36 protein-coding genes (1 of these 36 running past the window's edge) are annotated in these 41,153 nt (G+C 39.9%); 27 read left to right on the top strand and 9 right to left on the bottom strand.

Annotated elements, in window-relative coordinates:
- The first annotated feature begins 485 nt into the window (after nt 1-485).
- The 3 genes from AB7942_RS09685 to AB7942_RS09675 are packed head-to-tail and all read left to right on the top strand — an operon-like array spanning nt 486 to nt 3,688.
- A complete protein-coding gene (locus tag AB7942_RS09685) occupies nt 486-1,478 on the top strand; it encodes a nuclease-related domain-containing protein (RefSeq protein WP_369446662.1) in 993 nt (330 codons plus the stop codon).
- Nucleotides 1,463-2,950: an ATP-dependent helicase ComFA gene (locus AB7942_RS09680; RefSeq protein WP_369446661.1), complete on the top strand. Its 1,488-nt coding sequence runs from the start codon at nt 1,463-1,465 to the stop codon at nt 2,948-2,950. Before AB7942_RS09685 ends, AB7942_RS09680 begins: the two co-directional genes overlap by 16 nt.
- Before the next feature lie 21 nt (nt 2,951-2,971).
- Nucleotides 2,972-3,688 carry a ComFC family protein gene (locus AB7942_RS09675; RefSeq protein WP_369446660.1) on the top strand — a complete coding sequence of 239 codons (717 nt, stop codon included), beginning with the start codon at nt 2,972-2,974 and terminating at the stop codon, nt 3,686-3,688.
- Nucleotides 3,689-3,773: 85 nt separating this feature from the next.
- Here AB7942_RS09675 and AB7942_RS09670 read toward each other — a convergent pair whose 3' ends face one another.
- Nucleotides 3,774-4,214: a spore coat protein gene (locus AB7942_RS09670; RefSeq protein ID WP_369446659.1), complete on the bottom strand. Its 441-nt coding sequence runs from the start codon at nt 4,212-4,214 to the stop codon at nt 3,774-3,776.
- Between the two features lie 330 nt (nt 4,215-4,544).
- On the opposite strand from AB7942_RS09670, the gene hpf reads away from it, so the two are divergent.
- Nucleotides 4,545-5,093, top strand: a complete 549-nt coding sequence (hpf, locus tag AB7942_RS09665) for a ribosome hibernation-promoting factor, HPF/YfiA family (RefSeq protein ID WP_088089623.1) — start codon at nt 4,545-4,547, stop codon at nt 5,091-5,093.
- Nucleotides 5,094-5,860: 767 nt separating this feature from the next.
- Here the strand turns inward: hpf and secA are convergent.
- A complete protein-coding gene (secA, locus tag AB7942_RS09660; RefSeq protein ID WP_369446658.1) occupies nt 5,861-8,374 on the bottom strand; it encodes a preprotein translocase subunit SecA in 2,514 nt (837 codons plus the stop codon).
- Nucleotides 8,375-8,913: 539 nt separating this feature from the next.
- Between secA and AB7942_RS09655 the strand changes: the two genes are divergently transcribed.
- From AB7942_RS09655 to AB7942_RS09630, 6 genes are all read left to right on the top strand, one after another.
- Entirely contained in the window at nt 8,914-10,326 is a 1,413-nt protein-coding gene (locus AB7942_RS09655; protein ID WP_369446657.1) for a cytochrome c3 family protein, read from the top strand.
- Nucleotides 10,327-10,352: 26 nt separating this feature from the next.
- Entirely contained in the window at nt 10,353-11,522 is a 1,170-nt protein-coding gene (locus AB7942_RS09650) for a NapC/NirT family cytochrome c (RefSeq protein ID WP_369446656.1), read from the top strand.
- Nucleotides 11,523-11,555: 33 nt separating this feature from the next.
- Nucleotides 11,556-12,272, top strand: a complete 717-nt coding sequence (locus AB7942_RS09645; protein WP_369446655.1) for a tetratricopeptide repeat protein — start codon at nt 11,556-11,558, stop codon at nt 12,270-12,272.
- Between the two features lie 19 nt (nt 12,273-12,291).
- On the top strand, nt 12,292-13,257 hold the full coding sequence (locus tag AB7942_RS09640) for a 6-bladed beta-propeller (protein WP_369446654.1): 966 nt from the start codon (nt 12,292-12,294) through the stop codon (nt 13,255-13,257).
- Nucleotides 13,258-13,376: 119 nt separating this feature from the next.
- The gene (locus AB7942_RS09635) at nt 13,377-15,062 is read left to right on the top strand and encodes a cytochrome c3 family protein (RefSeq protein WP_369446653.1); all 1,686 of its coding nucleotides are present in this window, start codon (nt 13,377-13,379) and stop codon (nt 15,060-15,062) included.
- A gap of 316 nt (nt 15,063-15,378) precedes the next feature.
- Nucleotides 15,379-17,406: a hypothetical protein gene (locus tag AB7942_RS09630; RefSeq protein WP_369446652.1), complete on the top strand. Its 2,028-nt coding sequence runs from the start codon at nt 15,379-15,381 to the stop codon at nt 17,404-17,406.
- Nucleotides 17,407-17,767: 361 nt separating this feature from the next.
- On the opposite strand, the gene AB7942_RS09625 is transcribed toward AB7942_RS09630, so the two are convergent.
- On the bottom strand, nt 17,768-19,723 hold the full coding sequence (locus AB7942_RS09625) for an SEC-C metal-binding domain-containing protein (protein ID WP_369446651.1): 1,956 nt from the start codon (nt 19,721-19,723) through the stop codon (nt 17,768-17,770).
- Between the two features lie 401 nt (nt 19,724-20,124).
- Between AB7942_RS09625 and prfB the strand changes: the two genes are divergently transcribed.
- Nucleotides 20,125-21,226 (top strand): peptide chain release factor 2 gene (prfB, locus tag AB7942_RS09620; RefSeq protein WP_335437665.1). Its coding sequence is split into 2 segments (ribosomal slippage): nt 20,125-20,196 and nt 20,198-21,226, totalling 1,101 coding nucleotides; the frame shifts between segments, so codons are not numbered across the junction.
- Nucleotides 21,227-21,382: 156 nt separating this feature from the next.
- On the opposite strand, the gene AB7942_RS09615 is transcribed toward prfB, so the two are convergent.
- On the bottom strand, nt 21,383-21,802 hold the full coding sequence (locus AB7942_RS09615) for a hypothetical protein (protein ID WP_369446650.1): 420 nt from the start codon (nt 21,800-21,802) through the stop codon (nt 21,383-21,385).
- 242 nt (nt 21,803-22,044) lie between these two features.
- On the opposite strand from AB7942_RS09615, the gene AB7942_RS09610 reads away from it, so the two are divergent.
- The 8 genes from AB7942_RS09610 (at nt 22,045) to AB7942_RS09575 (ending at nt 30,473) form a co-directional block, all read left to right on the top strand.
- Nucleotides 22,045-22,911 carry a YitT family protein gene (locus tag AB7942_RS09610; protein WP_088089611.1) on the top strand — a complete coding sequence of 289 codons (867 nt, stop codon included), beginning with the start codon at nt 22,045-22,047 and terminating at the stop codon, nt 22,909-22,911.
- A 52-nt stretch (nt 22,912-22,963) separates the two neighbouring features.
- On the top strand, nt 22,964-23,296 hold the full coding sequence (gene cccB / locus AB7942_RS09605) for a cytochrome c551 (RefSeq protein WP_369446649.1): 333 nt from the start codon (nt 22,964-22,966) through the stop codon (nt 23,294-23,296).
- 250 nt (nt 23,297-23,546) lie between these two features.
- A complete protein-coding gene (ftsE, locus tag AB7942_RS09600) occupies nt 23,547-24,233 on the top strand; it encodes a cell division ATP-binding protein FtsE (RefSeq protein WP_088089609.1) in 687 nt (228 codons plus the stop codon).
- On the top strand, nt 24,223-25,116 hold the full coding sequence (gene ftsX / locus AB7942_RS09595; protein WP_369446648.1) for a permease-like cell division protein FtsX: 894 nt from the start codon (nt 24,223-24,225) through the stop codon (nt 25,114-25,116). The genes ftsE and ftsX overlap by 11 nt, the downstream gene beginning before the upstream one ends.
- 206 nt (nt 25,117-25,322) lie before the next feature.
- Nucleotides 25,323-26,609 (top strand): murein hydrolase activator EnvC family protein, encoded by a 1,287-nt coding sequence (locus AB7942_RS09590; RefSeq protein WP_369446647.1) that lies wholly within the window; start codon nt 25,323-25,325, stop codon nt 26,607-26,609.
- Nucleotides 26,610-26,760: 151 nt separating this feature from the next.
- Nucleotides 26,761-28,215 (top strand): S41 family peptidase, encoded by a 1,455-nt coding sequence (locus AB7942_RS09585; RefSeq protein WP_369446646.1) that lies wholly within the window; start codon nt 26,761-26,763, stop codon nt 28,213-28,215.
- Between the two features lie 170 nt (nt 28,216-28,385).
- Nucleotides 28,386-29,579 (top strand): PDZ domain-containing protein, encoded by a 1,194-nt coding sequence (locus tag AB7942_RS09580; protein WP_369446645.1) that lies wholly within the window; start codon nt 28,386-28,388, stop codon nt 29,577-29,579.
- Between the two features lie 348 nt (nt 29,580-29,927).
- Entirely contained in the window at nt 29,928-30,473 is a 546-nt protein-coding gene (locus tag AB7942_RS09575; protein ID WP_483310854.1) for an NADPH-dependent FMN reductase, read from the top strand.
- A 91-nt stretch (nt 30,474-30,564) separates the two neighbouring features.
- Here AB7942_RS09575 and AB7942_RS09570 read toward each other — a convergent pair whose 3' ends face one another.
- The 5 genes from AB7942_RS09570 to AB7942_RS09550 form a co-directional block, all read right to left on the bottom strand.
- On the bottom strand, nt 30,565-30,909 hold the full coding sequence (locus AB7942_RS09570) for a spore coat protein (protein ID WP_256942474.1): 345 nt from the start codon (nt 30,907-30,909) through the stop codon (nt 30,565-30,567).
- A gap of 24 nt (nt 30,910-30,933) precedes the next feature.
- A complete protein-coding gene (locus AB7942_RS09565; RefSeq protein WP_335711878.1) occupies nt 30,934-31,209 on the bottom strand; it encodes a ferritin family protein in 276 nt (91 codons plus the stop codon).
- A 183-nt stretch (nt 31,210-31,392) separates the two neighbouring features.
- Complete coding sequence (locus tag AB7942_RS09560; RefSeq protein ID WP_369446643.1) at nt 31,393-32,451, bottom strand: ABC transporter permease; 1,059 nt, start codon at nt 32,449-32,451, stop codon at nt 31,393-31,395.
- The gene (locus AB7942_RS09555) at nt 32,448-33,173 is read right to left on the bottom strand and encodes an ABC transporter ATP-binding protein (RefSeq protein WP_369446642.1); all 726 of its coding nucleotides are present in this window, start codon (nt 33,171-33,173) and stop codon (nt 32,448-32,450) included. Before AB7942_RS09555 ends, AB7942_RS09560 begins: the two co-directional genes overlap by 4 nt.
- Nucleotides 33,174-33,317: 144 nt before the next feature.
- Nucleotides 33,318-33,926, bottom strand: a complete 609-nt coding sequence (locus AB7942_RS09550) for a TetR/AcrR family transcriptional regulator (RefSeq protein ID WP_369446641.1) — start codon at nt 33,924-33,926, stop codon at nt 33,318-33,320.
- A gap of 438 nt (nt 33,927-34,364) precedes the next feature.
- Between AB7942_RS09550 and AB7942_RS09545 the strand changes: the two genes are divergently transcribed.
- The 8 genes from AB7942_RS09545 to AB7942_RS09510 all read left to right on the top strand — a co-directional run.
- Nucleotides 34,365-34,958, top strand: coding sequence for a putative ABC transporter permease (locus AB7942_RS09545; RefSeq protein ID WP_369446640.1), 594 nt, complete (start codon nt 34,365-34,367; stop codon nt 34,956-34,958).
- A gap of 303 nt (nt 34,959-35,261) precedes the next feature.
- Nucleotides 35,262-35,960 carry a response regulator transcription factor gene (locus AB7942_RS09540; RefSeq protein WP_369446639.1) on the top strand — a complete coding sequence of 233 codons (699 nt, stop codon included), beginning with the start codon at nt 35,262-35,264 and terminating at the stop codon, nt 35,958-35,960.
- A gap of 3 nt (nt 35,961-35,963) precedes the next feature.
- A complete protein-coding gene (locus tag AB7942_RS09535) occupies nt 35,964-37,352 on the top strand; it encodes a sensor histidine kinase (RefSeq protein WP_088089595.1) in 1,389 nt (462 codons plus the stop codon).
- Nucleotides 37,349-38,053, top strand: coding sequence for a polysaccharide deacetylase family protein (locus tag AB7942_RS09530; RefSeq protein WP_369446638.1), 705 nt, complete (start codon nt 37,349-37,351; stop codon nt 38,051-38,053). Before AB7942_RS09535 ends, AB7942_RS09530 begins: the two co-directional genes overlap by 4 nt.
- Nucleotides 38,054-38,061: 8 nt before the next feature.
- Nucleotides 38,062-38,661: a DedA family protein gene (locus AB7942_RS09525; protein WP_088089594.1), complete on the top strand. Its 600-nt coding sequence runs from the start codon at nt 38,062-38,064 to the stop codon at nt 38,659-38,661.
- Nucleotides 38,662-38,854: 193 nt separating this feature from the next.
- A complete protein-coding gene (locus AB7942_RS09520; protein WP_369446637.1) occupies nt 38,855-40,021 on the top strand; it encodes an MGDG synthase family glycosyltransferase in 1,167 nt (388 codons plus the stop codon).
- A 36-nt stretch (nt 40,022-40,057) separates the two neighbouring features.
- On the top strand, nt 40,058-40,660 hold the full coding sequence (locus AB7942_RS09515) for an undecaprenyl-diphosphatase (protein ID WP_369446636.1): 603 nt from the start codon (nt 40,058-40,060) through the stop codon (nt 40,658-40,660).
- A 189-nt stretch (nt 40,661-40,849) separates the two neighbouring features.
- Nucleotides 40,850-41,153: the 5' end (the start) of a cytochrome c oxidase assembly protein gene (locus AB7942_RS09510; protein ID WP_369446635.1), read on the top strand. The gene runs 527 nt beyond the window's last position; only the first 304 of its 831 coding nucleotides appear in the window; it begins with the start codon at nt 40,850-40,852; its stop codon lies off the right edge, out of view.

Genomic DNA, 41,153 nt, shown 5'->3' with positions numbered 1-41,153 from the left:
GGCGGAATCCATCTGCAGAGACCTAGGAGTAAAATGACCAGGAAATAGGCTCGATACTTTAAAAAAAGGTAATTAAAAGGAGTTTGGCGGAATCATCAGAGGAAACAGCGGAAAAGTCCCGAATTCGGAGGAATCCGTACGAAGATTGGCGGAATAACTCCAGAAGTCGGCGGAATCCCGGCCCAAGTCGGCGGAATCCATCTGCAGAGACCTAGGAGTAAAATGACCAGGAAATAGGCTCGATACTTTAAAAAAAGGTAATTAAATGGAGTTTGGCGGAATCATCAGAGGAATCGGCGGAATAACTCCAGAAGTTGGCGGAATCCCGGCCCAATTCAGCGGAATCCCCTAGCAACAATTGTAAAGACACCAGACAGTCACATATCCATAAAAAATATAAAAACCTTCGACAAATTAGCAGGAATATCTCCATATTTTGAAGAAATCTTCCAAAAAAGAAAAAGGAGCTGACGAATGAATTGATCATGAAAAAATTAACCCCTCCGCAAAGACTATTCTTAACCCAAATCTTAAAAATAAGACTAATACTCGGTCACAGCAAATATCAAGAAATTGAAAGAGACCTTGCCAAACGGTGGGCTGGTTACTGGGGCGAAATTGCCTTAGCAAACTACGTTAAAGAACTTCCACATGATAAATACCTTATCTTCCATGACCTCCAATTACAATACAATGGCATACACTTTCAAATCGACACACTTCTCCTCTCACAAAACTACATCCTAATCATCGAAGCGAAAAACATCGCAGGCACATTAACTTTTGAAAATGTCTTCAAGCAGCTAATTCGTACCCATGATGATGGAACTGAAGAATCATTCGAGGACCCGCGCGTTCAATGCCAACGACTGCAATCCCTCTTACGCAATTGGCTGGTCAAAAACGGCTGCAATCTTCTCCCGGTAGACACCCTTGTTTTTTTCAAAAGTACCGGTACGATCTTGAAAACTAACTCAGGAGACAAAACAGATTTTAGTAAAGTATGCAAGGGAAGAGACCTTTTTAATAAAATCGAATCAATGGAACAACGATATCATCAAGAAAGGGTAGATACCGATACATTGAGTAAGATAGGAAAATTGCTCTTAAATCAACACTGTCCAAAACCAATTGATATCTTAAAAGAATACAATCTTACCGAAAAAGATATCCGGAGCGGAGTTTGTTGTCCAGATGATAAATGTAACTATATCCCGATGAATTTCAAAAGAGGAAAATGGATTTGTCCTGCCTGCCAAACCTCTTCAAAAGATGCCATCCTAAAAAGCCTCAGTCACTATTTCTACCTATACAAGCCAACGATGACCAATCTAGAAATGAGAAACTTTCTACATCTCCCAACCCGTGATACCACTCAAAAAGCTGTACATAGATTAAACCTGCAAACAACAGGTAAAACAAAAGATCGTCTCTATTATCTGAATCCAGAGGAGGTGTTCCCATGCGTTTTGTCATAAAAAACAACGTCTTAATTCCAAGCAACACAGCCGTAGACTCACTCCCAATCACGCACATCGCCAGCATCCCGCAGCCGCTGCTAAATCCAAAATTCCAATACAATCCTGATCTTCAGCAGCTTCTCACAGGCAAACAACTCCTCCTAGAAGATATCCCAATTCCTTTCGAAGAAGTGCAAACACATTACGAAAATGGCTATGTCACCTACCGTAAAGGAATCGAGTACAACGGAAAAAAGCCCGTATGCTCCCGGTGCGGAAATAAGGACCCACAGCATTTTGCATCTTTCCCATGCTCACGATGTGGCGAAACCTGTCTCTATTGCCGCCATTGCATCATGATGGGAAGAATTAGCGAATGCACGCCGCTCATTGGCTGGAATGGCCCGGTGCCTGACACCCATCTCCCTGCAAAAATCAAACATTGGCAAGGGACACTCTCACAAGGACAGCAAGAAGCATCAGAGCATGTAATTGAGGCGATTCAACAAAATCAGGAGCATTTAGTTTGGGCCGTTTGCGGGGCAGGGAAAACTGAGGTCCTATTCGCTGGAATTGAAGCCGCACTTGCTGCTAAAAAAAGAATCTGTATTGCCACACCGCGAACGGATGTCGTATTAGAGCTCACTCCTAGACTAAAAGCCGCCTTCCCGGAAATAAAAGTTGCATCTCTTTACGGTGGAAGCGAGGACCGTCATCTCTATGGTCCGCTCACGATTGCGACCACCCACCAGCTGCTCCGCTTCTACCATGCCTTTGATGCGATCATTTTAGACGAAGTCGATGCCTTTCCCTATACTGTAGAGGAATCCCTCCAGTACGCCGCCATCCAGGCGCGAAATCGGTCATCGGCCATGATTTACCTGACAGCTACGCCCAATGCAAAATGGCAAAGGGAATGCCGCACAGGAAAACGAGCCTATACTACCATCCCCGCTCGTTTCCATCGCCATCCGCTCCCAGTCCCCGACTTTGTATGGTGTGGCAATTGGCAAAAGCAGTTGCAGAAAAATAAATTGCCACAGAACGTCCTCCGCTGGATTTCGACCCGCATTCAAGCAAATAAACAAGCCTTAGTCTTCTTTCCGCATATCCCTTTGATGGAAAAAGCCCTCCCCATCCTGCGCCAATTTGATTCAACTATAGAAGCTGTCCATGCCGAAGACCCTGATCGTAAAGAAAAAGTGCAAAAAATGCGATCCAAAGGAATTCCTTTACTGTTAACGACAACTATTCTCGAACGAGGTGTAACTTTTCCAAACATTGATGTGGCCGTAGTTGGGGCCGAAGACACTATTTTTTCAGAAAGTGCCCTCGTCCAAATTGCCGGAAGAGCGGGGAGGAGTAAGGAGCATCCTGATGGGGTGGTGACCTATTTTCATTATGGAAAAACCGAAGAGATGTTAAAGGCAAGAAAGCAAATCGTCTCGATGAACCGGGAAGGTATCAAAAGGGGCTTGCTCAATCAATAAAAAGAGAGAGGAGCATTAAAAATGAATTTCCCCATCCAAAACCGCTGTCTAAACTGCCACGAAGTAATCCTGCCAAGCATCGGATGGAGAGCCATTTTCTCCGTTGATAAAGAACAGCTTATTTGCCCAGTCTGTGAAGGGAAGTTAGAAAAAATTGAAGGCGAGCAATGCCGAATCTGCAGCAGGCCATTTGGCAACATAGATATGAAATTTCGTAGAGATGATTTGTGCTATGATTGTTTCCGATGGGAGGAAGATCCCGAATGGCGGGGATACCTGGTGAGAAATCATTCCCTGTTCCTCTACAATGATTTTTTAAAAGAGGTGATCGCAAACTTTAAATTTCGCGGCGATTATGTACTAGCGAGGATATTTTCGGCATTTCTCAAGCAGAAGCTGACTGAAATCGCTCCCGACCTATTTATACCTATTCCTTTAAGTGATGAGCGGCTATATGAGCGGGGCTTTAACCAGGCATCTGCCATCCTAGCAGAAGCAGGCTATCATCCCGAAAATGTGCTCAGCCGAATCCATTCAGAAAAGCAATCCAAAAAATCCAGGTCCGAACGGATTCATCTCCCACAAGTCTTTCAGGTCAATCCTAATGTTGACTTTGCAGGAAAAAAGGTCATCCTGATTGATGATATTTATACAACTGGCTCAACATTACGGCATGCAGCAAAACTTTTAAAAGTAGCCGGTGCTGCGAGCATTCAATCGCTGACACTTGCACGTTAGCTTACATGCGCTTCTCCCAATCGGTGCAACCCGGGATGGAATTAAGGCGGGGACCCCAGTCAGGGCCCACTTAGCCCCTAAAACATCAATACCCCATCTTTAACGCCTTTTGTGCATTTTCAATATCATGACCAAGCATCAGACCCAAATCATAAGCAGGATAGTAGCCATGCTTATGCATATATTTAAAAATACGCTCATGGCCGTGAATCGCAACGAGCAGCTGATCTGTAAATGTCTTTCGTAAAGCAGGTGTCGCCGTTTCCATAATCGCCATGGAAAGATTCCTCACCAAAGCTTTTGAAAGGCCCAGCAAATCACCGGCAAAAAAGCCTGCATCCTCACGCACATCTTCCTCATCCCTCGCTTGATGGCCCGCAGCAGATGGATAAAACTTAAGTAAAGCTCTCAGGTTCCCTTCAAGATCATGAATACACTTTTTATAAAGTTCCTTTAACTCAGTGTCAGTTATTTTCTTCATCGACATTTTCAGTTTCATTAGCCCAACGGATTGAAAAGCAACCATTTCGTGCAATTCCAACGTCTCATGCCAGGCCAGTAATTTCTAACCTCTTGCTCCATTCTCGAAATCATCCATTTCGCTATAACATCCATTTAACCTATTCTTTGAGCAATTCGCTGGAAAGTTGTCCCACTAAGGATTACAATAAAATTGAACAACCATTCATTTTAGTAAATATTACCTATCTATGTCAAAGGCGTACAAAACATTGTCACTATATTCCCTTTGATTTTGTCAATAAATCGACAAAATTTTTGTTCTGATTTAGCAGGATAATCATAGGGTAAAATAGAAATGTTATTACATAGCCTTAACTAAAGGAGGAGTCCACACATGAAATACAACGTTCGTGGTGAAAACATTGAGGTTACTCCAGCAATTAGAGAGTATGTAGAAAAGAAAATCGCTAAATTGGAACGCTATTTTACTGAAGCACCTGATGCAAAGGTAAATGTGAATCTAAGATTCAATCAAGATAAAACTTCTAAAGTAGAAGTGACCATCCCACTACCGCAATTAGTACTTCGTGCTGAAGAAACAAATGTAGATATGTATGCGGGGATTGACTTGATTACTGACAAATTAGAGCGCCAAATTCGCAAACACAAAACAAAGGTTAACCGTAAATTCCGTGAAAAAGGCGACTTTCCTGTTACATTTGCAACTACTGAAAACACAGAAGTTCATGAATTAGACGAAGACGAATTAGAACTAGTTCGTACAAAACGCTTCGACCTAAAACCAATGGACAGTGAAGAAGCCATCCTGCAAATGAACATGCTAGGTCATAGCTTCTATGTATTCACAAATGCAGACACACATCGTACCAATGTTGTTTATAAGCGAAGAGACGGCCGCTACGGTTTAATCGAAGCACAATAAGTAAATAAGTGAAAAGCGAACGCTGCTCCTTAACGGGGCAGCGTTTTTTTGAGCTCGGATAGGGTCTACGTGACCAAAAAGAGTAAGGAACAGAGAAACGGGTCACGTAGAAAGGGGCTATGTGACCGAAAAGAGTAAAGAACAGAGAAACGGGTCACGTAGAAGGTGTCTACGTGACCGAGAAGAGTAAAGAACAGGGGATTGGGTCACGTAGAAAGGGTCTACGTGACCGAAAAGAGTAAAGAACAGAGGATTGGGTCACGTAGAAGGTGTCTACGTCCCGAAAAGAGTAAAGAACAGAGGATTGGGACACGTAGAAAGGGTCTACGTGACCGAGAAGAGTAAAGAACAGAGGATTGGGTCACGTAGAAGGGGTCTACGTTCCCGAAAAGAGTAAAGAACAGAGGATTGGGTCACGTAGAAGGTGTCTACGTTCCCGAAAAGAGTAAAGAACAGAGAAACGGGTCACATAGAAGAGAAATCACACAAAATCAAGCTACCTTCTCTATATAAACATATAAAAAAGCTATCCCCTTGTGGATATCTACAAAAACCAGGCACATATCTACACATTTTGGGTGGATATCCACAAAACTATGCATTATTTCTACGAATTTTCAGAAGATATCAACAAATTCCCCTCACTTATCAACATATCCACATAATCCATCCCCAAAACAACAAAAATGAGCCAGCGATTACGATCGCTGGCCCTCACTAATTTATAACTTCGAAATTGGAGCCATCAAAGCTATTACAAATTAACGTTATTTCCCTGCCCCGCAGCAGTTCTTATATTTCTTGCCGCTTCCACAAATACATGGATCATTACGGCCCACATCAATTTGCTTCACTTTCGGCTTTTGCTTAACCGGTTCGCCGTCTTCTTTTGGATGAACCGCTTGGCCTTTTGCTACTTCTTGGCGCTCAAGGTTGTTGCGGATCTCCGCTTTCATGATATACATCGCTGCTTCGTCTTCGATCGAATGGATCATCGTCTCGAACATTGCAAAGCCTTCATGCTGATATTCACGAAGCGGATCGATTTGTCCGTATGCACGTAAATGGATTCCTTGACGGAGTTGGTCCATCGCATCAATGTGATCTATCCACTTGGAGTCAACCGCACGCAGCGTAACCACCTTTTCGAATTCGCGCATTTGTTCAGGGAAGAGAAGTTCTTCTTTCTCCTCGTAACGCTCCTTCACTTTTGCAAAAATCGTATCCCGGATTTCCTCGGGGTCTTTCCCCTTAAGGTCATCGACCGCGATGTCACCTTCATGTAGTAGAGTAGCATTTACATAATCGACAATGGCCTGCAGATTCCATTCTTCCTCATCCTCATGACGAGATGCATGGGCATCCACATTCCGCTCAATGGAGTTAACAATCATCTTCTGAACAATGTCACGAAGGTTTTCAGATTCTAATACTTCATCACGCTGGGTGTAAATGATCTCACGCTGTTGGCGAAGAACATCATCATATTGCAAGAGCTGTTTACGGGCATCAAAGTTGTTACCCTCGACGCGTTTTTGCGCAGATTCCACAGCTCTAGATACCATTTTACTTTGGATAGGCTGAGAATCATCCATGCCAAGGCGTTCCATCATGGATTTCATATTATCAGAACCGAAACGGCGCATCAGTTCATCTTCCATCGATAAGTAGAACTGAGTAATACCAGGGTCCCCTTGACGTCCAGAACGTCCGCGAAGCTGGTTATCAATCCGTCGGCTTTCATGACGTTCTGTCCCAATGACAGCAAGCCCGCCCAGTTCAATTACCCCTTCGCCCAGCTTAATATCCGTACCACGACCGGCCATGTTGGTCGCAATTGTTACTGCACCCCGATGACCTGCTTCAGCAATGATTTCAGCTTCACGCTCATGGTTTTTCGCGTTCAAGACATTGTGGCGAATTCCCTTTTTCAATAAAAGACCGGAAATAAGCTCAGAAGTTTCGATAGCTACTGTACCAACGAGGACAGGCTGACCTTGTTTATTGCGCTCCGCAATATCCTCTACCACCGCTCTAAACTTACCGCCAATTGAAGAGTAAATTAAATCAGGTCTGTCATCACGGGCAATAGGTCTGTTAGTAGGGATGACGATAACATTCATATTATAAATGTTACGGAATTCTTCCTCTTCCGTCTTCGCGGTACCCGTCATACCGGCCAATTTTTCATACATCCGGAAGTAGTTTTGGAACGTGATCGTTGCCATCGTCATGCTTTCGTTTTGGACTTCGAGACCTTCTTTTGCTTCAATAGCCTGGTGTAAGCCTTCGCTATAACGGCGGCCCTTCATCAAACGACCTGTGAACTGGTCAACGATGACAATTTCGCCATCTTGAACGACATAGTCCACATCAAGGTGCATGCTGGCATTCGCTTTTAAAGCCTGGTTAATATGATGGTTTAAAGTAACGTGCGCCATGTCAAAGAGGTTTTCAATCCCAAAGGCTTTCTCGGCCTTGCTAATCCCTTCTTCCGTCAGCATAACGCCCTTTGTCTTTTCATCATACGTATAATCTGTATCCCTTTTAAGCATACGGACAAAGGCATTGGCCTGGATATAAAGGACAGCGGACTTTGCAGCTGAACCTGAAATAATTAATGGGGTACGGGCTTCGTCAATTAAGATCGAGTCAACTTCGTCAATCACTCCATAAAAAAGTGGGCGTTGTACTTTTTGTTCCTTATATAGGACCATGTTATCACGCAAATAATCGAAACCAAATTCATTATTTGTTCCATACGTAATATCCGCGGCATAGGCTGCCTGCTTTTCATCCTTATCCATACTATTTAAATTTAAGCCTACCGTTAAGCCTAAAAATTGATACAACTGACCCATTTCATCGGCGTCACGGCTTGCTAAGTATTCATTGACCGTAACCACATGAACACCTTTACCAGAAAGAGCATTCAAATAAACGGGCATGGTCGCGGTTAAGGTTTTACCTTCACCAGTCTTCATCTCGGAAATGTTCCCTTCGTGGAGAGAAATACCTCCCATTAACTGAACATGATACGGATATAAACCAAGTACACGGCGGGCGCCTTCACGGACAACGGCAAACGCTTCAACGAGCAAATCATCGAGTGTTTCCCCGTTTTGATAGCGGGCCTTGAACTCCTCTGTTTTTTCCCGCAGCTGGTCATCGGTCAGTCTTTCTGTTTCCGTCGCCAATGCGTCAATTTTCGTTGCAAGCTTGTCTAACCGCTTCAGCTCACGCTTGTTCAGATCAAATACTTTATTTAAAATCCCCATCATCTGATGAACGCTCCTTTATATCGAGACTAATACACTCTTTTTTAAAAAATCCTAGTCAAAAATATTCGATAATTTCCCTTTTAATCTTACCACTTCCTCAATACAGTGACAACAATGTAAGAGGGATGCAAGATTCGTACAATCTACTATAATTAGTCAACTAATGTCAAACTTCTAAGCTGGCCTTTTGTTATGTTCGATTTATCGTCAAATATGACAGACTAATGGCAACTTTAGAGAATACATTTCAACCAGATAGGCTATCTTTAAATCCCTAAGTATTTTTGTATAAATAACATAAATGTTGCATAAAAACACATTTTTATACAGATTAAACAATACGTAAGTAGTGTTAATGTAACCCTTTAATAACAACATTCTAATGGTGTTTTTGGTATAAACTTACCGCTTGATTTCACTGAAGGATTATTCACAAATTGTACATTGGAATATACTCTTACAATGTTAGATACTACCTTTAGAGAGGTTAATATGGAAAATATATAGAGAAAGAATCCAAAATGGGAAGGGTGAGTTAAGTGGCCATTTGGGGGAAAAAAAATAAAGATAAAGATCCCGAAAGTAGAGAAGATAGAGAAAAAGCTGGCCTGATTCGCGGATTATGGCGAAAGTTCCGAGGGATTGACTGGAAGAATCCAGTGAACAGGTGGAAATTACTGTTTGTTTCCCTTGTAGGTTGTATCGTTGTTTTTGGTGGAGGATACGGGGTCCTTACCATGACAAACTCGCCGACATTCTGTGCGAGCTGTCACGAAATGGCACCAGAATATTCAACGTTTACTGCCAGCGCCCACAATCAGATATCTTGTGTACAGTGTCATATCAAGCCAGGTTTCACCAACATGATTACCCACAAAATGAAGTCAATGAAAGAAGTGTACTACCATGTAACTGGTGTACCTGAACAAATTGTTCAAACCGAAGAAGAAGCTGTTTCAAACGAAAACTGTTTACAATGTCACTCGAAAAATCGTCTTGTAACAGCCTCTGGTGACTTAAAAGTAAATCACAAAGGCCATATCGAAGAAGATATTCCTTGTATCACCTGTCACGCAGGGGTCGTTCATGCGAAGATGGCAACCCGCGGTATCAATGTCGAAGAAGTTCGCGGCAAGTGGACAGCAGAGAGTGCCGGAAAATTGATGGAAAAGAAATACCTAAGACCAAACATGGGAACTTGTATTGATTGCCACGATAAAGTGAACAATGGCGTAAAACCTTGGAAGGAAGCTGCTTACAGCGTTCCGCCAAATCCAAAAGAACTAGAGAAAAAACTTGAAGAAAACAAAAAAGAAGGTACTGCCGAAAATACCAAAGAGACTGCAACTGAAGCAACAACAACTGAGGCAACACATGAAGGTGAAACGACAGAAGCAGAAGCATTAGCAGCTCATGATCAAAAAACTCAAGATATCATCTTACAAGCAGTAGGAAAACAACAAAAAGACGTTAAGCTTTCGATGGCATGTGAAACTTGCCATAAAAAAGTAAAGGTTCCAAAGAGTCATAAGATTGAAGGCTGGAACGGTCAACACGGCGGCACAGCTATTCAAGAGTTAGATAAATGTGTGAACTGTCACCAAGATTCTAAATGGATCAGAGCCATTCCAAAAGAAGACATTATTTCTCTACTTAAGATGAAAGAATCAAAAACAAAATATACACCAAACATTACAATCGTTAAAGACCAATCACGAATCAATAAATTCTGTAGCGCTTGTCACAGCAACCGTCCTGATGGACACATAGACAGCGACCAATGGTTAACAGCCCACGCGTCTAAAGCAAAAACAGATAATCAAAAATCTGAATGCTTCGTTTGTCACGACCGTGAAAAGCCAAAACCAGGATCAACAGAAGTTAAAGCACCAACAGATGTTTATTGCCAATACTGTCACAGAACTGGCTTTAAATCTGACAAGAAGAAATAATAGATTTTGAACAGGAGGGTCGCTTTATGGAAGAAGAACGAGAAACGCGGTCGGCCCCTCCCCGTTTTCGCTATATATTAATAAAAATTGCAACATTAACATTGTTGTTTCTAGCCATCTTCTTTGGACTCAGCTTCGTGGGGATAGAAACAACTTCCAGCTCAGAATTTTGCGCATCCTGTCATGAAATGAAACCGGAGGTCTATACATGGAAAGCCTCCACACACAGTGAATTGGATTGTACCAGCTGTCACACCGATCCTGTGTTGAAGGAATTAGCGAAAGATAAAGCTAAAGGGGTAGTTGAACAAGTAAGAAATCATTCATCAGGATCAGCAACCTCGGCTGCACCGATTCGAATGCCGGGTGCAATCAAAGATAGTGCGTGTGAATCCTGTCATGACGTCTTTAAAAGAGAGGTAACACCGTCTGGGGACATTATTATCCCTCATGACAAACATAAAACTGAAGGTGTTGAATGTATCCAGTGTCATAGCGGGGTTGCCCACGGTAAAATTGCCGATCGAAAAATGACATTCACAACGGACTACGATAAGTGGGACAGCAAGGTAGGAACAGCAGCGATGGCTGATATTAAATTCATTCGTCCAGATATGGACACTTGTATTGAGTGTCATAAAGCACGCAAAGTTACAACGAAATGTTCTGCTTGTCATACAACAGGAATGATTCCAAAGACTCATAAAAAGACAGATTTTGCAACAAAGACCCATGGGAAACAAGCAGCCAATAATTTGCAAAAGTGTAATCAGTGCCATAAGGATATGTCGACCGAACCTGTTGAGGGTTACGATCAGGTTTCTGACTTAACAAGCTACCTTAAAAAAGATATTGAGGTAGCACAGAAGAAAAAAAGTCATTATGACTATGCGAAAGATAATACCTTTTGTAAGGATTGCCATAGCAAACGTCCTGCAAGCCACAGCAACCGTTGGATGATGGACCATGGTATTCAGGCATCAAAGGCTAAACAGCAATGTTTAGCCTGCCATAACTACCAATCAGCAGGTGGTGTTAAAACCACAATGGTCGCCTGCTCATCTTGCCATCCTGCAATGCATAAGGGATTCGATAAAGAAAGGCATCCTGTAACACTTTCTGAAAATCAAAAAGTAACGGATTTTTGTTATACCTGTCACGTAAAAAGGACATGTTCAGCCTGCCATATAAAATAGGCAGACGGCATTTGCTAGATTAGGAGGGTTCGTATGGAAGCTCAAGAACAACCGCTCAACCAAGAACAAGAAACACGATCAAAACAAGAACCTGAAAAAAAGAGGAAAAAAAGTAATGATACGAAAAGTGAAAAATTCAAATGGTGGCAAACGCTTCTGAATTTGATTCTGACTCTAGTTATCTCGGTTGGTGCCTGTTATTATGTCAGCCAAAAGTATTTTTGGTCTAAGTATGATAATGATCGTTTAGCTGAGCAATTAGATAGCGCAAAAGCAGTTGCTGATGCGAAGCCTAATGATCCCAAGTCCCATGTCAATCTCGGTTACGCCTACTTCTTAAATGGTGATAACGACGAAGCTATTACACAATATAAAATGGCTACGGATTTAGATAAGAATTATTTCGATGCCTACTTTAACTTAGGTCTTGTCTACAATAAGGAAAATCGCCTTAATGATTCAGTAAAAATGGCACAAAAAGCAACAGAAATCTCACCAAAAGATTACAAAGGTTTTCTTTTAATGGGAATGACCTATAGGAAACTTAAAATGTATAAAGAAGCTATTGAAGCTCTTAACGAAGCCAATAAATTAATGCCTGCAAATACTGATATTATTTACGAAGTTGGTAGAGTCGCAGAAGATCAAGGTGACAAGAAGAATGCTGAACAAATCTACAAGGACGCACTTAGTTACGACCCTCTGTATAAACCAGCATTAGAAGGACTTGAAAGAGTCGCTAAAAAATAGCTATAGGGGTTGAAAAACAATGAAGAAAAAGACCGTCTATAAGTGGATGAGCGGGATAGTTGTTCTTACAATTGCTGCATTTGTTGCTATCTACTTTCTGAATATGCAATCTGTTGTAAAAAAAGCACCTAATTTAGTTAACCCTGACGCTCCACCTACCTTTAGCCAACTGATCTATGGTGACTTTGATAATTCATTGGATAAACCAATGGATATTGCAAAAATTGGTGAGTTTCTATATGTCTCTGATACCAATAACAAGCGTGTTCAAGTATTTGATACAGCAGGAACACCAATATTTAAGTTTGGTGAAGAGGGAGAAGGAAAAGGTCAATTTAAATTTCCTTATGGGATTGCCGGTGATAAGGAAGGAAATGTCTATGTAGCAGATCTATATAATGGAAAAATATCAATACATGATCAAAAAGGGAAATTTATTAAATACTTTGATGACAAAAAGAAATTATTAAAAACACCTGCAGGCATTCGTATCTTTGATGAAAAATTATATGTGACAGATGTTCAACAAAACAAAGTTTTTGTCTTTAAACTTACTGGCGAAAAGTTGCTAGAAATTAGCACTGGTGCTAATAAAGATGACAAATTTAAGGCTCCAAATGCTATTGCTTTAGATAAGAAAACTGGTGAACTCTTTGTTTCAGATTCTGGAAATCAACGAATTTTAGCTTATGATCAAAAAGGAAAATATCTACGAACTATTAACGGTTCAAAAGACGGCAAAGGATCATCCGTTTTTGTTAACCCACGTGGAATAGGCGTTGATTCACGCGGCATTCTATACGTAGTAAACAATCTATCTCACACGATTTATGGTTTTAATGAAAAAGGTGAGCAAGTCTTTACCTTTGGTTCTATGGGAGATCAAAACGAACAATTCTATCTTCCAAATGGCTTATATGTAGATGACAACGACCGAGTATATATTACCGACACCTTGAATCAACGGGTTGCACTTTACTATTAAACAAACTATCGATCTATATAAGGAGGTGATGCCTCAAATTAGGATCAACGTTGTAATTTCATAGTTTTAGATTTAAAAAAAAGAGAGAGAAAAAGAGAGAATTATGGGAGGTTTTTGGAATGAGTAAGATTAAAGTAAGCTTTTCATTCCTGCTAACATTAATGTTAGTAGGAATGTTTAGCATCGTGGTATCTGCTGCAGGTAGTAATCCTGTTGCAACACCACCTGGGGATCCTGCGGATGTTAAAGCAGGTGTAGTTACAACTGATACTGCTAAAGACAACAACTACAATGGTGTTGACAAAAACAACGCCAACAAAACTGGTATTGGTGTAGGTACTAATGATGGTTCAACATTTAACCAAGTTATCAAATCTGATGACATGGTTAAGGCAGACGGATCACACGGAACACAGCGTACACACGGTTCATACATGAACAACACTAACTCTTGTGCTAGCTGTCACCAAACACATACAGGCGCATCTAAGAACTTATTGTTCAAAGACGGTGAATATGCAACTTGTACAGCATGTCATGACGGGACATTAGGCTTCTACAACGTATTTACTGGTTCTGATTCTGCTGGTACATTCGGCGGAACACATGATGGTAACATGTCTGTTCACTTAGCTAACGGTACTGTAGAATTAAAAGCAGCACCTGGTGGAAAAACTGACGGTACAGATAACTGGACTGCAGAATTCACTTGTGCAAGCTGTCACGCACCACACGGATCTTACTCTGATCGTTTATTACACACAGATCCAAATGGTATGGGTAACCTAACTGCTGATAAAGGCGGTAAAAGATTAGAAAACGTTCCTGTAGTAACTGATATTACATCAAAAGTTGCTGGTGGAGACTATACTTACAAAGATGCAACTGGTGCAGATGTAACAATTAACTATGTTCTCTATCGTTCTACAATTGGAGCAACAGTTCCTGCTGCTTATTCTGCAAAAGGATTAACTACTGGTGATACTGTACTTCAATTAATGAAATGGAATGGCACTGCATATGTAAACGATACTGATCCATGGTTACATGGTTATGACTTCGACGAAGCTCACGTAAAACATTACTGGACAGCTTTCAAAGACGGTACTGGTAAAGAAGTATTTGATACAGATCAACTTAAAAAAGGTGAAATTTTAGGTAATGGTTTCGCTGGAGTCCCTGCTGTAAAAACAGCTTTAGTGGCTACAGTTAATTCATTAGTAAGTGGTAACGTAGCTCGTGGTTATGTAGTAAAATTAGACGTTTCTGCTCCCGATGCAAACAATGTAACTACAACTACTGCATCTTCTCTATGGGCTAGCAAATTAGCTGATGGTTCTAATAACCCAGGTTATAAATCAAACCGCGGTGTCGCAATGTCTGGTTTCTGTGCTGCTTGTCATACTGATTACCTAGCTAAATCTGGTACTGAAACTGGCACATTTGATCATGCATACCGTCACACTACAACGTCTGATAGCTACACTTGCGTACGCTGTCACTATGCACACGGTACTGACGTAACCATTATGAGAGACGCTCGAGGTAAAAAAGTAGCTGACATCGTTGGTGATTCTAATTACTTCTCAACTGTAACTGATCCAACTGCTCGTGAAACATTAGCAAAAGATTACATGATCGATAAAAACCCATCTTCTGCTTTAAAACGTTACACTAACATGGCTGTATGTTGGGGATGTCATACATCTTCACACTCTGAAGGTACAAGAAATACTGACACATTCCAATACAATCCAACTGCAGATGAAGATAACGATCGTAACGGAATTGAGTTCGACTATTAAAAAAAGCTACCAAATAGCCCTACTATTTGATAGCCCTGAATGGAATATTTAAGATTGAAGAGGCAGCTCACTTCGGTGGGCTGTTTCTTGTTTTTATTTAAGCATAAGTTCACAAAATTGTAAATTATTAACTACACAAATTTGTCAATTATTGTTCACAGTTCTGTTACCCTATTACATTAACAATAAAAGTATAATAATAATGTAGATTATTGGATATTTGCATTTAAATATTTATAAACTTATAAACATGTTAATCATCAGATAGAACTAAGCATCCAAATACACATGTCGAAACAAAAGGGAATGACCAATTTTGAACTCACAAATAAAAATCAAGCAATTTAACATGATATTAGTCGTACTATTTATGGTTATCTCCATCATTTTACCCTCTAGAGTTATAGCTGAGGATACAGTCCCACCTGAAAGCTTAGACCCAGTTGAAAGCCCAGCCCCAGCTGAAACCCAAACTCCAGCAGTAAGTCCAGTCCCCACAGAAGATCCAATTCAAGCTGAAGCCCCATCAACCGTTGAAAGCCCCATCTCAACTGAAGGTACAGTTTCAGCAGTAGACCCAGTTCCTGAACCGGATACAACTCCTCCTATAATTATAATTAAGAGTACTACATTAACTAGTACCGGGGTTCAAGTTAATGGGACGGTCTCTGATAATCAGGCTATTGATAAACCGATAACTATGAAATTAATCTATCCAGACCGAGAAGTAGAAATCACTCCTATATCTGGGGATTGGACATTTACAATCGATATATTATCAATAAAACAAAACAAGGTTAAAATACAAGCCACTGATGAAATGAATAATACAGTAACTATTCCTGTTCAACGTCCCTATATAAAATCTATTACAATGAATGTTTTTAAATACAGAGAGAAAGTTGACGGTGCAGACGGGGGTTCTAGAGAAGAAGATGTAACTGCTGATATTGATATTTTGAAAGAAGATGACATCACAAGAATTTCTTTAAATCAGGTAATTGTAATTGAACTTAGTGAAGAACTTTCCCATACAATTGTTAATCCATTCGTTGTCTATGATAAAAATAATGAACCAATCGAGAGTAACGTTAGACCTAGAACGGATAATAATAAAATAGAAATATCCTTGAATAATCTAAAACCTGGGGAAACATATTATTTGAAATTTAATTCCAGTTTGTTTTCTAATGTTCAACCTAATGATACGACACTCCTTGCAGATGACGGACGTATTTTTTTTCCTTTAATCAAGAAATTTTCAACTGTAACCAATCAGGTTAAAAATCATCCTATTAACGGGTACACACTCGAAGAAATGAAAGATTTACGAGAGCAGCCCCATGGATTTTATAACAATAATACCAACAGTTGTAGTATCTGCCATAATACTCATGTGGCAGCGAACAAAAGCTTGGAAGGCAAAGATGTAAATCAAAGTTATTGTTTAGTTTGTCATGATGGAACTATAACAAGCCCACTTAAGGCGGGTAACTCTATATCGAATAAACACGATACTGAACTAGGATTAGACCACAAAACTAAAGCTGGCTCTTGTACTTCTTGCCATAATCCACACTTGTCATGGAGTCAGGGAAATCCTAACTTATTAAAGGATCATTTCGTTTATGAACATCAAGCGGATGATAAATGGGAGGAAACTACGGTTGGTAAGATTGATAGTAATATCCAACTATGTGAATCCTGCCATGGAAGGTATACTTATTCATACAAAAAGAAAGCGGAAGAGACTGGTGGTTATAAAGTTCTGCACTATCGGAAACAAAATAACGCAGTAGGGGAAATAACAAAAACAGCTCTAGTTGAAGATGACACTACTAGTGAAATTTCTGAAGTTGAAGATTATAACTTATGTTTTAGCTGTCATAACAGCGAGAACAAATTGAAAAATGCAAAAGATATATTAAGTTCTTATACTAATGAGGAATCAAAACATATTATTACAGCTATTGACGGCAGTAAACTAAATGGTCAAATTCCTTGTGCTGAGTGTCACGAAACACATGGGGCAAAAAATCTACTATTATTAAAAGATAAATTAGGTCATGAAAATCAAAGTGATTTTTCTCTAAGCAATGAAGAAGATTGGACTGACCAAAAGAAACGAGAATTCTGCATAACTTGTCACAACGGTAAAACATCAATTTACGGTATCACAGGGAAAGCAATTTACGATGAAAATGGTGATTCACTATTCACCACGAATGAAAGGGCAAAATCTGGTCACGCCCAGAACAGTATCGAAGCTTGTTCAAACTGTCATAGTAGTAACAATTCATTTATCGAGGCAGTACACGGTCCTATAACAATCAATAGTCCATAAAAAATCGAGAGGATTTACCTCTCGATTTTTTTATTGTTCTCCACAGGGTTACGTTAGTAGTTATTATTTTTGCATTTACTGTAGATATAGGGGATAAAATAGTATTTAAGTTTGACCATATCTCACCTGTTGACAAAAGTTAACAAACTTCTTTGCAACAAATATACGCATCTGTTAGTGACATGATGCTGTAATTTTTCATACCCAACTTCCCCTATGACCTCTCCAATAAAAAATATGATCAACGGAATTCGTTAATTTTCGTTTATCTTGATAATCATCCTTCAAAAAAGCCCTCGGTAAGAATTACCGGGGGCTTTAAAGATATACTGAGGACCGTCGCCAAAAGAAAATGTTAGCTTTATTTGTTTTTCAACCACTCAACCAACCCATCAATCTTCTTCCACAAATGCAAATGCATATCGGCATAAACAATCGCTTCATTTTCATCACCAAACCCGTAATAGTCAGGTGGATAGGCGGGCAGGCGTTTTTTGCCTGCTAAATAGCTAATCACATACTTATTATCTTTTTTTGCTTCCTTCAGCAGTTTCGCGGCCTTCGCAGTAAAGCCTCTTTCTTGGATCTCAAGCAACAACTTATTGTATGAAGTTTGGGCTGACTCCTCTTCATATTGGTAGAGCAAGTCACTAGCTTTCTTATTGTCTCCCGCATCTAGGTAGGCTACAAACAACGAGTAACGAACGCCTTGGTTATCCATTGGATTGAGTTCTAGCAATTCTTCATATTGGAGGATGGCCTCGTTTATTTTTCCGATCAGAGACAAGGCCTCTGCGTAATGTAGTTTCGCACGCATGAAGGGTCTTGTTTCAATTAACCCCCAGAAGTACCCTTTGTTCTCCTTGAAAAACGCTTTACCAAGTTCTCGTTCCCCCGCCTGGATGCCTTTTTCATAGAGCAAGATGGCTTCTTCGAGACCTTTTGTTTTTTCAGCAAGGATGACATAGGCATCCGAACAATTAGGGTTCAGCGTTATGGCTTCTTCTGCCAGCTTATAACGCTGCTGGCCGTCCGATTGATAGGCGTCGTAAATTAAATTTTTAGCCCTCTCTTCATCCCGCTTTGAAACTTTACGAACTGGGCTTTTAGTTTTTTTAGATGAAGTATCGACAAGTGTCAGTGTTTGAACAGATGAATCCCGAATCGCTTCTGCTTTCCTTGATTCTTCAGCCGCGGGTGCGCTTTTTCTTGGGAAATCTATAACAGGTGCCTTTTCAAAAGGCGGCAGTAGCGGCGCTTCATCTACCCCATAGACCATTCCAATCAACTCGGCAATTTCCGGATGTAATGCCGTTTCCAATTCTGTGAATATGGAGGAAACAGATCCAGTAGAAACACTATACAGCTTGGCGAGCTCCTTTTGCGTATACGTTTTTTCCAACGGTGCAATCGTTGACACTAGGTATTGGAGGGCGGCAACATACAGATTCGGATTTTGGATTCGCTTTTGCCTTTTCTGGCAAAAACTCAGCCAGAGAATAACCCCCGTGTCGACTATGGATGCTGGTACATCAAGAGATTCCAACTGTTGCTTAAAGATTTCGGCGACTTCTTTATAGATTGGTGCCGGCCAATCCATTTCATCGATTTCCAAAAAACTGCCGACCATCGGAAGTTCGCTCAAGACCTCCAGGAAAAAGTCAGTTAAGTATTCCTGGGGTGAGTCGTAATCTGCTTCGATACTGCTAACTTCAATGTATGAAAAAGCATCTTCAGGTTTTAGGTCTGGTAAATCAAAGGGAGATGGAAAGAAGACATAATTTTGGTCATAGGGAACCAAGATTCCTACGAAGAAGGAACCTTCTTCAACCGTGATAGGCACATTCGCAATGATTGCTTCAAATTCTTCAGAGGTAAAGCCGTCCTCCACCGTAACTCTATTATTTTCAACGACAAGGACTTTTCCAGCAATCGTTCGAGCTTCCGTCCATGTTTGTAAAATCTTTCTTAATTTAGGCCGTTTAATTTTCCCAATCTCAGCCGCAATAAACTTCTCGATAATGGTTTCCCCATCATCTAATCCCTCAAAAAGAGTAAACCAAATGGCATGAATCAACTCATAAAATTCTCGTTCCTGTTCATTATCGATTTCAATCATTTCTTCAAGGACTTCGAAATCCTCTTGTATTTCTGGCCCGAAGTGATAGTAAGTATAATGGAGTATATGCTTTTGCAGGACGTCGATTTCACTATCAATCATATCGGTAATCGATACGGCTTCATTAGCCCCGCAGCACTTTTTATACTTTTTCCCACTTCCGCATGGACAAGGACCATTCCGGTTTATTTTCTCCAACTCATTCCGCTCCTTTGATTACCCTATTTATTTATTTATTTATTTATCCAGCGCACTAATTGCATGATGTAGTATGTTCATTCATGTTAAAAGGTGAATTATGTATAAAATAGCTAATATAATGTGGATTTCATCCACTTTCCACTTAATTTAATAGTACCATTTTTGACAGGCAGAAATATAAAAATACTAATGAAATATGATTGAAATGATATTTTATGTCTTGGATGATCCAAATAAAGATTTGTCGATCATTCCTTAACAACAGGTTTGTGCCTTTTTAAGACCAAACTTTGAATTTTATACGGTTATCACGCTATAATGGTTAAGGAACTGACAATTGATTTTCGGAATAAAATACAATACAGGTCATATTTTTAATTTTTATAGAGGTGAAGAAAATGGAATTAGCAGAAATTCGTAATGAACTTGAAAGAACAGCTAAGAAATTAGCGGACTTTAGGGGGTCTCTTTGACCTTGATAATAAGGAAGCGAGAATTGCTGAGCTAGATGATGAGATGCTGCATCCTGACTTTTGGAATGATCAGCAAGCAGCTCAGACCGTCATTAGTGAAGCAAATGGTTTGAAGGACCAGGTCCATGAATTTTACAAGCTTAATGAGAGCTTTGAAAATTTGGAATTAACTTATGAGCTTGTCAAAGAAGAAAATGATGAAGAATTGCGGACCGAGTTGGAAGATGAGCTCGGGCAGCTTACAGGGCGCTTGAGTCAATTTGAACTGCAGCTTCTCTTGAGTGAGGAGTATGATAAAAATAATGCGATTTTGGAGCTTCACCCAGGTGCTGGCGGAACAGAATCACAGGACTGGGGCTCGATGCTCTTGCGGATGTATACCCGTTGGGCTGAGAAAAAGGGCTTTAAGGTTGAGACACTCGATTACTTGCCTGGGGATGAAGCTGGGATTAAGAGTGTTACGCTTGCGATCAAAGGTCATAATGCCTATGGCTACCTGAAGGCGGAAAAAGGGGTTCACCGTCTGGTAAGGATTTCGCCATTTGATTCCTCAGGCCGTCGCCATACTTCGTTCGTTTCTTGTGAAGTGATGCCTGAGTTAAATGATGACATTCAAATAGAAGTTCGGACAGAAGATTTAAAAATTGATACGTATCGTGCAACTGGAGCGGGTGGACAGCATATCAACACCACGGATTCCGCCGTCCGGATTACCCACCTGCCAACGAATGTTGTCGTCACTTGCCAATCAGAGCGCTCACAGATTAAAAACCGTGATGCGGCAATGAAAATGCTGAAATCTAAGTTATATCAATTGGAAATTGAGCGACAAGAACAAGAGCTTCTGGAAATTCGTGGCGAACAGAAGGAGATCGGCTGGGGAAGTCAAATCCGTTCTTATGTCTTCCATCCGTATTCGATGGTGAAAGACCACCGGACCAGTGCCGAGAGCGGAAATGTTCAAGCTGTGATGGACGGGGATTTGGATCAGTTTATTGATGCGTATCTAAGGTCGAGGATTTCGTAACACGGGCATTTTTTAAACAAGGATTTGAAATAAATGTATCAAGCCTTTGCTGACCCATTCGGCAAAGGCTTATTTTTTGGGATGTATTTGCCGATCATGGTGAGGTTGTGTGATCGCTACTTTGTGGTTTAAGTGGATTTACCTAAAATTTTGAATCTACACTTCTGCAGAAAGCATTGCAAACATTTTATCATGATGTTCCAATTTGTTATCGATGTGTCTGAAATAACTCCTAAATTCCGTGGCATTATTTTTAACCGTATCCTCGAGTGAGTGAATACTTGCTTCTACTTTATCTAACCGTTGTTTCACACCAATGAATTCGTTATCCATGGAATCAAACCGCTGATCCATAGCATCAAAACGCTGATCCATAGCATCAAACCGCTGATCCATGGTGTCTAACCTAAGTTCAATTTTATCGAAACGTTCATCCATAGCATCAAGTCTAAGTTCAATTTTATCAAACCGGTCATCCATGGCATCAAATCGCTTATCAATTACGGTAAAGCGTTGATCAATTTTATCAAACTGTTGATTCATTTGTTCCATCATTTGTCGTAACAACTGCTCCATCTGGTACCCCTCCTTTTCAACATATTATAACATTTATTGATAATGTTTTAGCAAAACAAATGACAGCGTATTCAATCATAAATTCCTTATCAAAATCCCGTTATTAGCAAATACTAATAAAAATTTTAACCCTTTAACACGTCAACTTAATGCCATTTACACCAAAATTTGCCCATGCTATACTCACTCTCGGTTGATAGAAATTATAACTGAAGAATCAATTTTTTGAGGAGAATAGATTTATGAATATTTTAAGTAATCTTACACTAACCTATCCAAAAATGAGAATGGCGATAGATTATCTATTTGTTCTGATTGGGGCGGCGATTATTGGTCTGGCATTTAACGTTTTCCTACTCCCGAACCAAGTGGCTTCTGGTGGAGTTAGCGGCATCAGTACGATTCTAAAAACGGTGCTGGGCTGGGAACCAGCCTATGTACAGTGGGCATTTAATATACCTTTGTTCATTGCTGGTATCGTGTTTTTAGGGAAGCAATTTGGCGTCAAAACGCTAGTGGGAACGATTTTTTTACCGTTCATTGTTTTTTTTACCAAAAATTTAGAGCCATGGACAAATGATGCTCTACTCGGGGCTTTGTTTGGGGGAATTGGCGTAGGGCTCGGTTTGGGGATTGTTTTTAGGGGGAAGGCATCCACCGGCGGGACCGACCTTGCCGCGCAGATTATTAATAAATATACAGGTTTTACACTGGGCCGTTGTGTCGTCCTAATCGATGGATTAATCGTGCTCACTGCTGCCATCGTGTTTGATATCGAAAAGGGATTGTATGCATTGATAGCCCTTTATGTGACTAGCAAAACGATTGACCTTGTTCAGGTTGGCTTTGGAAGATCAAAAATGGCAATGATCATTACAAGTAAACAAGAAGAAGTTCGTGCAGGAATTTTGAATAAAATTGACCGTGGTGTGACAAAACTATCAGCATATGGTGGTTTTACGGACCATGAACGGCCAGTTCTGATGTGTGTTGTCGACCAAACGGAGTTCACAAAATTGAAACAATTGGTCAAAGCCCTTGATCCATCTGCGTTTGTGGTCGTTATGGATGCCGCAGAAGTGTTGGGAGAGGGTTTCAAACGGGCATAGGATTGGTATAATAGTGCATTGATGGTAATATTTTCAGAAGGGGGTACAGGTAATGAAGAAAAAGCTACTTACGTTGTTAATGGGAACAGCATTAGTTATGGGACTTGCAGCCTGCGGAGGCGGCAATAACGACAAGGGAACGGACAAAGGAACGGACACTGTTACCAGTGATGCCGGAGCAAAGATTTTCGATCAAAAATGTTCTGGCTGTCATGGCGGTGATCTTACGGGTGGTATGGGACCAAACTTAACAAAGGTTGGCTCAAAGTACTCTAAGGACGACATTTTAGGTATTTTAAAAAATGGTAAAGGTCAAATGCCGGCAAACGTAGTTACCGGCGATGACGCGAACCAAGTTGCTGAATGGCTAGCAGCTAAAAAATAAAGGTTACAAAAACGTTCTATTTGAAAAGATAGAGCGTTTTTTTTTGCCCAAAACGCAAACTTTGTCGGGTTTTGTAATTCTTTGAAAAGAAACTGTAATATTTTTACCGCTTTTTTTAGCAATTTATGATGTTATAATAGGATTATGCGAAATTATGCACATATTTTTTGTTATCCTAGTCCATTTTGCAAATAAATAAAGATTATTGTCGAATCACAATTCGAGAAGTCTTTAAATAAAGGTGATAAAAATGATAGAACTACAAGATGTATATAAAAAGTACCCGAATGGGGTTTCTGCCATAAATGGGATAGACGTCCGGATAAACCAGGGCGAATTTGTCTACGTTGTCGGACCAAGTGGTGCTGGAAAATCGACATTCATTAAAATGATGTATCGTGAGGAAGTTCCGACTTCAGGGACCATCACAATGAATGGTGTCAACCTCGCAAAATTAAAGATGAAAAAGGTACCCATTTTCCGCCGGAATCTTGGCGTTGTCTTTCAGGATTTCAAGCTGTTACCACGGTTAACAGTCTATGAAAATGTAGCTTTTGCCTTAGAGGTTATTGAAGCGCAGCCGAAAGTCATTAAAAAAAGAGTGATGGAAGTTCTCGATCTTGTAAATTTAAAGCATAAGATAAAAATGCTGCCAACAGAGCTTTCTGGTGGTGAGCAACAGCGTGTTTCTATTGCCCGCTCGATTGTCAATTCACCGAAAGTGGTCATTGCGGATGAGCCTACTGGAAACCTTGACCCGGAAACATCATGGGAAATCATGAAAATTTTTGAAGAAATTAATGCACGAGGAACCACTATTGTTATGGCAACACATAACCGGGAGATTGTAAATACATTGCAGCATCGTGTTATTGCCATTGAAGGTGGAAAAATAGTACGTGATGATGAAAGAGGTGAATACGGTTATGAAAATTAGAACAATTGGCCGTCACGCTCGAGATAGTTTTAAAAATATAAGCAGAAATGGCTGGATGACTTTTGCATCCGTTAGTGCTGTTACCGTTACCTTGATTTTAGTTGGTGTCTTTTTCGTTATTATGATGAATCTTAATAGAGTAGCACAAACCATTGAAGATGATGTGCAAATTCGCGTTCACATCGATGTTGCTGCAACCCCAAAAGATCAGCAAGCCTTAAAAAGTGAGATTGAAAGAATGCCTGAAGTGAAAAGTGTAACATTCTCCTCTAAAAAGAATGAACTAGATAATTTAGTAAGCAGTCTTGGTGAGGAAGGCAAGTCCTTTAAACTTTTTGAACAGGATAATCCCTTAAACGATGTATTTATCGTAAAAACGAAAAAACCGACAGATACGATGGAAGTTGCGAATCAAATCAAACAATCCAATTTTGTTGCCAAGGTAAAGTATGGCCAGGGCAAGGTTGAAAAGTTATTTAAGTTTATTAAAGCGAGCCGCAACGTCGGGGTTGTTTTAATCATCGGCTTATTCTTTACAGCCATATTCTTAATCTCAAATACAATTAAAATTACGATTATTGCAAGACGGAGAGAAATTAAGATTATGAGATTAGTAGGAGCAACGAATACGTTTATTCGCTGGCCGTTCTTTTTGGAAGGATTATGGCTCGGTTTTCTTGGGTCCATTCTGCCCATTATCTTGATTGCGATTGCCTACTATCGTGCCTATGATTACATTGGCCCTAAGCTAGAGGGGACTTTTATTAAAATCTTGCCGTTTGATCCGTTTGTCTATCAGGTTTCTGGCATTTTGATTTTAATGGGCGCATTAATCGGCGTTTGGGGCAGTTTGATGTCCGTTAGAAAATTCTTGAAAGTTTAACTAGATAAACGAGAGCACCTGTTTAGTGCATTTGATTAGATCAGGAAGGGCAGTCTTCATGTCCTTCCTGATTTATTATGAACAAGCAGATTACTAGAATAAACGCATAAGAACCATCAAAAGTTTCGTACACAACAACATTCGTTCACACAAAGATAAAGAACGATTTAACCTGTACATAGAGCGAATGGGAGGAAAAATCGGAAATGAAGAAATCAGTAATTACTATTGCCGTTGCTACGACGGTCGGGCTGGGAACAATTTTTGGCGGAGTAACAGTTAAAACAGAGGCCGAATCGATTTCCGGATTGAAAGGTGAACAAACTAAAATTCAGGACCAACGTTCCAATATAAAAGCCGATATAAATTCAGCAAACGATAAGATTAAAACTTTACAAAGTCAGCAGGCAGATGTTAAGAGTGAAAAGAAACGTCTTGACTTTGCGATTGATGATACAACTGACAAAATAAATGATAAAACTGAGAAGATCAAAAATACGAAAGCCGAAGTGGCTAAGCTCCAAGCTGAAACAAAAATCATCAAGGAGCGAATTCAAAAGCGTAATGTGCTTTTGAAGGAACGGGCGCGCAGCTACCAAGAGAATGGTGGAATGGTTAGTTATTTGGATGTGTTAATGGGATCCACCAGCTTTAATGATTTCATTGACCGTGCCAACGCAGTAGCAACCATCGTGCAGGCAGACCAGGATATTTTAGAACAGCATGAGGCCGACAAAAAGGAACTTCTCGAGAAACAAACGCGAGTAGAAACGAACCTTGCTAGCCTCCAGAAGATGCTTGTAGACTTAAAGAATATGAACCAGCAATTAAGTGCACAAAAGAAAGAAAAAGAAAAACTATTAGCTAGCCTGAAAGATCAGGAAGAAGAAGCCCATGAGGGTATGCTAGATATGCAGGAGAGAGAGCAAATCCTTGCGGCTCAAGAGGCAGCCATTAAAAGGTCAATCCAAAATGAGCGAGAGCGTCAGGCAAGAGAAGCCGCTCAAGCTAAAAGTAATCAATCTAAGGGTGGAAGCAGTGATTCTTCATCTGCACCAAGTGGAAGCAGTGCATCATCATCTGCACCAAAGGTTTCAAGTGGCAGCTTCACAAGACCAGCACCTGGGGTAATTACTTCGGGCTTTGGGGGTCGCGGTGGATCATTCCACTATGGTTTTGACATCGCAAAACCGGGCGATAATGTACCAATAGTCGCTGCTGCAGATGGGGAAGTATATGTTTCACATTACTCATCAACTTATGGCAACGTAGTTTATATTTTGCATAACATAAATGGTCAAACGTATACCACCGTTTACGCACATATGAGAAGAAGTTTGGTGGGAGCAGGTGCAACCGTGAAAAAAGGACAACAAATCGGTGTTATGGGTAACACTGGTGATTCCAGAGGTCAGCACTTACACTTTGAACTATACAAAGGGCGTTGGCAATATCATGCGGCAATCAATCCATCGGGCATTGTGCCACTATAATAATGGAATGGGAGAAGTTCTTACTTCTTCCATTTTTTTATGTAATCATAACTCGTCCACTCCTAACATATAAGTTAATAATCGGGCAGGAATTTGGAGCCTTGTTATAAAAATAGATAGGACATGCATTTTTAACTCGAGGAGGATTGAAATGAATCGTAGATGGATTGCCCTGTTGATGACGGGTTCGCTTCTGACAGGAGCGGGGGGCACATATGCAGGAATGCAGTTATTAGATCATAACATCGGGAACAAGAAGCTTGAGTTAGCGCATTCACCAAAAGATAATCAAATAATTTCCGAAGAAAATACAGTTGATCTTGAAAAAGTAGAGCAGGCCTATGACCTTATTTTAAGCAGGTATGTTGAAAAAGTGGATCAGGATAAATTAGTAGAGGGCGCGATCCAAGGGATGCTTTCTGTCTTAAAGGATCCGTATTCCGTCTATATGGACAAGGAAACAGCCCAACAATTCACACAAACTTTGGAATCCTCATTCGAAGGGATTGGAGCCGAAGTTGGAATGGTTGATGGGAAAATAGTGATCGTCTCACCATTCAAAAATTCCCCGGCTGAAAAAGCAGGCATCAAGCCGAATGATCAAATATTAAAGGTGAATGGAAAAAGTGTGGAAGGACTTGACTTGAATAAAGCAACGCTAAAAATCCGCGGCAAAAAAGGCACAACGGTTCAATTAATGATTGCGAGAAAAGGGTTAAAAGATCCACTAGCCATTGATGTCACACGTGATGAAATTCCACTTGAGACCGTACATGCTTCCATTAAGAAGCAGGATGGCAAAAAGATTGGCTATATTGAATTAACCTCCTTCTCTGAGGATACGGCTGCTGATTTTGAAAAGGAATTATCAGCCCTTGAAAACGATAATATTAAAGGGTTAATTATTGATGTACGTGGAAACCCTGGTGGCCTTCTGGATAGTGTGGGTGAGATTTTAAAAGAATTTGTACCAAAGGATAAGCCGTACGTCCAAATCCAACAGCGGGACGGTAAGAAAAAACGTTACTTCTCGACGCTATCGAAGAAAAAGGATTATCCAGTGCTTGTCCTTGTCAACAAAGGCAGTGCCTCCGCATCGGAAATTCTCGCAGGTTCACTGCAAGAGGCGGTAGGTTACCAGCTCATCGGGGAAACAACGTTTGGAAAAGGCACGGTTCAACAAGCTGTCCCAATGGGGGATGGCAGCAATATCAAGTTAACGTTATTTAAATGGCTGACCCCAGATGGAAATTGGATCCATAAAAAAGGAATCCAGCCAGATGTGGCCGTTAAGCAACCGGCCATATTCGCCACCCATCCCATTCAAGTAGAAAAACCACTGGAAGAGGATATGAACAATGAGCAGGTTAAGAATGCTCAAGAAGTGTTGGCTGGTTTAGGATTTGCCCCTGGTCGGACGGATGGATACTTCAGCAAGGAAACGACCATGGCCGTAAAAGGCTTCCAACTTCATGTTAACATGAATCCGACAGGAAAAATCGGCCCCAAAACAGCGGCTAAACTTGAAGAAGCTGCGATTGTTGAAATGAAAAAAGAGAAAAACGATCTCCAGCTGCAAACGGCATTGAGATTAATTACCAAATAGGAAAGCAGGGGCTTTAGCCTCTGTTTTTCTTTTTGGGTAGTAACTGTTACAACATTTTTGCCATTTTCTAAAAACTAGCAATATGTTTTATGGTTCTAATTTGGTAAAATAATCTTTAAGGGATTTTTTTATGATAAATTACTAGAATTAATAGAGGCAGGTGGCAGGAAATGGTGGAAACATGGCTTGTGGAACTTCTAAAAGGGACAGGCAAGTTATTTCTTCATCCTGTTTTATACTATCTTGTTTTCCTAACAGGGATTTTAGGCGTTACAAGAGTGAAGCGTGAGCGAAAAAACTTTCATATTCGGGCACATGATGCCTATTTTGAACTCCGCCAGTTATTTCCGCAGGGATTTCTGATCGGACTGGTTCTTTCTATTATTGTTGTTGCGGCAGGCATCGCCGTTCCATTTGCAACAATTCTGCTGATTGCTGTCTTTACGTTTTTATGGTCACTGACTACAAATGTTCGATGGATATCGCCTGCATATACAATTGGGGCTGCCTTTTTCGCGATGATATTGATTGCTGAGAATAATTGGTCGATCCCGCTCTTTACGAAATCGTTTCAAGCACTGGGTGACAAGGTTTATCCTTCTGTTGTCGTTGTGCTAGGACTGATGTTAATTGCAGAAGGAATCCTAATTTTTAAAAATGGCGGAAAGGGGACCTCACCTAAACTTGCCAAAAGCAAACGCGGTCAAAACGTAGGGTTGCATGAAGGAAAGCGCCTCTGGATGCTTCCGTTGTTCTTACTTATACCAGGTAATGCACTGCAACTTCCATTCGATTGGTGGCCAGTCTTTCATCTGGGATCACAAGAGTACTCACTGATTCTGGTGCCATTTGCGATTGGCTTTCATCAGAAAGTCAAAGGGATGCTGCCCAAAGTTGCCATTCAGCTTCACGGACGCCGGGTAATCGTCCTTGGGGTTTTCGTTACATTACTTTCTGTCGCAGGCTATTGGTTGCCGCTCAGTTCGATCGTGGTAGCGGCTCTGGCTGTCCTTGGCCGTGAATTGATTACATTAATGACAATGATGAAGGATGATAATCTCCCTTTTTATTTTTCAAAAAAAAATCAAGGCTTGATGATTATTGGTGTCATTCCCGAGTCCCCTGCAAGTAAAATGGGTCTGCAGGTTGGTGAAATCATCTCAAAAGCAAATGGAGTGCTGGTTCGTGATGAAAAGGTGTTCTACGAAGCCCTGCAAAAAAACCGTGCGCACTGCAAGCTAGAGGTCCTCGATACCAATGGAGAGATTCGCTTACTCCAACGTGCCCTTTACGAAGGTGACCACCACGAACTGGGCATCCTCTTTGTTCAGGACGAGCGCAAGTATGATGAAAAAATAGGATAACGATGGTGCCTGACACCAAATTCAAAAAACCACTTAGCCAAAAATTGCTAAGTGGTTTTTTACGTTCTTTATTGGGTAATCTAATTGCATAAAAAACAAATAAGATTATTTCGTTGACAAGATGTATTTTATATTATAAAATTACTTTGAATTAGAGATATATTAATTGATAATAATTCAATTCAAGATTACTCTGTAATATTGAGTAGGATAATATCCTGCCAATAAGTGTTTTGTTTATTCATGAACACTACGTAACTCTTTAGATAAAAATTTTTATAGGTGGTGTTGAAGTTGGGTTTTTTAGGTAGACTATTTGGTGATTCAACAACAAAGGAGGAAAAAACAATGACAAAATTAAACATTGGTATTATTTTAGGTAGCACACGTCAAGGACGAGTAAGCCCGCAAGTAGGGGAATGGGTGAAAGGGATTGCCGACAAACGTGGCGATGCAAACTATGAAATCGTTGATATCGCGGACTTCAATTTACCATTCTTAGGTACAACTGACGGTTCAGAACCTGGTATCGCTGAATGGAATGGAAAACTTGCTAACTTAGATGGTTTTGTATTCATTGTTCAAGAATATAACCACAGCATCACTGGTGCATTAAAAAATGCCCTTGATTTTGCACGTGAAGCATGGAATGACAAAGCTGCTGGAATCGTAAGTTATGGTTCAACAGGCGGAGCTCGTGCAGCTGAACATTTACGTGGAATTCTAGGCGAATTGAAAGTGGCGGATGTTCGTACACACCCAACCTTGTCATTATTTACAGACTTTGAAAACGGCAGTGTATTCAAGCCAGCTGAATTACACCTTACAAATGTAAATAATATGCTTGACGAAGTGAATAGTTGGAGCGGAGCATTAAAAACAATTCGATCATAACAAAGAGGGAGGATGATGAATCATCCCCCTTTTTTGTATTTTGAAAACAGTTGAATAGGGAAGAACCTGGCATCAAGGATGCCAGGTTGCATTAATAAGGAAATTGGGTTGAATAATTGCTAAATTGTTGATAAGCCTGGTCAAGCTTTTGCTGGTCTTCGGCTTCAAGTTTGTACCAGCCATTTTGGAACATCAGGGTATACAGCTCGCGGCAGCTTTGGTGCGTCTCGTTTAAAATTTGTAGGATATCAGCATGAAGTTGTTCATGACTTGCTTCACGAACGGCAATGTTCAAGCTATCCGTTAAATATTTACAAGTACTGAGCCCATCATTCAAGTAGTCACGGTCATTCATATTAGGACCTTTAACTTTTGGCAATTGTCCAGTTTGCGGATTAGCGATTTGATTATTGTTTTGTGCTTGTTGGTTTTGCACGGTTGTACCTCCTCATGATGGTGTTTAGTTGACTTGTGAAGGACTTGGTATGTTTGCCATTGCTTGATTATTGTTCACTTGCAGGTGAGGAAGCAATCGATTAAAATGATCCTGGTGCATCCTCCCGGCCTTATCAAGCGCCTGCTTGAAGGTTGGATTTTCGGCGTTTTGTGCTAGGGAATGGAACTTTTTAAACGCCAGAAGCTCCCACGATAACGCATCTTTTAAATACATTAAGTCTTTCGTTGTAATCGCGCGTGGCGGGTTTGGAATAGGTATTTGTGTTTGTGTTTGGTCCATGATGGTCTCCTTTAATTAGATTTATACTTCATTGTTTAGAATGAACAAACGGCTCATCCGTTATTCTGAAACCTTCTAGGGAGACATTTTTTTACATGAAAAAACCAAAGGATGTGCGTCCTTTGGCTGTCAACTGATTATCAAAAAGCAACGTAAAACCCCTAGCTTTAGCTATGGGGATACTCATAAGGATCGATATTTTTTCAATGAAAAGATATTCAAAACAATGAAAATAGCGGCGAAGATCACTAAGGCAAGAAGGTCCCCGCTTATATCACTCAAACTAAACCCTTTATACATCACACCTTTTAATGCGTCACCTGCGTAGTACATTGGCATTACCTTTGCAACTGCCTGTAACCAATCGGCCATCCCTTCAAGCGGAAAAATTCCTGCAAAAAATATTTGTGGTATAACTGCAATCGGGATAAACTGAATCATTTGGAATTCTGAGGCTGCGAAGGTCGATAACAGGATTCCAAGCGAGAGTGCCACCAAAGCTAAGACTAAATTAATGAGGAGCACATTCCATATCGACCCGACAAGGACGATATCTAATACATTGATAGCATAGAATACAACAATAATTGTTTGAATCACTGCGAATAGTCCATAGCCAACCAAGTAGGCAGTAACGATTTCCCATCTCCGAATTGGAGTAGACATCAGCCGTTCCAATGTACCCGTTGTCCGCTCGCGTAATAATCCAATTCCTGAAATAATAAAGACGAAAAAGAAGACAAAGAAACCAACTAAGATCGGACTTAACACATCAAAAAAGACGGTGTCTGAATCACCATAAACGTAGGTTATATCGATACTTTTCGGTGTCATCGCTGGCGCCTTTCCGGAGCTTTGCAACATAATCTGAGCTTGGAACTGTGCCGAGATTACTTGGTTTACCTTCATTTGCAGCGCTTTCGCTTTTGTAGGATCGTCATTCCGAAGTATCAGCTTTATTTTTCCACTTTCCTGCTGCAGCAGTCCGTCAAGGTCGTCATCTAGAATGGTATGGTTTGTTACTGACTTGTATTCTTTAACGTTAATGTCTGCCTTATTAAAGGCGGTTGTTAACCCACTATCAATTCCCGTGACACCTAATTTAGGATCGACGGTGTTGCCATTGAATAAAAAGTACATCAGGGTCAGAATCAGTAGTGGTGCCACAAACAACAGGGCTAAGGTGCGTTTGTCCCGAAACATCTGCTGACAAATTCTTTTAATTAGCGCAAGTACTCTCATGATTGTTTCACCCCTGCCTTCAAAAATACCTCATCAAAATCGTCTGTCCCGTAGAACGCCTTTAATTCTGCGGGCGTTCCACTCGTTAAAATGCGGCCGTCGCGGACCATAGCAACATAATCGCATTTCACCGCTTCATCCATAACATGAGTGGTGACAATGATTGTTTTTTGCTCTTCATTTTTCAAACGTAAGAATTCTTTCCAAATCGACAACTTTAATTCGGGATCAATGCCGACAGTTGGTTCATCTAAGATTAATATTTTAGGATCCTGAATTAAGGCAATCGCAAGGGATAAGCGCCGTTTCATCCCCCCAGAATATGCAGCTACCCGTTTCTTTAAGTCATCTGTCAGGTTTACTAAGTTAGAAACATAAGTGATTCGCTTTTTCTGTGATTCTTTATTTAACCCGAATAGCGAAGCGAAAAACTTCAGATTTTCTTCACCTGTTAATTCTCCATACAAGGCGTCGGCTTGGGCCATATAACCAATTTCCTGAAGTAAAGCAAGATTTGGCATTTTCTTATCTAATACATGAATCGATCCGGTATCCGCCTTATCCATGCCAACAATCATTTTAACAAGGGTCGTTTTCCCGGCCCCTGAAGGTCCAATCAACCCAAATAATTGCCCTTTCTCAATGGATAAGTTGACGTCATTTAAAACGGTTTTTTTTCCAAAGCTTTTGCTGACTTCTTCTACTTTTATGGTTGAATCCATCAATCATTCCCCCTAGGATTGTTGACGCGGTTATGATTTTATTTTACAACTCAGTGAGAGATAAGCAATAAACAAAAAACAACAATATGTTGATTATAGTCCACTAGTTAACAAAGTGTTCATTTACTTCCGAAAAAAGGCAGCCTAATTTTTTATCAACCCGGTAACATGCCTAGGGCCTAATAATGTGATCCGCGATAAGATCATCGCCATTTCCCGCGGCGGTTTTTCCATCCCGCTTTCTAGCCAGTACTGAATCACACCGAGGTGGGCAGAGCTGACATAGGAAAATAGATATTCCACTGGGACAAGCATTTCTTCCCCTTTTATCTTTGACGTAACATGTTGGAAAAAGGTCTTTTTAATGATATCTCGTAATTTTCCTTGGAAGGATGCGTCACCTTTGGGACCCAAAATCACTTTCATAAAACTTGAATTCTCATGGAAAAATTCAAATAGGTTAATGATGAAGGGAAATGGATCATTTTCACTATTAAAATTCAAGAAATCATTTGGATTTATCACTAGGGTCATTTTTTCAATTTCATTTAATATCTCAGCCTCACTCTGCTCCAACAAATCATATTTATCACGATAGTGGAGATAGAAGGTACCCCGATTAATATCAGCTTTTTTCGTTAAATCACGAACCGTAATTCCTTCAAAGCCTTTTTCCTCCATTAGCTCTGTTAGAGCATCACGAATTAACCGCTTCGTCCGTACGATCCGCCTATCTGTTGATTTTTCCAACATGTAAAATCCCTCCCTTTGTATAACTGTATATTGTTTAACGAATTATAATATACATCGTGAATAATAATCAACAATGTGTCTAATTAAATTCATCGGTAAACAGTGGGGACATTCATGAAATGATTTGGCGTAAAAAGTGCCAAATAGAACGGATATATGGAAACGAGAACCAATAAAAATGGTAACAAAAAGGGGTTTGGCGAAATCCCGAGGAGATTCGGCGGAATTAGTGCGGGGTTTGGCGGAAAAACTCACAGTTTGGCGGAATCAATCCAATAGTTGGCGGTATCCCGGCCCAAGTTGGCGGAATCCTCAGTCCGAGAGTCTGCCTTAAAACGAAAAGCTGATTGTAATTAAGTAGGAATTTTTTTGTATATTTGGATGCATGGCTGTTAAACCTAAAGTGGGAAATTCTTATCCATGAAAGGTGGTTTAGCCATGATCATTAACTTGTTGAATGGTATTGAGTTTCAAAATCCGGATATTTTTAATCTTGAAGGAGCAGCAACAATCGTTTTTTATTTTACAGTCTACTCATGGTTAGGTTGGCTGCTCGAAAACAGTTATAACTTCTTCACGAAACGGGAGTTTTTTAAGCCGAATTTTCTTTTTGGGCCATTTAAGCCGATGTACGGCTTTACCCCTGTGCTCTTGGTCTATCTAATTTCACCAGAAACCAATTGGTTAGTCGTTATTTTCCTTTGCTTCATGATTCCAACCTTAGTGGAATATGCGACAGGAGCATTGCTGCAGAAACTTTTTAACCAAAAATGGTGGGATTACTCTGATGCACCCTTGCAGCTTCATGGCCATATTTGTGTCCCCTTCTCTTTATGCTGGATTCTGTTATCGCTTATTTGTATTAAATGGGTACATCCTGCAATATCATCGAAGTACGGAGCGATTGAACCATATTGGGCATGGGTCTGGTCAGCAGTAGGCTTGTATTTCCTAGCTGACCTCGTATTAGCTATCCGGAAACACTCTCTTCAGGACCTTATTACAGAAGAACCAAACAATCAAATTCAATAGGTGCCTGACACCATATGAAAAACTCCTTCCGTAACATATAAAAAGGAGTTTTTTTGCTTTAATACGTCAATCTTCATACATGGCCATGGATGATGAATTTGGGCAAAGATTTGATGTTTTAATAGAATCGACGAATGATTGTGGCAGGTGTGATCTGAATAAAAGATTAAAATTCAATGAAAAAAAGAAAACTAAGCAGAAATCATGCTAAATTGAAGTAGATCATTCCTAGAAAAATAAGATGGGTTTTATAAACACGTAGATTTGCGACCTATGTTAAGGCAATAAAAAGGAGGGCTGACGATGAAACAGCGGATTTTGGTTGTAGAAGATGAAAAACAAATCGCCAAGATATTAAAGATCGAACTGGAGTATGAGGGATATGAAGTAAATGTTGCTTATGATGGGAAATCGGGATTGCAGGCAGCCCTACATGAAAAATTGGATTTAATTTTATTGGATGTTATGCTGCCTGAAATGAATGGCATTGAGGTTTTAAGAAAAATACGAAAAGAGAATAACCTTATCCCTGTTATTTTATTAACAGCCCGTAATATGACCATGGACAAGGTAGCAGGACTCGATCAAGGGGCGAATGATTATATCACCAAGCCATTTGAAATTGAGGAATTATTAGCAAGAATTCGCTCTTGTCTCCGGCAAAGTACCATTGCAGTCATGGCTTCACAATCGAATGACTCCTTATTAGAAATAGGGGATTTAACTGTTAATCTGGATACAAGAGAGGTCACCAGGGGAGAGACTTCCATCACGTTAACTCCCAAGGAATTCGACTTACTGGTTTATTTGCTATCCAATAAAAATCGAATTGTCACGAGGGAGAGCATCCTCCTTCATGTTTGGGGCTATGAATATGAAGGGGAAACCAATGTCATTGATGTGTTTATCAGACATTTACGAAAGAAAATTGAAGAAGGTTTTTCTGACCCAACGATTATTCAGACGGTAAGGGGCATTGGTTATACCGTAAGGGAGAATTAACAAATGAAGATTACCACAAAAATCAATCTTATTACTACGGCTTGGATTTTATGTATGTTACTTGCTGTGAATGCGGTTGTCTTTTTTTCATTTATGAAGATTACTGTCAATATGGAAGATGGTGAACTACTTCAAAAGGCTGATTATTTGATAAACGAAATCAACAAGGAAGATTCTCTAGCGGTTATTAAAGAAAAATTAACCCCATACCTAACGAACCAGTCTTTTATAAGGATCGTTCAGCCAGATTCGAAAATAGTTAATCAAGTAACGAATGATCCGAAATTAGCTGCTAAAATAAAACCGCAATTCACTACTGAAAAAGGGACGCAAAGGCGGACCATTAGACTTAATCATCAGGAAGAACAAATTGCCATTGTCAGGGTGCCAATCCAATCAAATGGCCATGTAGTAGGAACACTAGAGTTTGGGGAGAAATTAGTAGGATTGGAAACAGGAAAAGACTTATTACTCTCCATTCTTGCCTTTTGTACCATTTTAGGTGCGGTATTATCACTGCTCGGTGGTAGATGGTTGTCCAATCTGATTATGAAACCTATCTCCAATATGATTAACACCATGGAGGATATTGAAAAAAGTGGGATCCCGAAAAAGATTATCATCCAACATGAGACAAAGGATGAATTGCAAAAATTGGCCGTTACGTTTAATCGGATGATTGGCAGATTAGAGGCAAATCTCGAAAAACAGCGGCAATTTATTTCTGATGCTTCACATGAATTAAAAACCCCGCTTACTGTGATCAAAAGTTATGCAGACCTACTGCTAAGACGGGGGTTAAAAAATGAAGAGGTTGCCCATGATGCGATTGAATCGATTCATTCAGAAGCAACAAGAATTCAAAAAATGACAGAAAGGTTTCTGGATTTAGCCGATACAGAATCAGGTAATCTTTTAGAACCAAAAGTAATCAATTTAGTTTCCTTGTGCGAAGATATCTTCAAGCAGCTTAAAAGTGCCTATAAAAGGGAAATTAACCTCCATTACCATGAACCAGCCATTAAGGTTATCGCGGATGAAGTCAAGCTAAAGCAGGCAATGATAATCTTAATCGATAACGCAATTAAATATAGTACAGATAAAATAGATGTGTACTTACAGGATAAAGAACAATTGACGATTATTACCGTAAAAGATTACGGAATTGGCATCCCAGAGTGTGAAATAGAGAATGTCTTTGAACGGTTTTACCGGGTGGACAAGGCACGAAGCAGGGAGACAGGCGGGACAGGGTTAGGCTTGTCGATTGCAAAAAATATTATGAAGCAGCATCAAGGAGAAATTATCGTAAAAAGTACGGAGGGAGTGGGAACAGAGGTAGAGTTGTTCTTACCCAAACGGAAAGTTGGAAAGGAAATGTTTTTCGAGTGATTAAAATATTGATAGTAAGTGTTATTCTATTATTCATTTTTTTTCTTATCTATGCCATATTGCCCACCATCCTCATTCGTAGGAGCGGGCAGGGAATCATCAAAACAATCCATGCACCGGCTATTGCATTAACGTTTGATGATGGTCCCAATCCTGAATACACACCACAATTACTTGACCTTTTGAAAAAGTACGGTGTAAAGGCATCCTTTTTTGTGGTCGGCAGTAAAGTGAAAGCCTATCCTGCCATTATTAAACGGATGAGTCAGGAGGGACATACGATTGGAATTCATCATTATGACCATATTTCAAGTTGGATTCTTTCCCCCCTTCGCTTAAAAAAACAACTGCAAATGACAGAACAGGCAATCAAAGAATGCACCAATGAAAAGGTATCCTTTTACCGGCCGCCATGGGGGAGCTTTAATAGTGCCAGCCTATATTTGAGCAAGCGTTATAAGGTGATTATGTGGTCGCATATCTTCGGTGATTGGAAGGTAGCGAAGGGTAAAAACGGCCTGCTTGAAGAGTTGCTCCAAACGACAGAAGCAGGCTCTGTATTGTTGCTTCATGATTGTGGGGAAACCTTGGGTGCCGATAGGCTAGCGCCCCGTTATATGCTAAAGTGCTTAGAAATCTATTTACAGGAAAATGTGAATAGGGGTACAAAATTTATCACATTAAAAGAAGTGAACTTTTAGAGGCTGCTATGAATGTAGAGACAATTATTAATTATATTAATATATATGGTTACCTAGTCATTTTTCTCTTTTTATTCTTTGGTATTGTGGGTATTCCTGCTCCTGAAGAATCGCTGCTCTTTTTAATCGGCGTGCTGAGTTATCATCATAAGCTCTCAATAGGGCTAGCCATATTAAGTTCCATTCTCGGAGCGTTTATAGGAATGCAAACAGCCTATTCGATTGGAAAATATGCAGGGTCCCCTTTTATAAAAAAATTCGGAAAGTATGTCGGGATTAGCGATGACCGTTGGGAAAAAGTAAGTCGTATATATACCAAAAATGTACGTAAAACAATCGTTATCGGTTTTTATCTGCCAGGTATTAGGCAGATAAGTCCGTATTTTGCTGGGATTACAAACATTCCATTTCGGAGGTTTTTCCTTTTTTCCCTGCTAGGCACTCTTCTCTGGACCATCCCTTTTATTGTGGGAGGCTATTATGCAGGAAAGGTATTTCATATAAATCCAGACTATATTCCATATTTAGGAATGGTATTTTTCATTCTTTTTCTGCTATTTGTCATACGTAAGTATATAAAAAGGAAAAAAACAGCATCAGCTGAATAGGAGAAATAATACAAAACCTGAAAAGGCATCTTTTCAGGTTTTTGTTTTTAGACCCAGCTAAAAAAAGGCTAAAGTTAAGATTAAAAATCCATTAAAAAACGAGTTTTTCAAGAAATGAGTGATACATTGAAAGGGTAATTTAGAATTCATCATTTTCAAAGTTCGATTTCTAGTAGAACAGGAGATGGAATAAGTGAAGAAGATTTTGTTTTTACCACTCTTACAAATGCAATCGGGACATCATCAAGTCGCTGAGGCATTAATGGATCTGTTAAAAAATCATACAGATGATCTTACATTTAAAAAAATCGACTTGTTAAGTTATACAAATAAATCGTTAGAAAAAGTGATAACAAATGGCTATCTCAATTGGATTCGCTATGCGCCAGAAACTTATAATCTTGCCTATAAAAGCTTTTTTTACGTATCACCAACTAAAAAACATTCCTTTAAATGGTATCAACCGCTCTTTTTGAAGAAAATGGAGCAATTGTTAGCGGAGGAAAAACCAGATTTACTTGTTTGTACACATGGGTTCCCTTCTTATCTTCTTAGTAAGTTAAAAATGAAGGGAAAATGCGACATACCGATTATTAACGTTTACACAGATTTCTTTATTAATAGTGTTTGGGGAAGAGAGGGGATTGATCTCCATTTTCTCCCTAGCCAAGAGATCAAACGAAAACTCGGCAGAAAAGATCAAGCCACGAACCAACAGATGATGGTCACTGGTATTCCTGTTCATGAAGGAATTACAAAAACCCTTCATCGAAAACAAGATAATGAGCGTCCCAAAATCTTATTATCTGGAGGAAATAGCGGTTTGGGCGGGATTTTGAAACTAGCGGAAGAGTTAAAGCTCTCCTCAAACTTAGACTTCTTAGTATTGTGTGGTAATAACAAGAAGCTTTATGAAGAAATTCTTTCGTGGGATTTAGATCATATCAAACCATTAGCCTATCTTTCTTCAAGATCAGAAATGAATTTACTTTATGAAGAAGTGGATGCGATTATCTCAAAACCGGGTGGAGTCACTATAAGTGAAGCAATCCGAAAAAGACTTCCAATCTTTGTTCATTCTGCACTTCCAGGGCAGGAGAAAATAAATCTCCAATATTTAAAACGGAAAGAGCTAGTATTTGAGCTCGACCAGAGCACTCCATTGGAAAAACAGCTGGTTAGTGTTTTAACGAACCAGAAAAAAATGAAAGGCTGGGAGGATGCTATTGATGCTTACCAGCAGGAAATTGAGTTAGAGAAGCCGGAAAATATCGTGGAGTTGATAGAAACACTCCTTGACCAAAAGACGAGCAGCAGGCAGTCGGGATTGGTTAGATTTTCTTCTCCTTTGAGAATTTAAGATGGTTGAAACACATGAATCTGGAGGTTAGTTAAGATGTCTCACATAGACTATGGTATCTTTCAAATAATCAATCACCTTGCAATAAGTGAGCGATTTTTAAACCCATTAATGATATTTTTAGCAGAAAAAGCAGAGTATTTATTTTTTGCGGGAATCATTTTTTATTGGTTTTATCATAAATCACAAAACCGAAAAATGGTTATTGAAGCAATCCTGGCCGCGTGCGTGGCGCTAAGTATAAATGGAGAAATAGGTCACTTTTTTTACCGGAATCGTCCTTTTGTCACCCATCATGTAAACTGGTTAATCCCTCATGTGAAAAATGCCTCGTTTCCAAGTGACCACGCGACTGCCGCATTCGTGATTGCGACGGCCATTTGGATTTGGAAAAAACGTGACGGCTGGATGTGGTTGGTATTGGCTGCAAGCATTGCTCTGTCCCGTGTTTGGACAGGAGTACATTATCCTTTAGATGTGGTAGCAGGAATGCTCATAGGGACAAGTGTAGCTTTTGCCATCCATTTCTTACTAGTTCGATTCGAGGAAATAAACAAAGTAATCCTTTGGTTAATTGAGTACTATGAGAAAATTGAGAGTAATCTATTAAAAAAGACCAATCTAGTCAGAAAAAGATAGGAAGCCGAACGAGGCAGCGGCTATATATGCGTTAGAGAGGGACTTTGCTTTGAAAGTAAAACTGAATATTGAAAAGGAAGAGCCACTAAGGTTCTTCTTTTTTGTCATAAATCAGCTAAACTGTCATAAAATCTAAAGTTAATTGCTCGCTTAAAAAGTAAATATCCCCAGAGTAGGAAGGAGGATTTCATGTTTTATGCGATGTGGTTGGAAGGTCAATCGTTGTGGAATACCCCATTACTAGCTTGCCTCATTTGTATAGCGGTTGTATATGTAGTCTTAGTACTTTCATTTACAAAAATAAAGCTTCATCAAAAACAACCCCTGCTTTTTTTCCTCAGTTTAATCATTATGTACGGAACCTTTGGCAGTCCATTTGAAACCATAAGTCACTTGTCGTATAGTTTGCACATGCTGCAAATGAGCATTTTATACTTTATCATCCCACCTCTATTTTTATTAGGAATTCCAGATGCATTTCTACAGCAAATTC

This window comes from Neobacillus sp. BF23-41 (assembly GCF_041106275.1).
The sequence above is the reverse complement of the archived record's forward strand: the minus strand, read 5'-3'. Positions and strand labels throughout refer to the sequence as shown.

What these genes read in the sequence shown, in the direction of transcription:
- AB7942_RS09685 (WP_369446662.1), top strand. Translation starts at nt 486, where the DNA reads ATGAAAAAATTAACCCCTCCGCAAAGACTATTCTTAACCCAAATCTTA.
- AB7942_RS09680 (WP_369446661.1), top strand. Translation starts at nt 1,463, where the DNA reads ATGCGTTTTGTCATAAAAAACAACGTCTTAATTCCAAGCAACACAGCC.
- AB7942_RS09675 (WP_369446660.1), top strand. Translation starts at nt 2,972, where the DNA reads ATGAATTTCCCCATCCAAAACCGCTGTCTAAACTGCCACGAAGTAATC.
- AB7942_RS09670 (WP_369446659.1), bottom strand. Translation starts at nt 4,214, where the DNA reads ATGGTTGCTTTTCAATCCGTTGGGCTAATGAAACTGAAAATGTCGATG.
- hpf (WP_088089623.1), top strand. Translation starts at nt 4,545, where the DNA reads ATGAAATACAACGTTCGTGGTGAAAACATTGAGGTTACTCCAGCAATT.
- secA (WP_369446658.1), bottom strand. Translation starts at nt 8,374, where the DNA reads ATGATGGGGATTTTAAATAAAGTATTTGATCTGAACAAGCGTGAGCTG.
- AB7942_RS09650 (WP_369446656.1), top strand. Translation starts at nt 10,353, where the DNA reads ATGGAAGAAGAACGAGAAACGCGGTCGGCCCCTCCCCGTTTTCGCTAT.
- AB7942_RS09645 (WP_369446655.1), top strand. Translation starts at nt 11,556, where the DNA reads ATGGAAGCTCAAGAACAACCGCTCAACCAAGAACAAGAAACACGATCA.
- AB7942_RS09640 (WP_369446654.1), top strand. Translation starts at nt 12,292, where the DNA reads ATGAAGAAAAAGACCGTCTATAAGTGGATGAGCGGGATAGTTGTTCTT.
- AB7942_RS09635 (WP_369446653.1), top strand. Translation starts at nt 13,377, where the DNA reads ATGAGTAAGATTAAAGTAAGCTTTTCATTCCTGCTAACATTAATGTTA.
- AB7942_RS09615 (WP_369446650.1), bottom strand. Translation starts at nt 21,802, where the DNA reads ATGGAGCAGTTGTTACGACAAATGATGGAACAAATGAATCAACAGTTT.
- AB7942_RS09610 (WP_088089611.1), top strand. Translation starts at nt 22,045, where the DNA reads ATGAATATTTTAAGTAATCTTACACTAACCTATCCAAAAATGAGAATG.
- cccB (WP_369446649.1), top strand. Translation starts at nt 22,964, where the DNA reads ATGAAGAAAAAGCTACTTACGTTGTTAATGGGAACAGCATTAGTTATG.
- ftsE (WP_088089609.1), top strand. Translation starts at nt 23,547, where the DNA reads ATGATAGAACTACAAGATGTATATAAAAAGTACCCGAATGGGGTTTCT.
- ftsX (WP_369446648.1), top strand. Translation starts at nt 24,223, where the DNA reads ATGAAAATTAGAACAATTGGCCGTCACGCTCGAGATAGTTTTAAAAAT.
- AB7942_RS09590 (WP_369446647.1), top strand. Translation starts at nt 25,323, where the DNA reads ATGAAGAAATCAGTAATTACTATTGCCGTTGCTACGACGGTCGGGCTG.
- AB7942_RS09585 (WP_369446646.1), top strand. Translation starts at nt 26,761, where the DNA reads ATGAATCGTAGATGGATTGCCCTGTTGATGACGGGTTCGCTTCTGACA.
- AB7942_RS09580 (WP_369446645.1), top strand. Translation starts at nt 28,386, where the DNA reads ATGGTGGAAACATGGCTTGTGGAACTTCTAAAAGGGACAGGCAAGTTA.
- AB7942_RS09575 (WP_483310854.1), top strand. Translation starts at nt 29,928, where the DNA reads ATGACAAAATTAAACATTGGTATTATTTTAGGTAGCACACGTCAAGGA.
- AB7942_RS09565 (WP_335711878.1), bottom strand. Translation starts at nt 31,209, where the DNA reads ATGGACCAAACACAAACACAAATACCTATTCCAAACCCGCCACGCGCG.
- AB7942_RS09560 (WP_369446643.1), bottom strand. Translation starts at nt 32,451, where the DNA reads ATGAGAGTACTTGCGCTAATTAAAAGAATTTGTCAGCAGATGTTTCGG.
- AB7942_RS09555 (WP_369446642.1), bottom strand. Translation starts at nt 33,173, where the DNA reads ATGGATTCAACCATAAAAGTAGAAGAAGTCAGCAAAAGCTTTGGAAAA.
- AB7942_RS09550 (WP_369446641.1), bottom strand. Translation starts at nt 33,926, where the DNA reads ATGTTGGAAAAATCAACAGATAGGCGGATCGTACGGACGAAGCGGTTA.
- AB7942_RS09545 (WP_369446640.1), top strand. Translation starts at nt 34,365, where the DNA reads ATGATCATTAACTTGTTGAATGGTATTGAGTTTCAAAATCCGGATATT.
- AB7942_RS09540 (WP_369446639.1), top strand. Translation starts at nt 35,262, where the DNA reads ATGAAACAGCGGATTTTGGTTGTAGAAGATGAAAAACAAATCGCCAAG.
- AB7942_RS09535 (WP_088089595.1), top strand. Translation starts at nt 35,964, where the DNA reads ATGAAGATTACCACAAAAATCAATCTTATTACTACGGCTTGGATTTTA.
- AB7942_RS09525 (WP_088089594.1), top strand. Translation starts at nt 38,062, where the DNA reads ATGAATGTAGAGACAATTATTAATTATATTAATATATATGGTTACCTA.
- AB7942_RS09515 (WP_369446636.1), top strand. Translation starts at nt 40,058, where the DNA reads ATGTCTCACATAGACTATGGTATCTTTCAAATAATCAATCACCTTGCA.